A 57,671-nucleotide genomic window follows, 5' to 3' on the forward strand; every position below is an offset into this window, starting at 1 on the left:
CGTATTCCTATAATTGCCATTACAGGTACAAATGGAAAAACAACAACATCTCGACTAGTATCTCATATTGCAAAAATGAACGGATATCGCGTCGGTTATACCACAAGTGACGGAGTTTATATTCAAAATAGGTTGCTCATGACAGGGGATTGTACAGGACCTGCAAGTGCAGAATTTGTACTTAAAGATCCGACAGTGAACTTTGCTGTATTAGAATGTGCAAGAGGTGGACTTTTAAGAGCTGGTTTAGGATTTAAAAAATGTGATGTTGCTATTGTGACTAACGTGGCAGCAGACCATTTAGGTCTAAAAGGTATTCATACTATTGAGCAATTGGCTAAAGTAAAAGGCGTTGTTCCAGAAACGGTGTTACCAGATGGTTATGCTATTTTAAATGCAGATGATGACTTGGTTTACGATATGCGTCGAAGTCTTGATTGCAATGTCGCCTTATTTTCTATGGATGAAAATAATCCAAGAATAAAAGCCTTACAACGCCTTAATGGTATTACTGCTGTTTACGAAAATGGTTATGTAACTATTTGTAGAGGAGAGTGGAAGATGCGTTTAATGAAAGCCGAAAACATTCCATTGACCTACGGTGGAAAAGCAAAATTCATGATTCAAAATGTATTGGCAGGAATTTTAGCAGCACATGTACAAGGCATTAGTATAGAAGATATGAAAGCAGGTTTAGAAACCTTTATTCCGTCTGCAACACAAACACCAGGACGCTTAAATTTATTTGAATTCAATGACTTTAGTATTTTACTAGATTACGCACATAATGCAGCAGGAATGAGAGCGCTTCAAAAATTTACAGATGAATTAGATGCAACTGTAAAAGTTGGAATCATAGCTGGTATTGGTGACAGACGTGTTGAGGATAATAATGAAATGGGAAGCATAGCCGCAGAAATGTTTGATGAAATTATTATCCGCCAGGACAAACGCTTACGAGGAAAAACTGAAGAAGAGCTTATTAAAATGCTTAATGATGGTATCAAAATGAAAGATCCTAATAAGAAAACTACAATTATCCCTTCAGAGAGTGAAGCGATTAAATATGCAGTTAAAAATGCAGTAAAAGGATCACTTATTATATTGTGTAGTGATGTGATTCCAGATGCCTTAGATCTGGTAAAAGAATTAAAGGAAATGGAATCTAAAGGAGAATTAAATTTAGTCTAAAAGAAAAAAAGCCGAAACTCACGTTTCGGCTTTTCTATATATCATTTAGCTTAGCAAAGCTTTTTAGTCTTAACTCTAATCTGAAGACTTTTTCTATAAGCTTTAATACTAATAATTTCGTTACTTTTTTTGCGATTCATTTTTAATACCTTAGCCTTAACTTTAGCAGAAACACTTACTTTGGTAGCTTCAGGTTTTACAATTTCGTTATTAACAACATCTTGCTGTGCAAATCCTGTAAGAGACACAATTAGAAATAATATTAAGACTATACCTTTTTTCATAATTATTGAGGGATTTGTTTAACTTCGAAACAAAGAAACGTTAGATATTTAGTTTGAATGAAAAATTTGGACAAAACAAGTTGATAAATAGATAACTGACATTTGTTAGTAAAAAACATCGACGAACTACACTAAAATAGCTTTAAGCCTAGTAAAAACAGAAGATATAAATGAGCAATTTTAAAGACAACCCTTATTTTCAATTGTTTTTTAAACAAAAAGAAAATCAATATAACATAGGTAACAGTAGCTATAGCAAGCGAATTAAAAAATTAAATACACTTCAACGAGCAATAGAAATAACTTATAGACAACAAATAAAAGAAGCTTTATATAAAGATTTAAAACGTCCTTTAGTAGAATCGGATTTAGTGGCTATATATCTTGTGATAAAAGAAATTAAACATGCTAAGGCTAACCTTCATCGATGGTTAAAGAACAAAAAAGCGAAAACAGACATTGTATTATTGGGTACAAAATCTTGGGTCAAGTATGAGCCTAAAGGTGTTTGTTTAATTATTTCACCGTGGAATTATCCTATTAACCTTACATTTTCGCCATTAGTAGCTGCAATAGCTGCAGGTAATACTGTAATTATAAAGCCTTCAGAAATATCGAAACATTGTTCTGAGATAATGCAAACTATGATCAAGGACTTGTTCGAAGATAATGAGGTGGCGTTAGTGCAAGGGGATGCTGATGTAGCAAGGAATTTATTAGAATTACCTTTCAATCATATCTTTTTTACAGGTTCAATTCCTGTTGGAAAATTAGTTATGAAAGCTGCAGCTAAAAACCTCTCGTCTGTGACTTTAGAGTTAGGAGGTAAGTCGCCAGTAATTATAGACAAGTCTGTAGATATGAAATTGGCAGCAAGAACAGTGGCTTGGTTAAAACATTTTAATTGTGGACAAACTTGTATAGCACCTGATTATATTTTTATACACGATAGTGTTTTAGATTTATTTATAAATCACTATAAGTATTACTTGAACAAATTTTATAGCAAAGATGCTTCAAACTCTAATAGCTATGGAAGAATTATTAATGAAAAACATTTTAGTAGACTAATATCCTATGTGGATGATGCTAAAACAAATGGAGCTAAATTTATAGTAGAGGGCAAAATAAAGTCAGAAGAACGATTTATTGGTCCTACCGTTATATCAAATTTAGAACAAGAATCCCTTTTGATGCAAGAAGAAATTTTCGGTCCTATTTTACCCTTAAAAACATATAAAACGAAAGAGCAGGTTATTGAATACCTAAAAGATAAAGATAAGCCACTAGCATTATATGTCTACTCTAAATCGAAATCCTTTATCAACTACATTGTTGCTAATACCAGAGCAGGTACAACATGTATTAATGCAAATGGAATACAATTTTCTAACCATAATTTGCCATTTGGTGGCAGTAATAGTAGTGGTATCGGTAAGGCCCACGGATTTTATAGTTTTAAAGCCTTTTCAAATGAACGTGCTGTGTTGAGGCGTTACGCACTTGGACCTATAGCATTACTTTTCCCACCTTATACAGATTTAAAAGAGAAATTGGCGAAATTTACTGTAAAGTGGTTTTAAAGGAGATTAGTTAAACTTTGTTGAAATAATCAGACTGAATCTGCTCGTTAACCCCATTTTGAAATTTAGTCATACTAAACCATTGATGTATGGCATAACTTCCAGTTTCACCTTGTTTGTTGACAGCAATATAGCCTACCTGAAAATTCTTATAATCACTTTTAGGTTTATTTACAATTCTAGTTATAGCTTCTTCGCAGGCTTCTTGAGGGGATTTGCCTTGTCGCATAAGTTCCACGACTAAAAAGCTACCAACCGTTTTTACAACTTCTTCACCTAAGCCTGTAGCAACACATGCACCAATTTCATTATCTACAAACAAACCTGAACCAATAATAGGAGAATCACCAACACGTCCTCCCATTTTATAAGCTAAACCACTTGTAGTGCATGCACCAGAAATGTCACCATTTTCATCAATAGCTAACATACCTATAGTATCGTGATTTTCGATATTAATAATTGGTTTGTATTTAGCTTCGACTTTCCATTTTTCCCAGGCTTCTTTAGAAGCTTCAGTTAATAAATCTTCTGGTACAAAGCCATTAGAAATAGCAAATTGTTTTGCACCCTCACCAGCTAGCATAACATGAGGTGTATCTTCCATTACCTTTCTTGCAACTGAAACTGCATGAGTAATATCTTTTAGATAAACTACAGCGCCACAATTACCATGTTTATCCATAATGCAAGCATCTAGAGTCACATTGCCATCTCTATCAGGTAATCCTCCTTTGCCAACTGATTGTCCTTTTTCATTGGCTTCTTCAACTCTGCAACCTTGTTCTACAGCATCGAGGACATTACCTCCAGCCTGTAAGACTTGCATAGCTTTGGCTGTAGCATCAATAACATGCCATGTTGCAATTACCATTGGTAGTGAGCCTTTTTCTAAAACATCCGAAGTCTTCTTAAAGGGCGATTTTTCATTTGTTTCAGTACAGCTTACAAGCGATTTTCCAACAGCTAAACCGACGCCTGTTAAAGAAGCATTTTTTATAAAATGTCGTCTTTTCATAATTTGATTTTCTCTTTTATTAGTAAGTGACTCCTTGTTTATCTAAAACTGTTTTAGTTCTAAAGGCATAGAATAATAAATAGGCAAAACAAGCCACAGCAATCCAATAAGACGATTGAATATTAAATACATCAGCCAATTTTCCTTGAACAGGTGGAATGATGGCGCCACCTAAAATCATCATAATTAAAAATGCAGAACCTTGTGATGTATATTTTCCTAGACCAGCAATACTTAGTGTGAAAATACAAGGCCACATAATTGAACAAAATAATCCACCAGATAAGAATGCAAATAAGGCAACATTACCAGAGGCAAATAAGCCAATTAGTATTCCTAAAATTCCAAATAAGCTAAAAACCTTAAGAGTTCTAACAGGTCTGTCTTTAGCTAGAAAAAATCCAAATATTTGAACTGCTATACAAATTCCAAAAAACAGAATTTCATTTGTAGAAAAGTTATACTTAATTGAATTGGCTAAAATTATTACACCAAATGCAACATAGGGTACAATAATAAGTAGTGCTTTTTTTAACCCTTTACTTGGATTAAAAACTGTAATTGCACCAACCCAACGACCAATCATTAAGCCGCCCCAATATAGTGAGACATAAGGCGCAATACTTGCATCATTCAAGACAGGTAGTCCCAATCGGTTTAAACCTGTGCTTTCAACACCTTGTTTTAGAAGCTCACCAAGATTACTCCCTATAGTGACTTCAACTCCTACGTAGGTAAAGATAGCTAGCATACCTAAGACAAGCTGCGGATATTTCATCGCTCCCCAACCTTCTGGTTTTTTAGAGGCACTAGAATAGGCAATAAATACAGCAGAGATAACTGCGAAAAGTGCTATAAATAATAAAATTAATCGTGTTTGTTCTAGACCTTCTGTAGCTGTGTTATCCCCAGAATAAGTGCTGAATATATAACCAAAACATCCAATAACCACTACTGTAAGTACAATTAACAAATTTCGAGCTTTGTTAGCTGGCTCAAATGCCGTATTGGATTTTAAGGCAGGTAGCTTTTTTGAAAAATGAAATAATGCAGCCGCAATTAAAAACAGAACTCCAACACCAAGATATAAACCCTGAACAGTGACTAAGGTTATTTCATTATTAGCTATCATAGATGCTAATTCGTCTGTACCGCGAGTAGCAGATCCAAAAATAACTAAGCCAACTACGATGGGACCAATGGTGGTTCCGAAAGAATTGACTCCACCAGCTAGATTTAAACGATGAGAGCCTGTTTTTGGATCACCTAAAGCAATAGCAAAGGGGTTAGCACCAGTTTGTTGTAAAGAGAATCCTAAGCCAACAATAAATAAAGCAATAAGAACTAAGTAAAAAACTCCTGTCTGACCTTGCTCTGCTCCAGCAGTTGCAGGATACATTGCAAAAGCACCTATTGCAGATAGAAGTAGCCCATATATAATACCATTTTTATAACCCCAATTATTGTATATGTCCTTCTTTAAAGAACCAGAGAGTATAAATAATAACAAAGCACCAAAATAATAAGCTCCATAAAATGCGAAATCTACTAATTGGGATTGAAACTGGTCGATATTAAAGTAGGTCTTACAAAACGGAATAAAGACTCCATTTGATGCTGCAATAAATCCCCAGAAAAAAAATACTGTCACTAAGGTTGCTAAAGCAGATTTGTTGTTTTGATTGCTCATTTTTTATTTTGTTAGTTAGTTTCTAGTTCCTGTCCAAATTGTATTCTGTAGCCGTTATTATCATAGATAGCAAACTCTCGCATACCATATTCAAAATTTTCTAAAGGATAACTAATATCTACTTTGTCTTTTAGAATTTGCCATATCACATCAATATCATCTACGTAAATATACAAACCACCAGTAAAAACAGGTTTTGGATGCTTATCTTTAAAAAATCTTGATGAGAGCATTATATCTACATCATCTTTCTGTATAAATGCCCAAGCATCCTCCTCACGATCTATACACTTAAAATCGAGATAAGATTCATAAAATTGTATGGTTTCATCCATATTTTCTACCTCTAATGTCGGAACTAATGCGTTAAATGCCATATTATTTTATTGAAATTTCATCTGCAAAAATCCAGCTACGACCATTCATTGGGTAGCCTAAATGCCATTCGGGAAGTTTTCCCATTTTTTCGGCAATGATTTTTATGTATTTATATTCAGTTTTTGGAATATTAAATTCAGTAGTTTTAATTTCTAGTTCACTATTTTTTTTTGAGGCATTAATCTTATGAGGTGGCAAAGCTTTATAGTTTTTACCATCTTTTGAAACGAAACACTGCACTTCTGTTGGATAAAAAATCCAAGCCCCTTGATCTTGTAAAAAATTAACACTGACGGTAGAAATTTCTTTTTGAGAACCTAAGTCAACCGTTGCAATCAAATCTTGATCATGATACCCTTGCCAACTTCCTGTTCGATAATTTTTGGTACTTCTAATACCATCAATAAGCGCATCATTTCCACCTGCTGAATATTGATTTGCAAACTCACTTTCAAGAGTAATACTAAGGTTTGGATCAATCTTAAAGAAAGGTGTTGCTAAAACAGGACTTTTTAAATTTCCCTTTTCTGAATAGAGCTTTACTTTAGTCTCTTTAGTTATTGTAAATGGTTCTTTATAAATTTTAAAATTATCATTATCTAAGGCAAAATATATTTTTGCATTTTCTTCTGAGGTGTCCAAAACAACTTCTGTAGAATCTCTAAATGTTATATCACCTTTAGCAATAAATGGGGATGGTAATATAATGTACTCAGTGATTTCAGTTTTTGGTTCTTGTCCTTCTCTACTTCCCCAAATCGCGGGATTTTCGGTCATCGTAAATTGTAAAGTTCCACCACGCATAATGTCAGAATGATTTAGATAAGTGAGATTTAGGTCTTTTCCATTGAGTTTTACATTCTCAATATATATGTTAGTGTCACTCAAATTATTAGCAACGATGGTAAATTGCTTTCCACTTTCAAGATTAATAGTGGCTTTGTCAAAAAGCGGTGTTCCAATAACATATTGGCTACTGCCTGGAGTAACAGAATAAAAACCCATAGAACTGAGAACGTACCATGCACTCATTTGCCCACAATCTTCATTCCCTGAAACTCCATCAGGCTCATTTTTGTATAATTCGGTTAAAATTTGATGAACCTTTTCTTGTGTTTTGTGCGGTTTGTTCACAAAATTATAGAGGTAAGCCATATGATGACTAGGCTCATTACCATGTGCATATTGCCCAATTAAACCTGTAATATCTGATTGCTCACGACCAGAGGTTTCAGTATTTGCATTGAATAATTCATCAAGTTGTGCTTCTAATCTATCTTTTCCTCCAAGTAAGTCTATAAATCCTGAAATATCCTGAGGTACATAAAAGCTATATTGCCAGGCATTAGCCTCGGTATAGTTAAAATTTACTTCGTAAGGGTCGAAAGGAGCAAACCACGTGTTTCTAAAACGTCCTCGCATAAACTGCGTTTCTGGATCATATACATTCTTGTAATACTGCGCCCGCTGAATGAAAGTTTTATAGTCTTCGGTTTTACTCATTTCTTTTGCCATTTGGGCAATCGTCCAATCGTCATAAGCATATTCTAAAGTCTTAGAAACAGATTCACTTTCTTCATCCACAGGAATGAAACCATACTTTTTATAAGCTTCTAATCCAAATTTATCTCGCGTCGCCGAATGTTTCATAGCTTCAAAAGCTTTTTCGGTATCATAACCTCTTATGCCTTTTAAATACGCATCAGCGATAACTGGCACGGCATGATAACCAATCATGCAATCGGTATAATTAGCTGCCAAATCCCACATTGGCATAATGCCACCTTCTTCGTACTTTGCTAAAAATGTATTGATGAAATGATTAGTTCGTTCTTGCTCGATTATGGTATATAAGGGATGAGTAGCTCTGTAGGTATCCCAAAGCGAAAACACTGAGTAGTAATCAAAATTGGCATAATGGATTTCAAGGTCCATACCTCTATAACGACCATCCACATCTTGATAACGCTGAGGTGCTAACATGGTATGATATAATGATGTATAAAAATTCGTTTTTTTATCTAGATCGTCACTTTCAATAACGATTTTTTCAAGTTGTGACTCCCAGTAGTTTTGCGCCTCTTTTTTAACGGTTTCAAAATCTTTGTTTCCTATTTCAGCTTCTAAATTTTTCCTTGCACCATCAATGTCCACAGCAGAAATTCCGACTTTAATTATAATAGGTTCGTTATTTGGATTAATAAAATATAAAGAAGATCTTTTTGGAGGTGATTTTCCAAATTCATGCTCATATTCTGACTTTTCCTTAAATGGATGAGATGTCTTAATAACGAAAAATAAACGCTGGTCTTTTGCCCAAGCTTCAGAATGACGATAACCAATAATTTCAGTACTAGTGGTCTTATCTATATATGCATCTAAAACTTTATCACGATGGATTAAATCTAAAATCACAAATTGATTTTCAGAAGATGGGAATTGATATTTATGAAGTCCACTACGATTAGAAACGGTTAATTCTACATCGATATTGGTAGAATCTAAATGTACTTTATAATACCCAGGTTCTGCAATTTCGTTATCATGAGAAAAATGGGCACGATAACCCTTTTTTCCATCAGCACCATTATGAAAGTTACGTTCATTAGTTGGCATCAAGAGTACATCTCCATAATCGCTAATTCCTGTTCCGCTGAGATGTGTATGCGAAAATCCATAAATATAACTGTCAGAATAATGGTAACCAGAGCAGCCGTCCCAACCTTCTAATCGTGTGTCTGGGCTCAACTGCATCATCCCATAAGGTAGTGTTGCTCCAGGATACGTATGTCCATGACCACCTGTGCCAATAAAGGGATTAACGTAGTTAATTAATGATTGGTCTTTTTTAGCAGGTTGAACGTCAATCTTTTTATTACATCCAGATAGTAAGATGAATGTCATGAAAACAGAAATAAGTTTAGGATTCTTCAAAAGATTGCTAATTTTAATGCATCTAATATAGTAAAATGCATTTCAAGACATCGTTTGGTTTTATCATTTTGTTACTTACAGTTTTAAGTTGTCAGCAAAAGAATATTGAAACACAGGAAATTGCCATAATACCGCAACCCAATTCAATAGAAGTTTCTAAAACTTTTTTTGTTTTAAATCATACTACAGGTATCAATTATGATAACATTTTTGAAATTAGTGCTGATTTTTTAAAGTCATATTTAGAAAGTGGAGGCATTGAAGTGAAATCTGGAAATAATATTACTTTTATTGAAGATAAAAACCTTCAGAAAGAAGCCTACAGTCTTAATGTTATAGAAGATAGTATTGAAATAAAAGCCAGTACAGACCAAGGAGCATTTTATGCAGTACAAACATTAAGGCAATTATTACCAGTGGAATTTGAAAATGCAAGCTTTAAAGGAAATCAGGTAAATATTCCTTCTGTAGTTATTGAAGATTCTCCTCAATTTGCATACAGAGGAATGCACTTGGATGTATCTAGACATGTGTTTTCTCTTGAATTCATCAAAAAGTATATTGACGCAATTGCCATGTTAAAAATGAATACTTTTCATTGGCACTTAACGGACGATCAAGGCTGGCGAATTGAAATAAAAAAGTATCCAAAGCTTCAAGAAATTGCTGCTTATAGAGATGAAACATTAGTGGGTCATTACAGTGACCAACCACATCAGTTTGATGGTAAAAAGTATGGTGGTTTTTATTCTCAAGAAGAGATTAAAGACATTGTTGCTTATGCGCAAGAACATTTTGTAACTATTATTCCAGAAATTGAAATGCCAGGCCATAGTCAAGCAGCAATTGCTGCCTATCCAGAATTGGGTTGTACAGGCGAAAAAGTTGAAGTTGCCAAAAAATGGGGAGTTTTTGAAGATATATATTGCACCAATGATGAAACTTTTGATTTTCTTGAAGATGTTTTAGATGAAGTTTTAGAATTATTTCCAAGTAAGTATATCCATATTGGTGGAGATGAAGCACCAAAAACAAGATGGAAGTCATGTGCGAATTGTCAGACTAGAATAAAGGAAGAAGGCCTGAAAGATGAGCACGAGCTCCAGAATTATTTCATCACTAGAATAGAGAAATATCTCAATTCTAAAGGACGACAAATTATTGGATGGGATGAAATTTTAGAAGGTGGTTTAGCACCTAACGCTACTGTAATGTCTTGGAGAGGAACTAGTGGCGCAGTTGAAGCTGCCAAATCTGGGCATAACGTTGTTATGACACCAACATCGCATTGCTATTTTGATTATTACCAATCTGATAATGAAGATGAACCTTTAGCAATTGGTGGATTTTTGCATTTAGAAAAAGTGTATGGTTTTAATCCAATTCCTGAAGAGTTAACTTCAGAAGAAGCACAATATGTGTTAGGGGCACAAGGTAATATTTGGACAGAGTATATGCCTGCTGAAGATCAGGTAGAGTATATGGCTTTTCCTAGAATGCTTGCTATGAGTGAAGTACTTTGGTCAGATTCAGAACAAAAAAGCTATGGTGATTTTGTAAAACGATTAGAGAGCTTTCATAAGCGATTGGATGCTTTAGATATTAATTATGCTAATCATTTATATGAGATTGAAAGTAATATAATTGAGGAAGATGGTGAGATAAAATTAGAGTTAAACTCTCTAGTTAAAGAGGGCAAGGTAATTAGAGTAACTCTAAATGGTGATAAACCTAACTATGAATCTAGAGTATATACTAAGCCAATTGTGATAGATACGTCTAGAACAATTAAAGCAGCAGTTTTTAAATTTAATTCTAATGAAAAATTAGGAAAAACGATTATCCAAAACATCAATTATCACAAAGGTGTTGGTGGAAAAATTATTATTAATAAGCAACCGCATAAAGCTTATTCTGGCAGTGGGTCAAAAGGTTTGATTAATGGAATTAGTGGAAGCAACTCGCGTTTTGGCGATAAGGAGTGGTTAGGGTTTTGGGGTGAAGATATTATGGTAGAAATTGATTTAGGTGAAGAAAAAGAAATCAAATCTATAGAGACTCGATTTTATAATGGCAATGGACAATGGATTTATGCTCCTAAAGAAATTTTAGTTGCTTTTGATAATGAACAATATCAATCATTCAAATTGGATGACGACGGCTCATTGATAAGTTTTAAATCTCATTTTTTAGACCAAAGTGCGAAGAAGATATATATAAAAGTCCAGAATTACGGAACCATTCCAGAAGGTAAACAAGGAGCTGGTCATAAGGCTTGGACGTTTATTGATGAGATAATTATAAATTGAAATGTCATTCCGAGGACGAAGGACGTGGGAATCTCATCTTAATGAAATATAGAATAAAAATCGAACAGATTGCCAAGACCAAAAGTTTTCGCAATGACAAATAAGATTATGCTTTTAGAAATCTGTGCTAACTCATACCAATCTGCTAAAAATGCTCAAGAAGCAGGAGCACATCGTATTGAGTTATGTCAAGAATTATCGGTTGGTGGTTTAACACCATCTTATGGCTTATTGAAACAAGTGACTAGAGATTTAAAGATTCCCGTTTTTGTATTAATAAGACCAAGAGGTGGGAATTTTGCATACTCAAATGATGAATTTGAGATTATGAAACAAGATATTCAACTTTGTAAAGACATAGGTTGTCATGGTATTGTTTCTGGAGTTCTAAATGAAGATAAAACAATTGATCTAGAGAGAACGCAACAACTGGTAAAATTGTCAAGACCTTTAGCATTTACATTTCATCGTGCGTTTGATGAGGTTGTAAATCTGAAAGAAGCTTTAGAGCAATTAATCGAAATGGGAGTTGAGCGTGTTTTGACTTCTGGACAAGAACAATCAGCAGAATTGGGAATAAAGCTATTGCAAGAGCTTAATGCATTGTCAAAAGAAAGAATTACAATATTGGCTGGAGGTGGAATTTCATCAGAAAATGCAGTTAAATTTAAAGCTATAGGTCTAAAAGAAATCCATGCTTCTGCATCTTCGAATATTGTAGAAGACAAAACAATATTTTCAAAACCCTTAACTTACTCTGATTCACAAAAAATTAAAGCTATTTTAGATGCGATATAGCCATGTTTTATTGATTTTAATTTGTTTTAGCTGCCAGCCAAAGCATGATGTTCCTATTAACATTGAGATTGATAGCAATTGGCAATTCAAAAAAGTAACAGATTCTATATGGCGTTCAGCAATAGTTCCAGGAAATGTGTTTTCAGATTTATTAGACCATCAAATTATAGAGGATCCGTTTATTGGTAATAATGAAGAAAAAGTACAGTGGGTATCTGAAACCGACTGGGAATACAAAACAACATTTTCAATAGATAAAGAAACACTCCAAAAGAAAAACTTAGAATTGAATTTTGAAGATTTAGATACCTATGCTTCTGTTTATTTAAATGATAGCTTAATCCTAAAAACAAATAATGCATTTCGAGAATGGAAAACAGATATAAAATCCCTTTTGAAACCAGAAAATGAACTCAGAATTCTTTTCGAATCCACTTCAAAATATGAAGAGATTGAAAAAGAAAAACTGCCCTACGAGTTACCAGAAAGTAACCGCATCTTCACAAGAAAAGCCCAATTTCAATATGGTTGGGATTGGGGACCAAAGTTAAATACTAGTGGGATTTTGAGGCCGATTAAGTTGTTGGCTTGGAATGATTATAAAATTGAGGATATCAATATTCGATTAATTAATCAAAATGACTCAATAGCTAATCTTGTTGCAGATATAGATGTTAATTCGAAATTAAAAGACAAAGTTTATTTTGAAATATTTGTAAATGATAACCTAAAAGCAGTATATGGTGTAAGACCAGAAAAGCAAGATTATGCTTTATCGTTTATTATTCAAAATCCCAAAAAATGGTGGCCACACAATCTAGGTGAACCTTATTTATACGATATAAAAGTTGTTGTAAAAGAAGACGATAAAATTTTAGACAGTATTTCTGTTAAAAAAGGATTACGAACCATAGAATTAGTTACAGATAAAGATAGGTTTGGCGAATCCTTTTATTTCAAAGTCAACGATGTACCAGTTTATGCCAAAGGAGCGAATTATATTCCGCAAAACAGTTTCCAAAGCGAAGTTTCAGATGCACATTATGAAAAACTATTAAACGACGTCGTCGCTGCCAACATGAATATGCTTAGAGTTTGGGGAGGTGGTATTTACGAAAATGATATTTTCTATGATTTATGCGATGAAAAAGGGATTCTGGTTTGGCAAGATTTTATGTTTGCTTGCGCAATGTATCCAGGTGACAAAGACTTTTTAGAGAATGTACAACAAGAAGCTATTGATAATGTAAAGCAACTTAGAAATCATGCTTCAATTGCATTGTGGTGTGGTAATAATGAAAACTCAGAAGGTTGGCATCGTTGGGGCTGGCAAGCAGATAGAAGTGAGGAAGAAAAAGATGAGATATGGAGTAATTATCTAAAAGTTTTCGATTCTCTCTTACCGAATACGGTTTCAAGTTTAACAGATACAGACTACTGGGAAAGTTCTCCAAAATACGGCAGAGGAAATTCTAAATATAAGACAGAAGGAGATGCTCATGATTGGTGGATTTGGCATGATGGACATCCGTTTGAACATCTAGAAGAAAACGTGCCACGTTTTATGAGTGAGTTTGGATTTCAGTCCTTTCCCAGTTATGAGACGATTCGTTATATTAATCAGATTGATTCTATAGAAATAGCTTCAGAAGGTTTTAAAAATCATCAAAAGCATTCAAGAGGGTTTCAAATTATTGAAGACTATATGCAACGTGATTTTCCTGTTCCAGAAAATCCTGAAGATTATGTGTATATGAGTCAGCTATTGCAAGCCTATGGGATTATAAAAGGCATTGAAGCCCAAAGAAGAGCTAAACCCTATAATATGGGGACATTATTTTGGCAACTCAACGATTGCTGGCCTGCAGTTTCTTGGAGTAGCATCGATTATTTTGGAAATTGGAAAGCCTTGCATTACAAAGCAAAGCATAGTTATAAAAATGTTTTAATTTCTTCAATTGTAGATGAAGATGTCTTAAGAACATTTGCAGTTAATGACGAATTGAATGAAGTTCCTTTAAATTTAGAATTTAAAATTATCGATTTTGACGGTCAAACGATTTGGAATGATATAGTCACTGATGTTTTAGATGCAAATGAGAGCAAACTCATTTTTGCTTTTAACTTAAGTGATTTAAGCATAGAAAAAAGATCTTCAGTTTTAGTTATATCAGAAGGAGTAAAAAGGTCATTACATTATTTTTCTAAACCTAAATATTTAAAACTGAAAGAAGACGATATTCAAAAGGAAGTCACTAAAACAGGTTATGGTTTTAGAATTAAATTATCGAGTCAAACACTTCAAAAAGACATCTTCCTTTTTACAAAAGAGAAAGGTCATTTCTCTGATAATTTTTTTGATATTCTTCCAAATGAAACAGTAATAATTGATTTTGAAACAGAAGTAGAAAACCTTAATGATTTGCAATTAAAAACCTTTAACAGTTTCATAAGATAAGTACAAAGGCTTATTATTAAATTTGCATTTATGATACGTTGGATTGTTTTTATAATTATTTTTATTTTATTGACTTTTTATGGTTTTCAAGCTATAAAAACAGTAACAAAATACAGTTGGATTCATTACTTATATATTGCTATAGCAATTATTATTGCTGGTAATTTTATTTATCAATTTACAGGTGCATCAGAAGGAAGAGTTCTTAGTCCAATTAAAAGTTATGCTTTTGGTTTTGTATTATCTTTTATGGTACTTAACTTAGTTTCAACATCTGTACTTTTTCTTGAAGACATTATACGTGGTGTTTTTGGACTTTATGATAAGTTTATAGCAAAGCGTGAAGTATTTTATTTTCCAGAAAGACGAAAATTTGTGAGTCAAATAGCTTTAGGTATAGCGGCAATTCCCTTTGCATCGTTGCTTTATGGAATGTATAGAGGGAAATACAATTTTAGAGTTTTAAACTATACACTACATTTCGAAGATTTACCAAATGCATTTGATGGTTATAGAATTACTCAGATAAGTGATATTCACTCAGGAAGTTTTGACAATAAAGCCAAAATTGAATATGCAATTGATTTAATAAATGAGCAAGAATCTGATCTCTTATTATTTACAGGTGATATGGTGAATAATAAGGCTTCAGAGATGTTGCCTTGGAAAGAAAGTTTTGGAAGATTGAAAGCCGTTGATGGTAAATATTCAGTTTTAGGGAATCATGATTATGGTGATTACGTAGATTGGGATTCACCTAAAGAAAAAGAACAAAATCTTGAAGATTTAAAAACCATACAAAAGGAAATTGGCTTTGATCTCCTATTAAATGAAAGTAGATTTCTTAAAAAAAACGGTGAACGTTTAGCTTTAGTTGGTGTTGAAAATTGGGGGAAAGGTGGTTTTAAAAAAGCAGGCGATCTAAAAAAAGCTTCACAGCATATAGAAGCAGATGATTTTAAAATATTAATGAGTCACGATCCAAGTCATTGGGACGAAGAAGTTGTTAATGATGCTTACCATTATCATTTAACTTTAAGTGGCCACACACATGGGATGCAGTTCGGTATCGAAATTCCCGGTTGGATAAAATGGAGTCCTGTAAAATGGAGATACAAACATTGGGCAGGAATTTATGAAAACTTAGGGCAATACATTAATGTTAATCGAGGTTTTGGGTATTTAGGTTATCCTGGTAGAGTAGGTATATGGCCAGAAATAACTGTTATAGAACTCAAAAAAGGTAAGAAGGAAGCTTAATTACATATAATTGCGTATTTTTATGTTGCTCATAAAGAACTGACTAGAGGATTTATTATTGAATCCTTTATGTAGTTTGTATAGCACGTTGCACTTAAAACTATAACGTATGTCAAAATTTGGGGAATTAATAGATGTGGATATTCCGGTGCTATTAGACTTCTATACAGAATGGAATGATCAATCTGTTGCAATGCATCCTATACTTAGAGATGTAGCGGCTGCTCTAGGTGATAAAGCAAAAATTATAAAAATTGATGTAGATAAAAATAAGGAGTTAGCAGAAGCACTCCGTGTTAAAGAATTGCCTACATTGATTATCTATAAAAACGGTGAAATGAAGTGGCGACATAGTGGAGAGCAAGATGCCAATGCTCTTATAGGTATTATCCAAGAGTATGCTTAAATTTCTTTTATGGCTCTGAATTTGAAACCTTTTTCAGTATAATATTCTAAAACTTTTGGGAGCACATATTTTAAATTTCGCGAAGCTTTCATGCTATCATGAAATACAATAATACTTCCTTTCTTTGTTGCCGAAATTACATTTTTAAAACAGGTTTCTTCACGTATAGATTTATCCCAATCATAAGATAATACGTCCCATAAAATAATTCTATAACCTAATTCTAGTAATTTTTTACTTTGTTTGTTTTTAAACTTGCCATAGGGAGGTCTAAAAAGTTTCAAAGACTCTGAATCGTATTTGTCTATAAACTTTGAATTTTGAACTTGAAAGTTTATGACTGAATCTGAAAGTTCAACATTACCTACATACATTTTGGTTTTCGTTTTCCAACCTTTTAAATGATTATAGGTGTGATTGCCAATGGAGTGATTATCGTCTAAAATATTCTGAAATATCTCAGGGTATTTTTCAATATTATTACCAATACAAAAAAAAGTAGCTTTGGCGTTGTATTTTTTTAAAGTTTGAAGCACCCAATCTGTAATTTCTGGAGTAGGGCCATCATCAAAAGTGAGATACAATTCTTTAGCATTAGTGTTGATATTCCAGATAAAATTTGGGAACAATGTTTTTACAAAGTCTGGTGTTTTAGCTGGAATAATCTTCATGCCAATTTACTCTTCAGGTGAAACATTTTTAATAGTATCATTAACTGTAGTGTTTAAATCAATATCGTCTGGTATCTCTGGTAAATCATCCTCACTGTAGCGATTCATCAATTCATCAAAAAGACTTAAATAACTATTAAATTTTTTGGTTTCTTCTAAAGCAAATTCTTTGTCATTATATACTACTAAAATATCTACTAAGGCTCTGTAGCGTTGAATATCTAAGTAAATTTCTTCACCAACTTTTTTCTCTTGATTATCTAATGTTAGACCACTGTAATAAACTAAGTTTTCTTGATATATTTTAGCGACATCCTTAAATAACGCTCGTCCTTTTTCAATATTTCCTATTTCGTAATAGGCACTTATATAAGGTTCTAACAACTGATGAAAACCAAATTTATCCACTGGCATTTTTTCCATGGCGATGTCGGCGATATCTTCAGCCTTATCTAATTTATCTTCATTAATGAGTTGCTCAATTAAACGTGCTAAATTACCTCTGTATGTAATTCCGTTTCTCCTCGTTTCTATATCGTAATAGATGTCATCACCACTTCCTCCCCATTCCCAGTTTTTCACCATGTCATACATTAAATCTGGGTCTACTCTACCCATGTCATAAGGATTAGCTTTGCTGACAGGCGTTTTTATTGGTACAAGTTTATAGCACATACCGTCTAGTTGTAAATAATCTTTAAGCCAGATATAGTCCTCATCACTAAAAGCACCACCAGTAAAGTATATAGGTCTTTCCCAATTATTATTAGCAATAATATCTAGCATTAGGAGTCTGTGTTTGTAGATGTAGCTACTTCCAATTCTTGCATATAAATTGTCTTCTATTTTATCGGCATCTTTTGGACTTACGATTCCGTTTTTAAGGACCACTTCTTTGTTAACAGGAATGCTAATATTCCGAGTAGGAAAGTAATTTGCCTTTAAAATGTGTTTAGGATAGCCTTTAGGATCTTCTCCTTGAGTTTCAATAACATATTTGAATTTAGTATTCGGTTTTTCACTAGATACAAAATCCATAAATGATTTAATATCTAAAGTGTCTTTAGCAATTCTCTCGTTTATTTCGCGATAAATAGTAATATCTCTTGTACCAGCTCTATACTGCTTGTGAGTTAATTGTGAAGGAATAGGATCACTGCTGTAAGCCTTACGTTTCATTTGATCGATGTACCAATCTGTTTGAAATAAACTAGTATTGACCACACGTACATCTGTACGAACGCCTTCAATTTCTTGTAAATACCATAAAGGGAATGAATCATTATCTCCAATAGTAAAAAGTATAGCATTTGGTGCACAAGATTCTAAATACTTGCGCGCCATAGCATTGGCTGTATATTTTCCAGAACGATCATGGTCATCCCAATTGTTAGCCGCTAAAATTCCCGGCACAATGATAATACAGGCCAAAGTAATTAAAGGAGCCAATAGTTTGGATTTGATATTAGATTTTAAAATATCATATATGGCATAAACACCAAAACCGATCCAAATGGCAAATACATAAAAAGAGCCTACAACTGAATAGTCGCGTTCTCGAGGTTCGAAAGGCCTTACATTAGTATAAAATTGAATGGCTATGCCAGTTAACAAGAAAAACACCAGTAATACCCAAAAACGTTTTTTATCTACATTAAGTAGAAAGAAGAAGCCAACAAGACCTAAAAGTAATGGTAAAAAGTAATAGGTATTACGTGCTTTGTTTTCTAAAACTTCAGTAGGAAGATTGTCCTGAGACAAGCCAAGGTGTATTTCATCAAGAAAGTTAATTCCAGAAATCCAATTCCCATTAAAATCGTCATATTTACCTTGAATGTCATTTTGCCTACCAGTAAAATTCCACATGAAGTATCTCCAGTACATATAACCAAATTGGTATTGAAACATATAGGTCACATTATCTACAAACGATGGCTTTTCAACAACTAAATATTGTTGCCCATAACGTTTTAGGAAGTTATTATAATCTTCATAATCTACTTCGCCTTGGGCAATTCCCATTTTAAAATCGTTAACAAGCTGATCAAAACGTCGCTTTTCACCAACAGCATATTGACTAGCTTGTTCCTCAGTTAAACCAGCATTAAGAGCTTCGTTATAAGCACGAGTTTGTAGGTTAGGATCAACTTTAAAGTCAATTAAACCAGTAAACATCATATAATTGTCTGCATGCTCGCTACTCCACATTCTCGGAAGTATAGAAGCATGTTCATGGTTGTAGTTTTGTTTACTACCTTCCCAATCATTTATTACCACGTATTTGCCTAGTTCTTCATCTCGCTCATAATTCTTCTTGTCGTCAATAAAAGGCTCATCTTTATCTGCACCAGAATAAACTTCTGTAAACTGGGGCCCATAAAATAGATGAGTTTCGGGATATTGTTCTAAGTTATAGTATGCTAAAAGTTCTCGTGCATCAGAAGGATCATTTTCATTTATGATTACCTGAGCATTAGCACGAATCGGAAGCATCATCCAGGACGAAAACCCGATAAAAATGAACATTAAACAAAGCACTAAAGTATTAGCATGTAACATGCCTTTCTTTCTGGTGAAATTCAAACCAAGGTAAAACAAGCCGATAACCAGTAAGCCAGTGATGATGGTTCCTGAGTTAAAAGGGAGTCCTATTGAATTTACAAAAAACACCTCTAAATAACCAAAGAGTGTTAAGGTTGAAGGTAGTAGAAGTTTAAATATAAAAAGTAAAATTGCAGCCGAAGCAATATTAGCAATTATAAAGTTCTTTATAGTTATAGTTTTATAATTTTTAAAATAGTAAATAAGTCCAATTGCTGGTATAGTTAATAGACCCATAAAGTGAACTCCAAATGATAATCCAATTACAAAAGCAATTAAGATTAACCAACGGTTACCTCTAGGTTTGTGCATATCTTGCTCCCAACGCAATGCTAAATAAAACATTATTGCCATTATCAAAGTAGCCATGGCGTAAACTTCAGTTTCAACGGCATTAAACCAAAAAGAATCTGTAAATGTAAATGCTAAACTTCCTACCAATGCGCTTCCTAAAATGGCATGACTTTTACTAGTGCTTGAGTCTTCTTTATATTTAACTAATTTTATAAGTAGTAGGCTGATAGTCCAAAACATGAAAAGAATGGTGAACGCACTTGCTACAGCACTCATCAAGTTCATAATCATTCCTATTTGTGACGGTTCTAAAGCAAATATTGAGAAAAAAGCACCCAACATCTGAAATAACGGTGCTCCCGGAGGATGCCCAACCTGTAATTTTGATGAAGTTAAAATATACTCACCAGCGTCCCAAAAACTAACTGTTGGCTCAATGGTTAGTGTATATACCGTAAATGCTACGGCAAAAACAAACCATCCTAATATTGTATTCCACTTTTTAAAGTTAAAATCTGTCATGAAAACCTTGCTTATTAATGCAGGCGAATTTACTAATTATTATAGTAATGCCTAAGTTTTTAAGTTAACGTTAAGTATTTTAGATTATTTTTCTAGATTTTTTTTGTCCAAGTAAAACTTTGTCTTAAATTTGCACCCTCATTTTGAGTAATTGGCCTATGGTGTAACTGGCAACACATTGGTTTTTGGTACCAAAGAGTCTAGGTTCGATCCCTAGTGGGCCAACGAAAAAAAATCCTAATCAGTTCTGATTAGGATTTTTTCATTTTATACTTACCAATTTTAGATCTTAAATGTAATCACTGGTCGATTAGCATGGTTCACTAAATCCTCGCTAATACTACTATTAAAAAAGTGAGCAATACCTTGTCGTCCATGAGTGCTTATGCCAATTAAATCTGCATCAATATCCTTTGAGAAGTTTAATATGCCTTGCTCCACACTGGTGTCATTATGAACTGTAATAGTATAATTATCAAAGGTTTGTCCAGAAATAAAATCTTCAATTCGCGAATTTGCCTCATAGGTTGTCAAAAAGTTATTAGCTGTATTTACCATGAGTAAATGAATTTTTGAATTAAAAGCATTTGCAAATTTAATGGCCTGTTTATAGGTTTCCTTATTATCATTTTTAAAATCAGATGCAAAAACAAAGTCTGAAACCTTAAATGTTTCATGTTCATTTTTTATTACTAAAACAGGGACAATAGAAGTACGAACAACTTTTTCAGCGTTAGATCCTACAAACATTTCTTTTATTCCTGTAGCACCATGTGAACCCATGACAATTAAATCAATATCAAATTCTTTGCAAGCATCCTTAATTTCATTAAATGTTATGTCAGCTTTTACGGTTTCGTGTACAGTAATGCCTTCTAGAAAATCACTAGCTATTAAGTCCTCAAATCTCTTGTGAGCTAATTTCATAAAGAAAATTGCTTCAGGTACGTCTTGGTGAGAGATTCCAGGATCTATATGTTGCATAGGAATTTCCATCATATGTAATAAGTATATCTCGGCATTATGTTTTTTGGCCAGCATAGCTGCTACTTTTAACGCATTTTCTGCTTGTTCAGAAAAATCTGTAGGAACTAAAATTTTATTCATTGATTATTGGATTAGAGTTAGTATCATTAAATTTAAGAAAATAAATCCACTTAGTAGAACTTTGAAAAATTAATTTAAATATTGTATATTTGCACCGTTGTTTACGAAAAATAAATGAGCGAGAGGACGAAAAGTCCTCTCTTTTTATATCAAAAAATGTTTAAGAAAACAGTTGAAGACTTATTACAAAACGCATTAAAAGAAAGGCAGGATTTGTTCCTAATAGATTTCAATATGTCTTCAGATAATGCAATTAAAATTGTAATAGATGGTGATAAAGGAGTTTTGGTAGAAGATTGTATGTTCATAAGTAGAGCAATTGAGCATAATATTGATAGAGATGAGCACGATTTTTCTCTTGAAGTTTTGTCATCTGGTGCAACAACACCGTTAACACTACCAAGACAATATAAAAAGCATGTTGGTAGAAACTTAGAGGTAAAAACTTTGGATAGCCAAAACCTAGAAGGGGAACTCGTAGAGGTAAACGATAATGGAATGGTTTTAAAGTGGAAAGCTAGAGAGCCAAAACCAGTAGGAAAAGGTAAAGTAACAGTAATTAAAGAAGCTAATGTTACTTTCGATAATATTAAAGAAGCAAAAGTTAAAATAAAATTTTAATTCACATCAATTATGGAAAATGTAGCGTTAATTGAATCATTTTCGGAATTTAAGGACGATAAATTAATAGATAGAGTTACGTTAATGGCGATTCTTGAGGATGTATTACGTAATGCACTTAAGAAAAAATATGGTGATGATGATAATTTTGACATTATTATAAACCCAGATAAAGGGGATTTAGAAATATGGAGAAATCGTATTGTTGTTGCTGATGGAGAGGTGGAAGAACCTAATCAGGAAATTGAATTATCTGAGGCTCAGAGAATAGAGCCAGATTTTGAAGTTGGAGAAGACGTTGCAGAAGAAGTAAAATTGATTGATCTTGGAAGACGTTCAATTTTAGCATTAAGACAAAACTTAATTTCTAAGATTCACGAGCACGATAATACTAATATATACAAGCACTTTAAAGAATTAGAAGGAGAGATATATTCAGCGGAGGTTCATCATATTCGTCACAGGGCAATCATTTTGTTAGATGACGATGGAAATGAAATTATACTTCCTAAGGACAGGCAGATTCCTTCAGATTTTTTCAGAAAAGGAGAAAATGTAAGAGGAATTATTGAGAGTGTAGAATTAAAAGGAAGTAAACCAGCAATTGTAATGTCTAGGACATCACCTTTGTTTTTAGAAAAATTATTCGAGCAAGAAATACCAGAAGTTTTCGATGGTTTAATTACGGTGAAGAAAGTAGTGCGTATTCCAGGGGAAAAAGCTAAAGTAGCTGTAGATTCTTATGATGATAGAATAGATCCTGTTGGTGCATGTGTTGGTATGAAAGGTTCTAGAATACACGGAATTGTTCGTGAGTTAGGAAATGAGAATATAGATGTTATTAATTATACTAATAATATTCAACTTTTCGTAACCAGAGCATTGAGTCCTGCACGTGTAACTTCATTAAAATTAGATGAAGAAAACATGAGAGCTGAGGTTTTATTAAGACCAGAAGAAGTGTCTAAAGCTATTGGTAGAGGTGGTCATAACATCCGTTTGGCTGGCCAATTAACAGGTTACGAAATAGATGTATTTAGAGAAGGTGCTGAAGAAGATGTAGAGTTAAAAGAATTCTCTGATGAAATAGAATCATGGATTATAGAAGAATTTAGCAAAGCTGGTTTAGATACAGCAAAAAGCATTTTAGAGCAAGATGTTGATGATTTGGTAAAACGTACAGATTTAGAAGAAGAAACTATAGTAGAAGTTATTAGAATTCTACGAGAAGAATTTGAAGAATAATACCATCTTAAATTTTGAAAATGTTGTTATGACATTTTGAAGTTGAACAGGTATACAATATATTTAAGTTATATTACAGGCAATTTATGGCTCAAACAAGATTAAATAAAGTATTAAGGGAATTAAATATCTCAATAGATCGCGCTGTGGATTTTTTAGAATCCAAAGGGATAGAGGTTGAGAAAAGTCCTAATACTAAAATTTCGCAAGAGGTTTATGATACGCTTTCTGATGAATTTCAGACAGATGCTACTAAGCGTGAAAAAGCTCAAGAAGTTAGTGAAGCAAAGCTTAAAGAAAAAGAAGAGCTTCGTGAACGACGTGAACGCGAAATTGAAGAAAAGCAAAAGAAAGAAGCTGTAAAAGAATCAGTTGTAAAAGCGAAAGCAGATCTCAGTGGACCAAAACAAGTTGGTAAAATTGACTTAGATAAGCCTAAAGTTGAGAAAGAGGAAACACCTAAAAAAGTTGAGGTTAAAGAAACTCCAAAAGCTGAGAAAGTAGAGGAGAAAGTTGTAGAGCCTAAAAAGGAATCTAAAGATACAACTAAGAAGAAAGACATAAAAGCCAAAGAGACTCCTAAAGAAGAGGAATCAACTGAAAATTCGAGCGAACCTGTTGAAGAAACTCTCAGAACACAATACAAAAAGCTTTCTGGGCCTACTACCACAGGAGAGAAGATAGACCTTACACAATTTAAAAAGCCTAAAAAGAAAAAAGAAGAGAAAAAACCTGCTGCCGCTGGTGATGCTAATAAACGTAAAAGACGTCGTATTAGTAAAGGAGGAAATGAGTCTGGTGCAAAGCCGAATTTCGATAATAGACGTGGTGGTGGAAAAGGCAGAGGTAATTCTAGACCAAAAGTAGTTAAAGAAGAGCCAAGTGAAGAAGATGTTCAAAAACAAATTCGTGAGACTTTAGAAAAGCTTCAAGGAAAGTCTAATAAAGGAAAAGGAGCCAAATATCGTAGAGAAAAAAGAGATCAACACCGTCAACAGACTGAAATCGATCAAGAAATTGCAGCAGCTGAAAGTAAAACGCTTAAGGTTACAGAATTTGTGACAGTAAGTGAGGTTGCTACCATGATGGACGTTGGTGTAACGCAAGTTATTTCGGCGTGTATGTCTTTGGGTATGATGGTAACTATGAACCAACGACTAGATGCAGAAACGTTAACTATTGTTGCTGAAGAATTTGGTTATGATGTTGAGTTTATTACTGCAGATATAGAAGAGTCTATTGAAGAAGTTGTTGATGATCCTAAAGATTTAAAACCTCGTGCTCCTATCGTAACAGTTATGGGTCACGTTGATCATGGAAAGACCTCATTACTTGATTATATACGAGAAGAAAATGTAATAGCTGGAGAATCAGGTGGAATTACACAGCACATAGGTGCTTATGGAGTTGAATTAGAAGACGGACAAAAAATTGCATTTTTAGATACACCAGGTCACGAAGCTTTTACAGCAATGCGTGCGCGTGGGGCACAAGTAACAGATATTGCTATTATTGTGGTAGCTGCAGATGATGCTATAATGCCACAAACTAAAGAAGCAATTTCTCATGCTCAAGCAGCTGGAGTTCCAATCGTATTTGCAATCAATAAAATTGATAAACCAGATGCTAATCCAGAAAAAGTAAAAGAGCAATTAGCAGCAATGAACCTTTTAGTAGAAGATTGGGGAGGGAAAATTCAATCTCATGATATCTCTGCAAAAATGGGAACAGGTGTTAAAGAGTTGCTTGAAAAAGTATTACTAGAAGCTGAGTTATTAGAGTTAAAAGCTAATCCTAATAAACCAGCAGTCGGAACAGTAGTAGAAGCTTATTTAGATAAAGGTAGAGGTTATGTATCAACAATATTAGTGCAAGCAGGTACTTTAAGGGTTGGTGACTATGTTTTAGCAGGAAAAAACAGTGGTAAAGTAAAAGCTATGCAAGATGAACGTGGTCATGATGTTGAGGCTGCAGGCCCTGCAACACCAGTATCTATACTTGGTTTAGATGGAGCTCCTCAAGCAGGTGATAAATTTAATGTGTTTGAAGATGAACGTGAAGCAAAGACAATTGCGACGAAGCGAACACAATTACAACGCGAACAATCGGTTAGAACACAGCGTCATATCACACTTGACGAAATCGGAAGACGTATAGCACTCGGTGATTTCCAAGAGCTAAATATTATACTTAAGGGTGATGTGGATGGTTCCGTAGAAGCATTAACAGATTCATTCCAGAAATTGTCTACAGAAGAAATTCAAGTTAACATTATACATAAAGGAGTTGGTGCGATTACTGAAAGTGATGTGCTTTTAGCAACTGCTTCAGATGCAATAATCGTTGGATTTAATGTGCGACCTGTTGGTAATGCAAGAATGATTGCAGATAAAGAAGAAATTGATATTAGAACATATTCTATTATTTATGCAGCTATTAATGATCTTAAAGATGCAATGGAAGGTATGTTATCTCCAGAAGTTAAGGAGGAGGTTACAGGTACAGCTGAAATAAGAGAAATATTCAAGGTTTCTAAAATCGGAAATATTGCAGGTTGTATGGTGATGAATGGTAAAATCTTTAGAAACTCTGGGATTCGAATTATTAGAGATGGAGTTGTAGTTCACACAGGAGAATTAACTGCTCTGAAACGATTTAAAGATGATGTTAAAGAAGTGGCAAAAGGCTACGATTGTGGTATGCAAATTAAAGGCTATAATGATATTGCCATTGGTGATGTTATTGAGGCATTCCAAGAAATAGAAGTTAAGAAGAAGTTGAAATAATAATAACTTAAGATAAAAAAAGCGACCAATTGGTCGCTTTTTTTATCTTTTCTGTTGTTTATCTTTTATCTGATTTGGGTTGAAGAATTATAGCATTCATATATTTCTTCTTAATTTTTGCAGCAGCGCGTTCTGCTTCTAATCGCGTTGCAAAATTACCAACCCATACTTTATAGTTAGGAGTATTCCAGACCACTTCAGCTGGCCATTGATTATAAGAATTTAAAAAATTAGACTTTTCACGCTGTGCTTTATCCGGATCTACACTCTGATAAACCTGAATTCTATAGATTTTAGAAGTCTTAATATCTTTTTTAAATTCTAACAACTTATCTATGTCACTATCTTGAGTTACATTAACTTCTCCTTGTTGTGCATTGGCTGTAAGAGAAATCGTTAATACTAAAATAAATAAGCTTATGTGTTTGGTTTTAAATGTCATAATTTTGTATTTGAAATGCAAAGGTATTATATTCAACGGAAATCAATAAAAAATGTTATTTAGAATTGGTATAAATTATGTATTAACAGTTCGCTAACATTTCTAAAATCGACTTTAAATATTACTTTTGCAAGAGTTTTTTAGAAACATGATTTTTGTCATATTTAATGAAAAAACCGTACCAAAGTTTAGAAGATAATTCAACTAATAATATGAAACAGGTGATCTACCGCAATTTAACCTCAAAGATTCTTTATTTAGGTTTTATTTTATTTCTCACGTTTTCAACCTCAATTACAGCTCAAGATGGCGACCCAGCAAACGGGAAATCCTTGTTTAATGCTAACTGTGCAGCTTGTCATAAGTTAGACAAACCAATGACTGGTCCTGCTTTGAGAAACGTAGAGACTCGACTTTATGAAGAAGAAGGTTTAGATAGGGAATGGCTCAATGCATGGATTCGTAACAGTTCTGCTTTAATTAAATCTGGTGATGCTTATGCGAATAAGATTTATGCAGAATGGAATAATGTTGCCATGACTGCATTTCCTCAATTGGATGACCAACAGATTTCGGATATTTTAGCTTATACTGCAGTTGATCCATGTGAATTAAATCCGCAATCATCTCCAGATTGCCCAGGATATATTCCGCCACCACCAGGAAATGACCAATCAGATCAAGGAGGGATTTCAAATAATTTAATTCTAGGTGCTTTAGCAGTATTGTTTGCCTTGTTGGCAATGGCATTAATTTTAGTTAAGCGTACTTTAAATCGTTTTGCTGAAGCCAAGGGTATTGAGGCAGTGGCAGAGACTAAGCGCACACCTATCTGGAAAGCTTTTGTTCAAAACCAATTCTTAGTTTTAGTAACGGCAATATTCTTTTTATTAGCTAGTGGTTATTTCGTATATGGTTATTTTATGCAAGTTGGTATAGACCAAGGTTATGAGCCAGTGCAACCAATTCACTATTCACATAGAATTCATGCTGGTGATAATGGCATAGATTGTAAATACTGTCACTCTTCAGCTAGGGTTAGTAAACATTCAGGGATACCATCGTTAAATATCTGTATGAATTGCCATAAATCAATAGGAGAAGTGGCACCAGAAACTTTGGCAGAAGGAAAAGAATATGGAGTTGATTATAATGCAGAAATTCAAAAACTATATGATGCAGTTGGTTGGGACGGTGTAGCTTATACAGGAGATTCTAAACCTGTGAAATGGATACGCATTCACAATCTGCCAGATTTTGCTTATTTCAATCATTCGCAACACGTTATGGTTGGAGGAATTGAATGTCAGACTTGTCATGGTCCTGTTGAAGAAATGGAGATAATGTACCAACATTCACCATTAACAATGGGTTGGTGTATTAACTGTCATAGAGAAACAAATGTAAAAGTCAAGGATAACGCATACTATACTAAGATACACGAACAATTATCTAAAAAGTATGGTGTAGAGCAGTTAACCGCGGCACAGATGGGTGGATTAGAATGTGGTAAGTGTCATTATTAATTAATAAGAAGTAATTCAGAATTATATGTCATCAAACAAGAAATACTGGAAAAGTGTTGAAGAACTAAACGAAAATAGTTCTATTGTTGAGGCGCTAAAACAAAACGAATTTGTAGAAGCAATTCCAACAGATGAATTTTTAGGGGATAAAGAAACGTTAGAATCTTCATCTACTACGCGTCGTGATTTCTTAAAATACGTTGGATTTAGTACAGCAGCTGCATCTTTAGCGGCTTGTGAAGGACCAGTTATAAAGTCTATACCTTACGTAAATCAACCAACTGAAATTATTCCAGGTGTTGCTAATTACTATGCAACGACAATTGCTAATGGTTTTGATTTTGCTAGTGTTTTAGTGAAGACAAGAGAAGGAAGACCGATTAAAATTGAGAATAACACTGATGCCAGAACCAATGGTGTAGCAAATGCTAGGGTTAACGCGTCAGTTTTAGGATTGTATGATAATCGAAGAGTTAAAACACCTATGAAAGGTGATACAGTTATCTCTTGGGATAGCTTTATGTCTGAAACGACTTCAAAATTAAACGGACTTAGTGACGGAAAACAGATTGTGTTTTTAACAGCGTCAATGCCAAGTCCTTCAACAAATAAATTAATTGCAGATTTTGCATCAAAATACGGTAACGTTAGGCATGTCGTTTACGATGCTGTTTCTGAGTCTGCAACATTAGATGCATATGAAGCTAAGTATGGTAAAAGAGGAATGGTAAATTACGATTTCTCAAAAGCCAAGACTATTGTTTCAGTAGGAGCTGATTTCTTAGGAGACTGGCAAGGTGGCGGTTTTGATTCTGGTTATGCTGCTAAGCGTATTCCAGAACATGGTAAAATGTCTAGACATATTCAGTTTGAATCTAATATGTCATTATCTGGAGCTAATGCAGATAAGCGTATACCATTAACTCCAAGCCAGCAAAAATTAGCTCTGGTTAAATTATACAGTGAGATTACAGGTAATTCTGCAAATGGAACTAAGCTTCCTGATGGATTAGATGCAGCAGTAAAAGCTGCTGCTAAAGAAATTAAGTTAGCAGGAAGTAACGGAGTTGTCGTTACAGGTATTCAAGATGTAAATGCTCAAACTGTAGTTTTAGAAATCAATGCATACTTAAATAGTAAAGCTTTTGATCCTAATACAACCGTAAAAACAAGACAAGGAAGTGATAAAGCAGTAATGCAATTAGTTTCTGATATGAATGCGGGTAATGTTGGAGCTATCATCACAAATGGTGTGAACCCAATGTATAGCTTACCAAATGCTTCAGCGTTTAAGGAAGGTCTAGAAAAAGTTGATTTATCTGTTGCATTTTCTATGAAACAAGATGAAACATCAACTAACTTTCAATATATAGCTGCGGCTCCTCACAATTTGGAATCTTGGGGTGATTTTGAATTTAAGTCTGGTCATTATTCAATGATGCAACCTACAATTCGTCCTTTATTTGATACTAAGCAATTTCAGGAAGTTTTATTAGCTTGGAATGGAAATAGTACTTCTTACAGAGATTATTTAAAATCAGTTTGGACAGCAGACATCTTAAATGGAGCTTCATTTAACAAAGCAGTTCAAGATGGTGTTTTTGTGTCATCAACATTAAGTGTTGAAGATGTAAATACGGTGTCCAATGAATCATCAACAGAGGCTGACCCAGATGCAGAAATAGCTACTACAGCTTCTGTTCTAACAGGTGTTACAGCTGCAAGAGCTTTAGCTAATTCTGTAATGTCTGAAGGTGGTATGGAATTATCACTTTATACCAAAATAGGTATGGGTGATGGCCAACAAGCTAATAATCCATGGTTGCAAGAATTTCCAGATCCAATAACAAGAACAACTTGGGATAATTATTTGACAGTTTCTCAAGCTGATGCTGAAAAATTAGATTTAAAAAACTGGAATGTTGCTAACGGTGGATTAAATGGTAGCTATGCTAATGTTACTGTTAATGGTGTAACTGTCGAAAATGTACCAGTAATTATTCAGCCAGGACAAGCTAAAGGTTCTGTTGGTATGGCATTTGGTTTCGGTAGGTCTTCTGAAGCACTGAAAGAAGAGATGAAAACTGGTGTTAACGCTTACCCGTTATACCAAAATTTCAACTCAGTACAAAATGTAACTATTGAAAAAGCTACTGGTGAGCATGAGTTTGCTTGTGTACAGTTGCACAACACTTTGATGGGTCGTGGCGACATAATCAAAGAAACTAATTTAGTAATTTTCAACACTGAGGATAAACGTGTTTGGAACAAAGTTCCAGAAGTATCCTTAAATCATATAGAAACTCCTGTAACATCTTCAGATGTAGATTTATGGGATGAATTTGATCGTTCAATAGGGCATCATTTTAATTTATCGATTGACTTAAACGCTTGTACGGGTTGTGGAGCATGTGTAATTGCATGTCACGCTGAAAATAACGTTCCTGTTGTTGGTAAAACAGAAATGAGACGCAGTAGAGATATGCACTGGTTGCGTATTGATAGATACTATTCTTCTGAAGAATCCTTTGAAGGAGACAATGAAAAGAAAAAGAATATTTCGGGCTTAAGTAGTTCATTGAGTGAGTTTGGCGAGATGGAACATCCAGCTGATAATCCTCAAGTAGCATTTCAACCAGTAATGTGTCAGCATTGTAACCATGCTCCTTGTGAAACGGTTTGTCCTGTTGCTGCAACAGCTCATGGTCGTCAAGGTCAAAACCATATGGCATATAACCGATGTGTAGGTACACGTTACTGTGCTAATAACTGTCCTTATAAAGTGCGTCGTTTTAACTGGTTCTTATATAACAATAACGAAGAGTTTGATTTTAATTACGCAATGAACGACGATTTGGGTAAAATGGTATTAAACCCAGATGTTACTGTTAGATCTCGTGGAGTGATGGAAAAATGTTCTATGTGTATTCAAAAAACACAAAAAACAATTCTTGATGCTAAGCGTGATGGACGTGAAGTTAAGGATGGAGAATTCCAAACAGCTTGTTCCGCAGCATGTGGAAACGGAGCAATGGTATTTGGCGATATTAATGACAAAGGCAGCAAGATTGCTGAATTAAAAGAAGATGATCGTATGTATCACTTATTAGAAAGCGTTGGCACAAAACCTAACGTAATCTATCAAACAAAAGTGAGAAATACATCGAAAGCATAAATAAATTAAAGAAACAAGTATATAATTATGGCGTCTCATTACGAAGCACCTATTAGAAGACCTTTAGTTACTGGAGAAAAATCCTATCACGATGTTACTGTTGATGTAGCAAGACCAGTTGAAGGCAAAGCCAATAGAGCATGGTGGATTGTTTTCAGCATTGCTTTGGTTGCATTCCTTTGGGGAATAGGTTGTATTATTTATACCATTTCTACTGGTATTGGAGTTTGGGGTCTTAATAAGACTGTAAACTGGGCTTGGGATATTACTAACTTCGTTTGGTGGGTTGGTATTGGTCACGCAGGAACACTAATTTCTGCAGTACTTTTACTCTTCCGTCAAAAATGGAGAATGGCAATTAACCGTTCTGCGGAAGCCATGACAATTTTCTCGGTAGTCCAAGCAGGTTTATTTCCAATTATACACATGGGTCGTCCGTGGTTAGCATATTGGGTACTACCAATACCTAACCAATTTGGTTCGTTATGGGTAAATTTTAACTCGCCATTACTTTGGGATGTATTTGCTATTTCTACTTATTTATCTGTATCGTTAGTTTTCTGGTGGACAGGTTTATTACCAGATTTTGCAATGATTAGAGATAGAGCGGTTAGACCTTTCCAAAAGAAAATATATTCTTTATTAAGTTTCGGATGGTCTGGTAGAGCAAAAGATTGGCAACGTTTTGAAGAAGTTTCTTTGGTACTTGCTGGTTTGGCAACGCCTTTAGTACTTTCGGTTCACACAATTGTATCTTTTGACTTCGCAACATCGGTTATTCCGGGTTGGCATACAACAATATTCCCACCTTACTTCGTTGCAGGTGCAATTTTCTCAGGATTTGCTATGGTGAATACACTTCTTATCATCATGAGAAAGGTTTGTAATCTTGAAGATTATATTACAGTACAGCACATCGAGTTAATGAATATTGTAATCATGATTACAGGTTCAATTGTAGGTGTAGCTTATATTACTGAGTTATTTATTGCTTGGTATTCTGGTGTAGAATACGAACAATATGCGTTCTTAAACAGAGCAACAGGACCTTACTGGTGGGCATATTGGGCAATGATGTCTTGTAACGTATTCTCTCCACAATTCATGTGGTTTAAAAGATTACGAACTAGCATTATGTTCTCATTCTTTATTTCAATTGTTGTTAATATTGGAATGTGGTTTGAACGTTTTGTTATTATTGTAACATCATTACATAGAGATTATTTACCATCATCTTGGACAATGTTCTCTCCTACATTTGTAGACATAGGTATCTTCATCGGAACGATAGGTTTCTTCTTTGTGTTATTTTTATTGTATGCACGGACATTCCCAGTAATTGCACAAGCAGAAGTTAAGACCATTTTAAAATCATCTGGTGAACGTTACAAAAAAATCAGAGAGCGTGGTGATAGTTTGGTTGGCACAGGTGCAGATGCAAGAACTTCTAACCCAATTGCTTTTACTGCAACTGCTTCAACAAAACCAGCTGCATTACCAAGTAATAATGATGAAAAACTGAATAGCTTGTTTGAAGGTATAGGTAAATTTGATGCTACAACACAAACTGCAGACGATTTAAAAGTCATCAGTGGTATTGGCCCTAAAATGGAAGAAGTACTTAACAGTATAGGTATTTTTACCTTCCTTCAGGTCAGTAAGATGACTAAAAAAGAATATGACTTGTTAGATTCAATCACAGGTTCTTTCCCAGGAAGAGCAGAACGTGATGATTGGGCTGGGCAAGCTAAAAATTTATTAAACTAATATAGTCTATGGAAGCTTCGAAAGTAATTCATGCTATTTATACAGATGATGATGTACTAATGTCTGCCGTTAAAAAGGTAAAGGCAGAGAAACATCACATTGAAGAAATATATACACCTTTTCCGGTTCACGGACTAGACAAGGCAATGGGACTTGCTCCAACACGTATAGCAATTACAGCATTTATGTATGGTTGTGTTGGTCTTACAGTAGCAATTGTAATGATGAATTTTATAATGATTGAAGATTGGCCACAAGATATTGGTGGTAAACCAAGCTTTAGTTATATAGAAAATATGCCAGCTTTTGTACCAATTATGTTTGAGCTTACCGTATTTTTCGCTGCCCATTTAATGGTAATTACGTTTTATCTAAGAAGTAGAATGTGGCCATTTAAAAAAGCAGAGAATCCAGATCCGAGAACAACAGACGATCATTTCTTAATGGAGATTGCAATACATGATAACGAACAATCATTAACATCGCTTTTAAAGGAAACGGGAGCTGTTGAAATAAATATTGTAGATAAAGAAGAAGATGCACATTAATATGAAGATAGTCGCAAAATATATCGTAGTATTAGTACTTTTAGTAAGCTTTATGTCTTGCCAAAAGAACTCAAGACCTAACTATCAGTACATGCCCAATATGTATGAACCTATAGGTTATGAAGCATATCAGGAATCAGATGCATTTGAAAATGGTTATGAAGCACAGTTACCTGCTGAAGGTTCTATTCCAAGAGGTGATTTTATGCCTTACGAAATTGATAACACTAATGAGGGTTATGATATGGCAAAAGCTTCACTGAAAAGTCCTTTGGATTCTACACAAGTAAACTATGAAGAGGGTAAGGTATTATACGACATTTATTGTGGTATTTGTCACGGAACAAAAGGTAATGGCCAAGGAAAGTTGATGCAACGTGAAAAAATATTAGGTGTTCCTAGTTACGATGATGCTGGTAGAGCAATTACAACAGGTAGTATTTACCATGTTATATATTATGGTAAAAACACAATGGGTTCTTATGCAAACCAATTGAACGAAACAGAGCGTTGGCAAGTTGTAGCTTATGTTGAAAAACTAAAGGCTGATTTAGAAAAGTAAGATTTAGATAAAGATTATATAAATGGAATATAAAATTTCAAATCGATTAAAAATAGGAGCTATCGTCTTAATAATTTTAGGATTGTTTGGTGTTGGTTACGGCTTTGTAGATTCTCATAGTTATACTGAAGAGAATATTACTAAGCGTTTAGCTGAAGAGCATGATGCACATGGTGATGGACATGCCGAAGAAGCACATGGAGCCTCTCACGATGAAGCTGCCCCTCATGTAGAAGACAATCATAGTGGTGAAGCACATAGTGAGCAAGCTGAAGGCCATGAAATGAGTCATGAAGAGCATGTTTTACATCAAATACATAATAGACCATATTCAGCATTATATGTTGCAGCATTCTTTTTCTTCATGATAGCATTAGGAGTACTTGCATTTTATGCAATTCAGTATGCAGCTCAAGCGGGTTGGTCGCCTGTGTTATTTAGGGTTATGGAAGGTATTACTTCTTATGTATTACCAGGTGGATTAATTGTATTGGCTATTGCCTTTGTTGCTGACAAACATTTATTTATATGGATGGATCCAGATGTTGTTGCACATGATGCGCTTATACAAGGTAAATCAGGTTGGTTAAATAAGACAGGATTCATGATTAGAGGCCTTATTTTCTTAGGAGGATGGTCTTTATATAGATGTTTTTCTAGAAAATTCTCAATTGCACAAGATAGTGCTGATGATAACAGAAACTTTAAAAAGAACTTTAGAATTTCAGCTGCATTCTTAGTATTCTATATTTATACCGAGTCTATGATGTCTTGGGATTGGATAATGAGTGTAGATCCACACTGGTTTAGTACATTATTTGGCTGGTATGTGTTTGCCAGTATGTTTGTAAGTGGAATTACCGTAATTGCTATGGTTACCATTTACTTAAAATCTAAAGGATTATTAGAATTTGTGAATGATAGTCATATTCATGACCTAGCTAAGTTTATGTTTGGTATTAGTATTTTCTGGACGTATTTATGGTTTTCACAATTCATGCTAATATGGTATTCAAATATACCAGAAGAGGTAACTTATTTTGTAACTCGTATTGAAGATTATAAACTACCATTCTTTGGTATGGTAGCTATGAACTTTATTTTCCCACTATTACTATTAATGAATAGTGATTACAAGCGAATTAACTGGTTTGTCATAATGGCAGGTATTGTAATACTTTGTGGACACTACGTTGATATATTCAATATGATAATGCCAGCAACAGTTGGCGACAGATGGTTTATTGGAATTCCAGAAATCGGTTCTATATTGCTATTTGGTGGTATATTCTTATTTATAGTCTTTACGGCTTTAGGAAAAGCACCGCTTTTGGCAAAAAGAAACCCTTTTATGAAGGAAAGTGAACATTTCCATTATTAATATTATTAAAAAAGAACAGAAACGATAATGACTGCTTTATTAACTATTATAATTGTACTCTTTGTAGCCGTCGCCTTATGGCAAATGGTAAAGATTTTTGATTTGGCTCAAGTAGGTAGTTCAAACTCACAAATAGCCGATGACAAAGACAATAGAATAAATGGCTATTTAATGATGGCGTTTTTAGTATTTATCTACGCTATAACTATTGCTAGTTTTTATTATTTAGGAGATTTACCATTAGTATCAAATTCGGCGTCAGAGCATGGCCCAGGATTAGATAGTCTTATGATTATTTCCATGGTAGTAATATTCATAGTTCAGATTGTAACACAGTTTATATTACATTATTTTGCTTTTAAATATAAAGGTGAGAAAGGTAGAAAAGCATTGTTTTACGCTGATAACAATACCTTAGAAGCTATTTGGACAATTATTCCTGTTATTGTTTTAGCGGGTCTAATTATTTACGGATTATTTACGTGGAATGATATAATGAATATCAACGAAGATGACGATCCATTAGTAGTTGAATTGTATGCACAACAGTTTAACTGGAAAGCAAGATATGGAGGAGCGGATAATGTCCTTGGTCAAGCAAATGTAAGGTTAATCGATTTAGATAAAGCTAATATATTAGGTGTCGCAGAAGATGACCCAAATGCTCAAGATGACGTTATTGTAACAGAGCTGCATCTGCCAAAAGGAAGACCAGTGTTGTTTAAAATGCGCTCACAGGATGTATTACACTCCGCATACATGCCTCACTTTAGAGCTCAAATGAACTGTGTGCCTGGTATGGTAACGCAGTTTGGGTTTACTCCGTCGGTGACCACAGAAGAAATGCGTCAGAATCCTGATATTCAAGATAAAGTTCAGAATATCAATAATATAAGAGTAGAGAAAAGCAAAGAATTAGTTGCAAATGGTGAAGAAGCTTTAGAGCTTTATGAGTTTGATTACTTATTATTATGCAATAAAATTTGTGGAAAATCGCACTACAACATGCAAATGAAGATTATTGTAGAAACTCAAGAAGAGTATGATGCCTGGATGAAAGAGCAAAAAACATTTGCAAATTCATTAAATTAGTAGAAAAAATTGTTTTAAGAAAAAGATAAAGAGATTATGTCAGCAACAGCAGAAACACACGTTCACGACGATCACGACGTACATCATCACAAAGAAACTTTTGTGACTAAATATATATTTAGTCAAGATCATAAAATGATTGCTAAGCAGTATTTAATTACTGGTGTAATCATCATGGGTATTATAGGGATTTTTATGTCCTTAATGATACGTATGCAAATTGCATGGCCAGAGAAGTCTAATGTAATTTTTGAAACTTTTCTAGGGAAATGGGCACCAGAAGGTGTAATGGACGCAGATATTTATTTGGCATTAGTGACTATACATGGTACAATTATGGTTTTCTTTGTCCTTACTGCAGGGCTTAGTGGAACATTTAGTAACCTTTTAATCCCATTACAGATTGGCGCGCGAGATATGGCTTCGGGATTTCTTAATATGATATCTTATTGGTTATTCTTTGTGTCTTGTGTAATTATGATTCTGTCATTTTTTGTTGAAGCAGGACCAGCTGCAGCAGGTTGGACTATCTATCCTCCACTTTCAGCACTACCAATGGCTCAAGGTGGCTCAGGCATGGGTATGACACTTTGGTTAGTGTCTATGGCAATATTTATTGCATCCTCTTTATTAGGTTCGCTTAATTATATCGTTACAGTTATAAACTTACGTACGAAGGGGATGTCTATGACAAGACTACCGCTTACGATTTGGGCATTTTTTGTAACTGCTATAATCGGTGTAATATCATTCCCAGTATTATTATCTGCGGCTTTATTGTTAATAATGGATAGAAGTTTTGGAACGTCATTCTTCTTATCGGATATATTTATACAAGGTGAAGTACTGCATTACCAAGGAGGATCTCCAGTATTGTTTGAACATTTGTTTTGGTTCTTAGGTCACCCAGAGGTATATATTGTATTATTGCCAGCATTAGGAATTACATCAGAAATTATTGCAACAAACTCACGTAAGCCAATCTTTGGTTACAGAGCTATGGTTGCTTCAATTTTGGCGATTGCATTCTTATCTACTATTGTTTGGGGACACCATATGTTTATTTCTGGTATGAATCCATTCTTAGGGTCAGTATTTACATTTACGACTTTACTAATTGCGATTCCGTCAGCGGTTAAAGCATTTAACTATATAACCACACTCTGGAAAGGTAATTTACAGATGAATCCCGCCATGTTGTTTTCAATTGGATTGGTTTCAACTTTTATCACTGGTGGTTTAACAGGAATTATTTTAGGAGATAGTGCTTTAGATATCAACGTACATGATACTTATTTTGTCGTTGCGCATTTCCATTTGGTTATGGGTATCTCAGCGTTATATGGTGTATTTGCTGGTGTTTATCACTGGTTCCCTAGAATGTTTGGACGTATGATGAATAAAAACTTGGGGTATTTACATTTCTGGGTCACTGCGGTTTGTGCTTACGGAGTATTTTTCCCAATGCACTTTATAGGTATGGCAGGTCTACCAAGGCGTTATTATACCAACTCAAATTTCCCATTATTTGATGATACAACAAATACACAATTAGTTATCACTATGTTCGCACTTGTTGGTGGTCTTATACAATTAGTATTTTTGTACAATTTCTTTAGTAGTATTTTCTACGGTAAGAAAGCACCTCAAAACCCATGGAGATCTAATACATTGGAATGGACAGCACCAGTTAAGCATATGCACGGGAACTGGCCAGGAGCAATTCCTCATGTTTACCGCTGGTCTTATGACTATAGTAAACCAGGACATGATGAAGATTTTGTACCTCAAAATATTCCAATGAAAGAAGGTGAAGAAGAATTACAGCATTAACGCTGAAAGTATTATAGATTAAAGTAAAAGGCCTTTCTAATTTAGAAAGGCTTTTTCTTTATATTTGTTTAACCATGAATGAGAATTTAAATCCATCCAGTGATAATTTTACACCAGAAGAACTTGATGTCGAAAAGAAGTTGAGACCTTTGACTTTTGATGACTTTACAGGTCAAGATCAGGTGTTAGAAAATTTATTGGTTTTTGTTCAAGCTGCGAATTTACGGGAAGAAGCATTAGATCACACTTTGTTTCACGGTCCTCCAGGATTGGGTAAAACGACTTTAGCACATATTCTATCTAATGAGCTAGATGTTGGTATAAAAGTTACGTCAGGACCTGTTTTAGATAAACCAGGTGATTTAGCTGGTTTGCTAACTAATCTAGAAGATCGCGATGTTCTTTTTATTGATGAGATTCATCGATTGAGCCCAATTGTTGAGGAGTATTTGTACTCAGCAATGGAAGATTACAAAATTGATATTATGATTGAGTCTGGTCCAAATGCCAGAACCGTTCAAATTAATTTAAATCCATTTACTCTAATTGGTGCCACCACGCGTTCAGGCTTGTTAACAGCTCCTATGCGAGCACGTTTCGGAATTCAAAGTCGATTACAATATTATAATACAGAATTGCTAACCACAATAGTGCAACGAAGCGCTTCAATTTTGAATATGCCAATTACTATGGAAGCTGCAATAGAAATTGCAGGTCGTAGTAGAGGAACGCCACGTATTGCAAATGCATTGTTGAGGCGTGTACGAGATTTTGCACAGATAAAAGGAAATGGTAGCATAGATATTAAGATTGCAAAGTTTGCCTTAAAGGCACTAAATGTCGATGCCTATGGTTTAGACGAAATGGATAACAAAATTCTAACTACTATTATAGATAAATTTAAAGGTGGACCAGTTGGTATTAGTACAATTGCTACAGCAGTAAGTGAAAGCACAGAAACGATTGAAGAAGTTTATGAGCCGTTTTTAATCCAGCAAGGATTTATTATGCGAACTCCTCGTGGTCGTGAAGTAACAGAACAAGCCTATAAACATTTAGGAAAAATAAAAGGACCTACTCAAGGAGGTTTATTTTAGCATCTATGGTTATTCTGAACTTGATTCAGAATCTCACAAAATGATAAACAACAAATCAAAACATACCGAACTCATTAAAACCGAAGCAAAACGCCTCGGTTTTTTGTCTTGTGGTGTTAGTAAGGCCGAATTCTTAGAAACTGAAGCACCTCGACTTGAAAAATGGCTTCAAAATAATGCACATGGCGAAATGCGTTATATGGAAAATCATTTCGATAAGCGTTTAGATCCAACATTACTTGTTGAAGGTTCAAAAAGTGTGGTGTCCTTATTGTTGAATTACTATCCTTCAGAGCTTCAAAATGAAGATTCTTATAAGCTATCTAAATATGCCTACGGAACCGATTATCATTTCGTAATAAAAGATAAACTAAAATCATTATTACATTTTATTCAAAAAGAAATTGGAGAAGTGAATGGCCGTGCTTTTGTTGATTCCGCACCAGTTTTAGATAAAGCTTGGGCTGCTAAGTCTGGTTTAGGTTGGATAGGGAAACATTCTAATTTACTAACACAACAAGTAGGTTCTTTCTATTTTATTGCAGAATTAATTATCGATTTAGAATTAGACTACGATACGCCAGTAACTGATCATTGCGGTACTTGCACAGCTTGCATTGACGCTTGCCCAACTGAGGCTATTACGGAGCCTTATGTTGTAGATGGTAGTAAATGCATTTCATATTTCACTATAGAACTAAAAGAGAATATTCCAGTAGAATTTAAAGGCAAGTTCGATGATTGGATGTTTGGTTGCGATGTTTGCCAAGATGTTTGTCCTTGGAATCGATTTTCTAAATCACATAAAGAGCCTTTGTTTAATCCACATCCAGAATTATTAGATATGACTAAAAAAGATTGGGAGGAGATTACAGAAGATACCTTTAGAAATGTGTTTAAAAAATCTGCGGTTAAGCGGACTAAATTTTCAGGTTTGGAAAGAAATATTAAGTTTCTTAAGGATTAATTTACTTTTTCTTAGAGATGCTATCTGCCATAATTAAAGCATTATATGCATTAATAACTTTACCAGATTTAGAGAGTTGATTAAAAGGTAGTAGAGTATCATTTACTCTTACATCATATGTGTACTCTAATCCACTGTCCATGAGGATATGTTTAACTTGAGAAGCTGTAAGGTTTGGATAATGAGAACGTACCAGCGCTGCTACTCCCGAAGTTACAGCACATGATAAAGAAGTCCCACCATCAATAAGTTCGTACTTTTCTTTAGTTACTGAAGTTGTATATATTTCCACACCAGGTGCAAATACATCTACATTACTGGAACCGTAATTTGAAAAAGAAGGTATCATATTTTTGTTAATGTAGTAATTGGTGGCACCTACCATTAGGAAATTATCAGCAACTTCTTCTCGATTGAAATAATTATTATCATTTGGGTAAACCTCAAAGTATTCTAAATCTTTACCATTGTTTCCAGCTGATTTAACAATTAATACATCATTTTGTTCAGCATATTTGATAGCGTCAAACACCCATTTTTTATATAATGAAAACTCTTTACCAAAACTCATATTAATTACTCTGGCTCCATTATCTACTGCATAACGAATTGCTAAAGCTATATCTTTGTCGTGCTCATCACCAAATGCAGAGATAGAAAGAGGCATGATTTTAATATTGTCTGAGATTCCTTTAGTGCCTATATTATTATCTCTTCTTGCTGCTATTAATCCTGCTATGAGAGTCCCATGGTCAAAAAAACCATTATAAATATTTATTTCAGGGCTACCATAATTTTTCTCATTTAAACTATCAGAATTATCGCCAATTATTATACGATCATTGTAATCTTTATTCAGTAATTTATCTAATCGTTCATCAGCTTTGAGTTTATACAAGTCAATATATTCATCTGTAAATTCATATTTGATTAAAGCTTTCATCCACCTTGTATGTAATTTAATAATAGAATCTTTAGGATGAAGATTTTTTAAACTGTCTAAATCTTTAATTGAATAGTTGTCATCAATAAAAAATTTTGATAATGTCTCTTTAGCTAAACTTTTACCACGCTTTTGAATATTTATATAGCTAGTGTCTTCAATTGCATATTGAAGCCTTTTTTCATATTTATCTCTAGCCCTAAGATAAGTCTTATAAAGCAAAGAATCAGTTATCAAATTATTTTCAAAATCGCTATCATACTTCTTTAAAATTCTTGTGTATTCGTAATTAACAAATTTTGATGTTTCACCATTTACATTACCGATAAAATTCCATCCATTTATGTCATCTATGTAACCGTTGTTATCATCATCTAGACCGTTATTAGAAATTTCTTTCTTATTAATCCAAATGTTTTGTCTTAAATCTTCATGATAGATGTTTAACGGCATGTCTATGATAGCAACAATAACCTCTTCTGAGTTATTTCTATTATTAATAATACTATCGTAAGCTTTATCTAAACTTATACCCGGTAGATTGTCTAATTCTAAATCTTTTAAATGCCAAGATTTCAGATTTTCCTCTGATATTTTTTTTTGTGGAATGGAGTCATTCGTCCCGTTAATATATGATAGATTTAATTTTTTATCGCAACAATGTAAACAAGCAAAAAAGATTAAAATTATAAAGAGAAGATTTTTTAACATAGATAAAAAAATACCACTAAGATAATAGTTTTCTTAGCGGCACTTGAATTAATTTTTGATTAATACTTAATCGCCAGTATCAGTATCGTCATCAGGTGGGCAAATTATAGTGCTTTTTTTTGGTCTTTTCCCTCTAGTGTCTGTACCATCATCATCACCGAGTCCAGTACCCCCATAAATTACTTTTGGATTACTGAGCTTTGCAATCTTAAAAGATTCTAATTTCAATTTTTTCATAGATATAAATATTAAGTTCGAAACTTAAATATATTGGTAATTTTGCATTCAATACAAATAAATCATATCCAAATTCATGAATTTGGGTATTTGAATATGTTTTAGGGTAGTATTAGGAATTTTTCAACAATTGTTTTATGAAAAAATTTGGAGAAATATTAGTTTGTCTTTTAAAAGCTCTAGTAAATGATTCTGCTTTTTTAAATCCAACTTCATTTGCAATTGCAATTAAAGTATATTTTTTAAAATTTTCATCTGTTTTTAATTTTTCCATAACGTATTCGATTCTAAGGTCATTAATATAATGTGTAAAAGATTTGTTTTTATAGTGATTCACAACCTTAGACAGATATCTGACGTTTGTATTAATTTTTTTTGCAAGAACACTAGAAGTTAAGTCCGAAGATAGAAATTGATGTTGTTCTTCAAATTCATTTAATTGTTCTAGTATATCACTAATAACCTTGTCGGAAATCTCAAGAGAAGATTTTATTTCATTATCTAAAACAGGTATCTCTTTATGGGATTGAATTTGTAGGCCATTATTTGTTAACTCTAGGAAACGCTTTTTATAGAGTTTTCTTTTATTGTATTGATAGTATACTATTATCAATAAAATAATGGAGACAAAGCCGAGTAGAGATAAATACAATGTTTTATTTTTTTCTTTCTGCTTTATAGCACTTATAATTTTTTCTTTTTCAGTTATGAGTTTAGGAATATCATATTTTTTTATTAAATTTTTATTTATATAGAGTTCATTAGAATGCAAGGTGCTATCTAACTTAATTAATTGATTAATATAAACCAATTCTTGTTTAAAGTCCTTTTTGGTTTTATAATGATTTATAAGTATTTCATAAGACTCTCTGATTTTAGGATGCAAATCATAATTTTCTCTAAAAATACTATCAACTTTTTTTAGGTTTGATATTTTTTTTATTTCATTTCCAAAAGCTTCATTAATTTTTGCCAAATAATAATAGCTTACAGCCAGATTTGGTTTATCGTCTATTTGCAATAATATTGGTATGGATTTTTTGATGCTATCTTGGGCAAAGGAATATTGATTTCTAGAGTATTTAACAACACCTTCGTTTAAACGAAAATAGTTTTTGTAAATATCATCATCAAATGATTTTTTAAATCCAAGATTATTGAAGTGTGAAGCAGAATCTAGCTTCATATCTTCTTGGTATGCAGTTGATAATGCAAAAAGTGTCGGTAAAATAATATCCTCAAGATTATTTTTTTCTATATAGTAATAATTATCCTTTAGAATTTTTACAGCATTATTGTTTTCCCCTATTCTAGATTTTAAAAGCCCGATTAGTAGATTACATGCAGCAATATTATCTTTATCGTTATGTTTTTTAGAATAAAATAGTGACTCAAGTACATTATCCATTGCTTTTTTAAAATCTCTCTTTTCGTAATAAAAATTAGCTTTACTGTAATATGCCAAAGTGGGAAAATATTTATTACTATTTTCTCTTGAAAGGGAAATAATACTATCTGCATATACAAGTGCTTTTTCATCATTATAGATATTTACTTTCATGTAATAACCTTCTAAAAGATAATGAGCGTTATTTTCATTTTTTGATTTTAATAAAAATGCATTGGTATATATATTTTGTAAATTTTCATCGTCAGTATTCCAATAACCGTTATATAAATCTTTATAGGATTTATCTTTTAAGGAATCTACAACTTTTTGTGCTATAACAGGTTGTATATAACTGAATAGGATTATAAAAATAATTGATAATTTTATTTTCACTTTAATGAAGGTTTAAATAAATCAGTCTTATATTCTTTATATAAAACATCATAAATTAAGAATTCGTATAATCTTTGGTTAGAATTAAAGTATCTGTTAATAGTCATGTGTATGATACTACTCGTAAGATTATTTAAACTAACTTCTACATTACCACTATTATAAAGCTCGTTAATTTTTGTAAAAGTCTGATTAGTATTTTCAGAATAAGTTTTAAGTAACTGCAATAAATTAGTTTTTCTAAAGCTTTCTTTTTGTGAAAGAATTTTTCTGCTTCTTTCACTAAGATCTTTCATAGTTATTTTGTTTGCGTTGAATTCTGACTTAAAAGCATTTCTACCTTTTTCAGCAAATTTAAATTTGCTCTCTTTTGAAAATTTAAACTGAGATAATATTATAGAAATAAGTTTTACAATAAAGATAATACTCTCTTCTTCTGTAAGCTGTTTTTCCTTTGCTTTTAAAATTGTTTCACTATCCCAGAAGAAAAGATTTTCAATATAAGTAATTGTAGATGAGCCATAACGTTCAATTTCTCGTTTGTATTGGTGCAATTGAACATCCCAAATAAATCCTGAATTTAAGTGAGGTATTAGTAATTTTTTTAACTCAGAAATAATAATACCAGTATGTGTTTCGCAGATAAGTTTAAATCTAATTCTAAGATGAAAATCAGGATCATTATAACGAATAAAAAACCATGATGAAATAATATTATTATCTAACTGTTTTTTAGTAAATGGTACAATAGCATCAATTAATATATCATCTGCTACATTTACACCACAGTATAGTTTATAATACATCCATTGGTCCCCTATTACAAAATTTCTTTTAATACTATTTTCCACCTTGTATCTTGTTTAATTTTTCTTCATTATATAATGAAACAATAAATTGATTACAAAATGAATTACTATTTTGTTTAACAACACTTTCTTTGTCAAATAAAAACTCTTTTAGTTTGAATAGCTTTAAATTTTTAATAGTTTTAAATAGCATTCTTATTGAGGTAGCATTCTTCATGTTAATTAATAATAAGTTATCACCTTCTACTAGTTGTACTAATTCTGGCATTTGTATAGCAGTTCTCCATATTCTCATTTTTTCCACCAAATCGTCATTATCTAGTTGAAAGTACTTAACAATATTTTCTGTCTTAATATTCCATTGCGCTTTAGAAAATATTACAGAATTATGTTCTACTCTTGGTAAGAAAGATAAATTCTCTAAAATAGGATGCCATTGAAATCCAATACCATTTCGCTTATCTTGATATTGCATATCGCAAAGGAAATAATAAATAGGTAACGCATTTGCGTAGTTATGAGCATTGGTTAAGCGAGGTAAAATTTCTATATCTAGACGTTTTGAGCGTAAAACAATTTTATTGTTTTTTACTGAAATCATTATATCACTTATAGGAATCTGATTTTTATATGGCAATCCCGATTTTCCTAAGAATGGAATTTCATAATCTCTAACTGATGGACGCCTTAATATGTTTCCTGTTCTCGATTGAGGCAGATGTATAATTTCTGAGAGTACCTTATTTGGATTCATTTTCTTTTCAACTTGAGTAATTTCTTCAACTTGTTTGAAAATTTTAGCATGCCCATGACTAAATCTTGCTAAAATATTCGCCGCGCTAGAACCTCCAAGCCAATTAAAGACTAATCTTTCTACATTATCAATAATAACAACCTCAATCATTGAAGCCATAGTGTCTGGTAAATCATTCCATTCGCATCCTAAATCTTTAAAATCATTTTCGTTTAACTTTAAAGTATACTTTTGATTACTTAGACAATTAGTAATTTTCTCAAGAAGAATAGAATCAACTGTTGTCCATTTGATATTTTTGCTTTGTGTGCTTTTATTAGGTAAATGTATATTTTCCAAAAGAGGATTATTATCATCTAGGGAATGAGAATATCCGATACCTATTTCAGTATCTAATACCTCATAAAGCGGTAACTCTCTTGTTTCATATCTTTTTTTAAAAGCTATTTTAAAGTTTTCTATTTTCGAGTTTTTTTGAAATAGAGTTATTTTATTTAGAATTATCATACTTTGTCTAATAGACTTTATATGATTTTTATTGAGCGTGTTTTTATAAGCTGAAGCAAATAAATCAACTTGTAGAATATGTTTTTTTATATGTTTTGTTTCTTTAAACTCATTTTCTATCCAATTATAAAATTCATAGTAATTATTTGGCTTTTTAGTATCTAATATTTTAATTTTATTATTTAACTCTTTAATTGATTTAAGGTGCTTTTTAGGAATAGATAATAACTCTAATTGTTCTATAAGAAATGATAGATTATTAGAATTGGTGATAATTATTTGAAGTTCAGATACTAAAATTTGTTTTTCTACAAGCTCATTTATAAAACTTAATGCCTCTGTTTTATCAATATCTTTAGAAATTAATAATGAAGCGAAATCATCCAATGTTTTTCCTCTTATAGCTTCACTTAAAATTATTTCCAAATAATCGGAATATAAAGCCCCATCCAAATAATAAATTCTATTATTATCATTATATATGTAACCTATATAACGATATTGATTACCAACTTTATATAAACTAGAATTTACAACATATTGAATTTTATTTTTAACCCCATTAAGTTTAGATATTCTATCAATTAATGCGGATAAGAAGGACATGTCTAACCGAGTAAAAGTTTTATATGAACTCAAACCTTTTAATTCTATTTCTGTATCATTAGAAAATGAGCCTTCAACACAATTTGCAAATAACCCAAAAGGGGTTGCTCTAGTCGTAATTCTAGTTAAGTACTTTAAAATTGAAAGCTTAATCTGCTCAATCTTTTTGCTATTTTCAATTTTATTATTCTGCCAATAACCAAACTGTTTTACAAGTTCAGGAGATGCTAAGGTTAGTGCTTTTATAAAGAAATCATCCTCAAATAGCTTTTTAAAGCATGCATCGGTAATTTCATAACTTTCAGTTATGCTATTATATAATTGTACTGAACGTGTTGGAGTTCTTAGGCAATAGAATGGAAATGCTTTATAAGGACTTTTAAATTTCAAGTTTAAATCATTTGAAGCTAAAATACATTATTAGGTATACTTTTCACCCAATTTCGCGAATTTGGCACCCAAATTCATGAATATGGATATAGATTTATTTTTTTATAGGAATTTTATTTCGAGCTTGGGGAATGAAATTAGTTGCAACTTTTTCTGGCGGATACTGAAAAGCCAATATAATAGAGTAGGTAAATCAAAATAATTACATTCAATATGGAAAGTTTAAAAAAATTTGAGAATTTATCCTTAGCAAATACAAAAGATATATTTGGAGGAAAGGAGCTTAAGACAGAACAGAGAAATGATGCAAATGAAGTGTTGTATACAGACTCTCATCATGACAATGATAATGATGGTAAATGGAGTTGCGGTGATACTTTTACACTGACTAAAGTTTAATAATCTAATAAATTAATAAAATGAAAAGCATAGAAAATTTTAAGGATGAGCAATTTGTTTGCTCAAACATATTTGGTTCATGGGATGGTATACATGGAACACCTGGTGGTACTTTTCAAGGTATGGAATACTCATCAGATGTATTTATTGATAAGAACGGAGATGGCAAATGGGGCAGTGGTGAAAGTGTAATCATGCATTTTTGTGATCCTCCTACCGTACAACAAGGATAAAACTTATAGAATAAGAATAAGCATTGTTAAAATGTTTAAGGCTACAGCAATGCTTATACTATTGATTTTTTAAAACAATAAGGATTGAAATTATGCATAGGTTAATTATAGTTTTTTCATTGGTTTTTAACTTCTGTGTTATCAACTCTCAAGAAAAAGTAGAAAAAAAAATACTTCCTGATATCTTAATATTAGAATTAAAATCTATAACTCAAAGTGACCAAAAATATCGCTCAATAATTGTTGAAAACAGAGAAAGTCTTTCTAAAAAAGATAAAGATAGTTTATGGGTCTTACAAGATGAAATTGATATAAATAATACTATAAGAGTTATTGAAATAATTAAAGAATATGGATATATATCAAGTAGTAATTCAAACTCAAATTTTCCCATGCATATAATATTAATGCATACACCGAATAATTTAAAAAGTGAAGTTTTAGAATTAATTGAAAAAGAGAATAGAGCTGGGAGAATAGTTAAAAGTTCTTATGGTCTTATTAAGTGGCATTTAGAAGGAAGAAAAGAAGTCAAGTTAGATTATTTCAAAAAAAATGATTCTACTAATTAGCAGTAAATATGATATAACATCACTAAATGTTTCTAGATGGCTAAGCAAACTAAAAGCGGACTTCTTTAGTTTAAATACTGAAGACTTTAATTCTCTAAACTCTTTCTCATTATTAGATAATGATATTAATGTCAAAATAAATGGAGTTGATTTTTCTGATGTAGATACAGTTTGGCATAGAAGAGGAAGGTTAAGACATATTCCAAAAGAATTAAATGGATTAGGCAGTTATAGTGAGTATCTAAAAAAGGAAGAAGATGCTCTTATAAAATCTATAGAGCTTTATTTAAAGAGTTCAACAAACTATATTGGTTCATATATAAAAGAGGTCGAAAATTATAAACTTTACAATTTAATTAAAGCAAAAGAAGCTGGTCTAAAAATACCTAAAACTTTGGTGACAACTTCTAAATCTGAATTGTTGGATTTTATAAATAATAGAACCGCAATATCAAAAGATATAAGATATTCTGTAAACATAAGAACTCAAAGTAAGTATATATCTTCAATAGGAACTTTTATTGTTCAAAGAGATGACCTTGAATTATTAGAAGACAATTTTGCGCCAATTCTCGTACAAGAATTAATTCAGAAAGAGTTTGAAATCAGGGTTTTTTTCTTTGACAATACTTTCTATGCAATGGCTATTTTTTCTCAAGATGATGAAAAAACTAAATTAGACTACAGGAATTATAATGAAGAAAAACAGAATAGATGTGTTCCTTTTATTCTGCCAAACCGAATCAAAAATAAATTAATTGCTTTCGCGAAAAAAGTAAACATTAGAACAGGTTCTATAGACATTATTTATACAACTTCAGGGGAGTATATTTTTTTAGAAGTTAATCCAATGGGACAACTTGATTGGGTGTCAAAAAACTGCAACTACCATATAGAAAAGAACATAGCTAATAATCTATTTAAAAGTAGAAATGAAAGGAATTAAACAAAAATTACCTCTTACGATTCAGAAGGCGAATTCTGAAGACTATATAAATGCTTCGAGTGGAAAGATGAAAGGCACAGAAAAATTTATTTCTATAAAAAAGTTCAATTCGGAAGTAAAACCTCAAGGTTTTTACAAGCCAATATCTAAAATGATTTCAATTAATGGTACAAAATAAAACTTTTAAACTCTTTTCAAATTGCATTCCGGTTAAAGGAGCTAAAAGAAGTACGATATGCGATCTTCAGAGAAATGAGGTTAAATTAATTCCGAATGATTTAGCTGAAATTTTGATCAAATATGAAGGAAAAGCTATTGGTGAAATAAAAGTAATTTATCAAAATAAATACGATTCTATTATTGATGAGTATTTTGAGTTTCTGTTAGAAAATGAGTTTATATTCTTTACAAATCAACCAGAATTATTTCCCAAAATGAGTTTAGATTGGGAAGATCCATCAGTTATAAATAATGCCATTATCGATAGAGATTCAAATTCTAATTACGATTTATATAATATACTTGATCAGTTAGACGAGTTGAACTGTAGGCATATTGAATTACGATACTTTAATTCAATTGAATTAACCGAAATCTTAGATATATTGAAATATCTTGAAAATGCCCAATCCACAATTATTTCAGTTGATGTTACTATGCCTTATAATGAATCACTTAGAAATTTAAATGATGTTATCATTAAAAATAAGCGATTAGCATCATTTAAAATATTTAATTCTTTAGAAGATACTTTTACACCACCTCTTAAGGAAAATATGGGTTTCATAATTTACACTAAAAAACAAATTAAGAACAGCTCGTGCTGTGGTCTTATATCTAAAGATTTTTTTGTAGTAAACACGCCTCTTTTCACAGAAAGTGTAAATCATAATAGTTGCCTAAACCATAAGGTTGGAATTGATGTAGATGGTAATATCAAAAATTGTCCTTCAATGAAGAAAAGTTTTGGTAATGTTTTGTCACAAACATTGGAAGAATGCTTAAATAAGAAGACTTTTAAAAAGTATTGGAAAGTAAAAAAAGACAATATAAATATTTGCAAAGATTGCGAATTCAGGCATATATGTACCGATTGCAGGGCGTTTATAGAAGATCCTAACGATATATATTCCAAACCATTAAAATGTGGTTACAATCCTTATACAAACGAATGGAAAGATTGGAGTACTAATAAGCTAAATATAAAAACAATTCAATCATATCATTTAGATGGAAAATAATACTAAAGGTGTAAGCTGAAAAACCTGAATAGAGTAAGCAATAAAATAAATTATTTAAATTATGAAAAAATTAAGTCAAGTTAATTTCGAAGAAATGAGATTGTCTAACTTACATCAAGTAAGAGGTGGAGATGGTGGTACTACCTATACTGGTAACCAAGGTAGTTCAGGTACTGATTGTTATTGTGATAATGACGGCGACGGTAAATTGAGTAAAGGTGATGACGTATTACTAGATAATGGTCAATGGATTGTAAAAAAATAGTATTTCAGCAATATCTTAAGTATTTCTTATATTTAAGATATTGTTTTATTTAAAACATAGAAACATGAAATATTATAGTTTTTTTTTAATGATTTTTTTTATTGCATCAAGTTGTAAATCTAACAAGTATGAGGATAATGAAGTTTTGTGCGAAGTATTAGTCAATATATACGATGATGATCAAAAATATAGAGGAAAGGAAAGTGAGCTAGTCGATCCTTTTTTTAAAATATTAGATTCAATAATGATCTCTGAAGGAATAACTAAGAAAGAATATATAAAATTTGAAAAAAACAAACAATTAGTCTATGGAAAAATTGCCAGAGGAGTTGCAGACAAAAGAAACGAAGTATCTAAAAAAGTGAAGGATTCTTTATGGGATTTGCAGAGTAGCTTGGATGAAAAGAACACTAAAATACTAATAGAAATAGTTGAGGAAAGAGGTTTTCCTGATATAAAAAAGTTAGAATGTAAGGGATATGCTTCTCCGTTTTTAATTTTTGTACATTCACCAGAAGAATATTGGGGTGAAATAAAAAATATTCTTGACCAAGAGATTAAAAGTGACAGAATAACAAAAGGCGACTACGATTATATAATGTGGCATATTAATGGTCGAAAAGAAGGGCCTTTATCTCCTATACCTATTGAAGATATCCAAATTATAGAAGATTAATATATTTTGTGTTGAAAAAATTCCCATTCTACAAGCAACGAGATAACAAAGACTGTGGTCCAACCTGTCTAAAAATAATAACCAAATATTTTAACAAAAGCATTGCTATACAGCAGCTCAGAGAATTAAGTGAAACTACAAGAGCAGGTAGCAGTTTACTAGGTTTGAGTGAAGCAGCAGAAAAGATAGGCTTTAGGAGTCTTGGCGTGAAACTTACTTTAAAACGCTTATTGGAGGCACCATTACCATGCATTGTACATTGGAATAACAACCACTACACAGTACTTTACAAAATAAAGAAAGAAGTCTTTTATATTTCAGACCCAGCTCACGGTTTGTTAAAATACAATAAAAAAGAATTTTTAAATCATTGGATTGGTCACAACGCTTCAGACCAAACAGAAGAAGGTATAGCATTATTATTAGAACCAACAGCAAAATTCTATAATTCAGATTTTGATAAAGGAAAAACAGAATTTGGATTTAAATTTTTATCAAAATACATCTTTAAATACAAGCGCTTTTTATGGCAACTAATAATTGGTCTAATAGCTGCAAGTTTACTACAGTTAATATTTCCCTTTTTAACCCAAAGTGTAGTAGATGTTGGTATTAAAAACCAAGACATCCATTTTATATATTTAATCTTATTTGCACAATTAGCTTTATTTATTGGACGAACAGCTATAGAGGTTATTAGGAGTTGGATTTTATTACATTTAAGTACACGTATTAATATATCTTTAGTTTCAGATTTCTTTATAAAGCTAATGAATTTGCCAATAGCCTTCTTTGATACGCGCATGACTGGGGACATTTTGCAACGTATCAATGATCATAAGCGTATTGAGCGAATTTTAACTACATCGTCACTCAACGTATTGTTTTCAATGGTGAATTTGTTGGTGTTTAGTTTTGTATTGGCATATTATAACCTAATGCTCTTTGGCATATTTCTTTTAGGTAGCTTTCTCTATTTTTTATGGATCATTATTTTTCTCAAAAAACGAAGAGATTTAGATTATAAACGTTTTTCAGAAGTGAGCCAAGAACAAAGCAAAGTAATTGAACTCATTAATGGTATGCAAGAAATAAAATTGCATAATGCAGAAAAGCAAAAAAGGTGGTCTTGGGAGTTTGTGCAAGCACGTTTATTTAGAGTATCTATTGAGGGTTTAGCTTTAGAACAATACCAAAGTGTAGGTTCTGGTTTCATTAATGAGGTTAAAAATATTTTAATCACAGTATTGTCTGCTAAATTGGTTATAGATGGTGACATCACTTTAGGTATGATGTTAGCTATTAGCTATATTGTTGGGCAGTTAAACTCACCAATATCGCAACTTATTAATTTTATAAGAGAAGTACAGGATGCTAAAATATCTTTAGATCGTTTATCGGAAATTCATAATAAAGAAGACGAAGAACAGCAAGATGTTGAGAAGCTTATGGATATTCCATTAGATGCTAACTTAGAATTATCAAAAGTATCTTTTAGATATGTTGGGTCAGATCAAATGGTATTAAAAGATCTGGATTTAACAATACCTGCTAAAAAAGTTACGGCTATTGTTGGTGTAAGTGGAAGTGGAAAAACCACTTTAATGAAATTGTTACTAAAGTTTTATGATCCAAACAACGGGCAAATAAAAATTGGTCATCACGATTTGCAAAATGTTTCACAAAAAACATGGAGACATCAGTGTGGAGTCGTAATGCAAGAAGGTTATATATTTAATGATACCATTGCAAATAATATAGCGGTTGGAGAAGATTATGTGGATAAAAAGAAATTAGCGCACGCCGTTGATGTTGCAAATATTAAAGAGTTTATTGAATCGTTACCATTATCATATAATACCAAAATAGGTATGGAGGGGATTGGTGTCAGCACAGGGCAAAAACAACGTTTGTTAATCGCTAGATCAGTTTATAAAAATCCTAATTTCTTATTTTTTGATGAAGCGACCTCTGCATTAGATGCTAATAATGAAAAGGTAATTATGGAAAAACTAAATACCTTTTTTGAAGATAAAACTGTAGTTGTTATCGCACATAGATTAAGTACTGTGAAAAATGCACATCAGATTGTGGTATTAGATAAAGGGAAGATTGTAGAAGTTGGCAATCATGAAGCTTTAGTAAAACAAAAAGGAAACTACTTTAATTTGGTTAAGAATCAGTTAGAACTCGGTAAATAGTATGCCAGATAATAATTTAGAAAATATAGAACTTCGAAGTGAAGAAGTACAAGAAATACTTACCAAAGTACCACATTGGATGATACGTTGGGGAAATGTCTTGTTTTTGTCTTTAATATTGATGCTGCTTTTTTTGTCTTGGTTTGTGAAATATCCAGATATTATTCTTTCTGAAGCAGTTATAACAACTCAAATTCCACCACAAAAAGAGTATGCTAAAATAACAGGTAAGTTAAATGCGATTTTAGTAGACGACAACCAAAGTGTTGAGAGTAATCAACCATTGGCAATATTAGAAAATACTGCCAATTATAGAGATGTTTATAAATTAAAATCTGTCATTGATACTATAACTGTTAACAGTAAATCATTTCAATTTCCTGTAGATAGTTTGCCAATATTATTTTTAGGTGATATAGAATCGCAATATGCGTTGTTTGAAAACAACTATAATCAATATTTACTCAATAAAGAGTTACAACCTTTTTCCAATGAAGCACTAGCTAATAAATATTCAATTTCAGAACTGAATAGACGTTTACAAAGTCTAAAGCGACAACGCGATATTAACAAGACAGAATTAGAGTATGCTCAAATTGGACTAAATAGGCAAAAAAAATTATTTAATAAAGGAGTTATTTCTGCTCAAGATTATGAAAACACTCAATTGCAATATGCAAGAGAAGAACGTAATTATAAAAATTTCGAATCATCTATTTCGCAAATACGAGAAGCCATAAGCAGAGCGCATATGACTTCAAAAGGCACTGAAATAAATAGAACAAAGGAAGAGATGACTTTACTTAAAAACGTTATTCAATCCTTTAATCAACTAAAAAATGCTATTAAAGACTGGGAAAGAATTTATGTTTTAAAATCAGATATAAATGGCAACGTGTCTTTTTTAAACTTCTGGAATAATAATCAAACTGTAAATCAAGGTGATTTAGTGTTTACGATTATTCCAATTGAGAACTCATCATTTATAGCAAAACTTAAAACACCTGCCCAAAATTCTGGAAAAATTAAAGTTGGGCAAAACGTAAATGTAAAACTAGAAAATTATCCTGATACTGAGTTTGGAGTATTGAATGGCAAAGTGAAAAATATTTCACTCATTCCAGATAAAGAAGGCTTATACTTTATCGACGTGGAATTACCTAAAAAGCTAATTACTTCTTACAATAAAAACATAGAATTTAAACAAGAAATGAGAGGTTCTGCAGAAATTATAACAGAAGACTTAAGACTCATTGAACGTTTCTTTTATCAATTTAAGGAAATTGTAAAACGCTAATTACCTACTTAAAACTAAAGCCCATCGAAAACTTAAAGGCAAAGTTGTCACTAGACTTTTCTAAACTATGGTACCCATATCTATAAAAACCTCCTACACCAAGACCTAAATAACCAACATCGAGCCAAGGTATTTTTATTAGGTTCTGTAATTCTAAACCAGTTTCTAAAAACAATTCTTCTTTAGTTGAGAAATTAATAAGTTGATGATTTTCAGGATCAGATAAATCTCCAAAGCCTAAATTATTATGTAATAGAATATCCGGCTGTATATAGCCTTTATTGTTTAAGAGTCTACCAAAATTATGAACTGTAAAAAGATGTAAATATTTATCCGATAAGAATTCATATGGAGTTACGGTTTGAAAATAGTTTCTTACCACAAACGGAATTTGTTTGTCAAATGCACCTTCTCCCGTAAACATTAATCCATAGGGGAGCGATGTGTCTAAATAGCCCAAATCTAGTCTATAAGTGCTTTTGCCTAAACCTTTTGTAATGAAACTATGGTCTAGAGTAAAGCGAAACTTGTTGTAATTGAAGTCACCATTTAGTGTACCTTTTAAACCTCTAGAATATAGGAAGTTTAAAACTGGAGCATCATTAGGTATTCTACTAGTAACACCAAAGTTATTTACAAGTTGTTCTTTTGCATGGAAACCAATGCCTATGTTCAATTCAGAATTAGAGTAATTAGTAATGCTCATGTTATTATTTGTAAACTCATAATCATAAAGTGGAGTAACATCTGCTACATTAAAGCCCAAAGTCCAATTTAGATTTCTGAATAGTTTCATATCCGTTTTTATGCTATAGGCTTCAATAGCATCCATTTGGCTTGCAATCCAATTGCGTTGTGAGAAAATATTACCAAATCTATTGTCAGAAAAAGTACCTGTTTCTCGTAAGTCGTTCATATATTTTAAACTAATGGAGATTTCTTTTTTTCCAGGTACTTCGACCAAAAGTTCACCTCCATATTTCCAGGCCTTGTCTTTAAACCCGTAACCAGCATACGCACCAATAGACACATTTTTTAAAATATCATCATTTGTCCATAGTCCAAGACCAAGCCTTGTACCTTCATATTGATTAAATCGCCCAAGTCTTGCAAGGTCAATATCTATATATTTAAGAGGTAAACGCCCTTTTACCAAACTTGGAAATAGGTTAAAAATTTTATCAAGTTTTATCTTTTCTCCAATACTATCTATAAAAACATAAGTGCGTTTTTCATTACTATTAAGAGAGTCTCTTCGATTCAGATTCCAAAAAGAATTATCTTTTAAACCTGCATTTTTAGGCAACGTAACTGACACAAAGGGGAATTCTTTTTTGCTCAAAGTAGCATTTGGTGTAATTTTAGAAAGGTAACTCTTGCCTTTATAAGTAAGGGCTCCAAAACCTTCACCAACGTTAATTTCAAAATTCAATTGCTCAGGAAACCAATAGGTGCTATTGACATGCTTGTACTTTTGCTGAATGGTCACATCTAATTTCCCTGAATTTATAGTGGTTGCATCAACACTTTGCACCGCATATTTGTTAGAATTAATGGTTATCAACCCTTTTAAACCCTCAAAATTGCGATTTGCTTTAGGTTCAAAAGAAATAATAAAAATGGTGTCGGTATCTTGGATGTATTCTTCTTTCAACCTGAATTTATATTTACGTGTACTGCCTTTAGAAATAGGATTCAGATAGTTACTTTCAAAAAGTGGAATATGATCATCGTAAAATGAAAAAGGCTGAAAACTATTGGCGAGCATAGCAAATTGTGGGTTCTTAAAACCAGAAGATCTTGTCGCCATGATGCTATCTTCTGAAAAACGAGGTTTTAGATATTTGTGTTTGGCAATCGTTTCTGTAATGAAAAAATAGGAACCCTTCATAATACTATCCATTTTCTCTCTTATAGTATCTTTTTCTTTACTCTGCTTACCAAGGGTGATAATAATCTTGTCATAAGACTCATAGGTATATGAGTTTAAGCTTTCAGGGTTATTTAGTTTTTTATTATTAACAGCGTTTCTAATGATACGATGCGCAGGATTCTCTCCGTCTATTACAACTTCATCTAATGCACTAACTTGTGGTTTTAATCGAATGATTTGATATTCAAAACTGCTTAGCTTTAGTGTTTTGGTTTCATAACCAACAGAACTAATTGTTATATTTTCTACTGATAGAGGAACATAAAAAACACCGTCAATATCAGTCGAAGTACCTTTATGATTATTTTCATTAAAGATAATATTGGCAAAGGGAATTACTTTTTTAATATCTTCATCAATAAGAACAAATTTCTTAGAGGTTTGAGCGAACGTTTTAAAACTTAAAAAAAGTAGAATTAAGAATAAAAATTTTCTCATTAAAGACATTGGTTAGCGGTATTGCTAATTAACGCATAATTTTTAAAACTATTGAATTTTCAGACCAACTTTCATTGCGTATCTTTGCGTCTTAATCCATTCAGATTATGAGCAAACAAAGTAAACGTATCGAGGCTTTAGTATATCATGCAAAGCCAACTCCAGGAAAGATAAAAGTAGTACC

At 32.6% G+C, this 57,671-nt stretch carries 46 protein-coding genes and 1 tRNA gene (2 of these 47 cut by a window edge); 32 read left to right on the plus strand and 15 right to left on the minus strand.

Features of this window, described 5'->3' with window-relative positions:
- Window positions 1-1,191, plus strand: partial view of a cyanophycin synthetase gene (cphA, locus tag Q0822_RS07450; RefSeq protein WP_299122101.1) — the end only. The gene continues 1,449 nt to the left of window position 1, outside the view; only the last 1,191 of its 2,640 coding nucleotides appear in the window; its start codon lies off the left edge, out of view; its stop codon occupies window positions 1,189-1,191.
- A gap of 50 nt (window positions 1,192-1,241) precedes the next feature.
- On the opposite strand, the gene Q0822_RS07455 is transcribed toward cphA, so the two are convergent.
- Window positions 1,242-1,475, minus strand: a complete 234-nt coding sequence (locus tag Q0822_RS07455) for a hypothetical protein (protein WP_299122104.1) — start codon at window positions 1,473-1,475, stop codon at window positions 1,242-1,244.
- 170 nt (window positions 1,476-1,645) lie between these two features.
- Between Q0822_RS07455 and Q0822_RS07460 the strand changes: the two genes are divergently transcribed.
- Window positions 1,646-3,058 (plus strand): aldehyde dehydrogenase family protein, encoded by a 1,413-nt coding sequence (locus Q0822_RS07460; RefSeq protein WP_299122106.1) that lies wholly within the window; start codon window positions 1,646-1,648, stop codon window positions 3,056-3,058.
- Between the two features lie 10 nt (window positions 3,059-3,068).
- Here the strand turns inward: Q0822_RS07460 and Q0822_RS07465 are convergent, their stop codons facing one another.
- The 4 genes from Q0822_RS07465 to Q0822_RS07480 are packed head-to-tail and all read right to left on the minus strand — an operon-like array spanning window position 3,069 to window position 9,048.
- Window positions 3,069-4,076, minus strand: coding sequence for a N(4)-(beta-N-acetylglucosaminyl)-L-asparaginase (locus Q0822_RS07465; protein ID WP_299122108.1), 1,008 nt, complete (start codon window positions 4,074-4,076; stop codon window positions 3,069-3,071).
- A gap of 19 nt (window positions 4,077-4,095) precedes the next feature.
- Window positions 4,096-5,766: an MFS transporter gene (locus Q0822_RS07470; protein WP_299122110.1), complete on the minus strand. Its 1,671-nt coding sequence runs from the start codon at window positions 5,764-5,766 to the stop codon at window positions 4,096-4,098.
- An 11-nt stretch (window positions 5,767-5,777) separates the two neighbouring features.
- Complete coding sequence (locus tag Q0822_RS07475) at window positions 5,778-6,143, minus strand: VOC family protein (protein WP_299122111.1); 366 nt, start codon at window positions 6,141-6,143, stop codon at window positions 5,778-5,780.
- Window position 6,144: 1 nt separating this feature from the next.
- Window positions 6,145-9,048, minus strand: coding sequence for a GH92 family glycosyl hydrolase (locus Q0822_RS07480; protein WP_299122112.1), 2,904 nt, complete (start codon window positions 9,046-9,048; stop codon window positions 6,145-6,147).
- A gap of 65 nt (window positions 9,049-9,113) precedes the next feature.
- Between Q0822_RS07480 and Q0822_RS07485 the strand changes: the two genes are divergently transcribed.
- The 5 genes from Q0822_RS07485 (at window position 9,114) to Q0822_RS07505 (ending at window position 16,309) form a co-directional block, all read left to right on the plus strand.
- Complete coding sequence (locus tag Q0822_RS07485; RefSeq protein ID WP_299122114.1) at window positions 9,114-11,387, plus strand: family 20 glycosylhydrolase; 2,274 nt, start codon at window positions 9,114-9,116, stop codon at window positions 11,385-11,387.
- A gap of 93 nt (window positions 11,388-11,480) precedes the next feature.
- Complete coding sequence (locus tag Q0822_RS07490; protein ID WP_299122116.1) at window positions 11,481-12,185, plus strand: copper homeostasis protein CutC; 705 nt, start codon at window positions 11,481-11,483, stop codon at window positions 12,183-12,185.
- On the plus strand, window positions 12,175-14,643 hold the full coding sequence (locus tag Q0822_RS07495) for a glycoside hydrolase family 2 protein (RefSeq protein ID WP_299122119.1): 2,469 nt from the start codon (window positions 12,175-12,177) through the stop codon (window positions 14,641-14,643). The genes Q0822_RS07490 and Q0822_RS07495 overlap by 11 nt, the downstream gene beginning before the upstream one ends.
- Window positions 14,644-14,673: 30 nt before the next feature.
- A complete protein-coding gene (locus tag Q0822_RS07500; RefSeq protein ID WP_299122120.1) occupies window positions 14,674-15,903 on the plus strand; it encodes a metallophosphoesterase in 1,230 nt (409 codons plus the stop codon).
- 109 nt (window positions 15,904-16,012) lie between these two features.
- Complete coding sequence (locus Q0822_RS07505; RefSeq protein WP_299122122.1) at window positions 16,013-16,309, plus strand: thioredoxin family protein; 297 nt, start codon at window positions 16,013-16,015, stop codon at window positions 16,307-16,309.
- Here Q0822_RS07505 and Q0822_RS07510 read toward each other — a convergent pair.
- Together Q0822_RS07510 and Q0822_RS07515 are read right to left on the minus strand one after the other, a co-directional pair.
- Entirely contained in the window at window positions 16,306-16,980 is a 675-nt protein-coding gene (locus tag Q0822_RS07510) for a polysaccharide deacetylase family protein (protein WP_299122124.1), read from the minus strand. The genes Q0822_RS07505 and Q0822_RS07510 overlap by 4 nt on opposite strands.
- Window positions 16,981-16,986: 6 nt before the next feature.
- Entirely contained in the window at window positions 16,987-20,397 is a 3,411-nt protein-coding gene (locus tag Q0822_RS07515; RefSeq protein WP_299122126.1) for a DUF2723 domain-containing protein, read from the minus strand.
- 152 nt (window positions 20,398-20,549) lie between these two features.
- Here Q0822_RS07515 and Q0822_RS07520 point away from each other — a divergent pair.
- Window positions 20,550-20,622: transfer RNA gene (locus tag Q0822_RS07520), tRNA-Gln, on the plus strand.
- A gap of 57 nt (window positions 20,623-20,679) precedes the next feature.
- On the opposite strand, the gene Q0822_RS07525 is transcribed toward Q0822_RS07520, so the two are convergent.
- Window positions 20,680-21,504 carry a universal stress protein gene (locus Q0822_RS07525; protein ID WP_299122127.1) on the minus strand — a complete coding sequence of 275 codons (825 nt, stop codon included), beginning with the start codon at window positions 21,502-21,504 and terminating at the stop codon, window positions 20,680-20,682.
- A 156-nt stretch (window positions 21,505-21,660) separates the two neighbouring features.
- On the opposite strand from Q0822_RS07525, the gene rimP reads away from it, so the two are divergent.
- The 3 genes from rimP (at window position 21,661) to infB (ending at window position 26,156) form a co-directional block, all read left to right on the plus strand.
- Window positions 21,661-22,125: a ribosome assembly cofactor RimP gene (gene rimP, locus Q0822_RS07530; protein ID WP_299122129.1), complete on the plus strand. Its 465-nt coding sequence runs from the start codon at window positions 21,661-21,663 to the stop codon at window positions 22,123-22,125.
- Between the two features lie 12 nt (window positions 22,126-22,137).
- Window positions 22,138-23,370 (plus strand): transcription termination factor NusA, encoded by a 1,233-nt coding sequence (nusA, locus tag Q0822_RS07535; protein WP_299122131.1) that lies wholly within the window; start codon window positions 22,138-22,140, stop codon window positions 23,368-23,370.
- 86 nt (window positions 23,371-23,456) lie between these two features.
- Entirely contained in the window at window positions 23,457-26,156 is a 2,700-nt protein-coding gene (infB, locus tag Q0822_RS07540) for a translation initiation factor IF-2 (protein WP_299122133.1), read from the plus strand.
- Between the two features lie 58 nt (window positions 26,157-26,214).
- Here infB and Q0822_RS07545 read toward each other — a convergent pair whose 3' ends face one another.
- Complete coding sequence (locus Q0822_RS07545) at window positions 26,215-26,598, minus strand: SPOR domain-containing protein (protein WP_299122135.1); 384 nt, start codon at window positions 26,596-26,598, stop codon at window positions 26,215-26,217.
- Window positions 26,599-26,810: 212 nt separating this feature from the next.
- Here Q0822_RS07545 and Q0822_RS07550 point away from each other — a divergent pair, with 212 nt between their 5' ends.
- The 10 genes from Q0822_RS07550 to queG all read left to right on the plus strand — a co-directional run bounded on the left by Q0822_RS07550 (window position 26,811) and on the right by queG (window position 40,546).
- Window positions 26,811-28,124 carry a c-type cytochrome gene (locus Q0822_RS07550; protein ID WP_299122273.1) on the plus strand — a complete coding sequence of 438 codons (1,314 nt, stop codon included), beginning with the start codon at window positions 26,811-26,813 and terminating at the stop codon, window positions 28,122-28,124.
- 25 nt (window positions 28,125-28,149) lie between these two features.
- Window positions 28,150-31,299 carry a TAT-variant-translocated molybdopterin oxidoreductase gene (locus Q0822_RS07555; protein ID WP_299122137.1) on the plus strand — a complete coding sequence of 1,050 codons (3,150 nt, stop codon included), beginning with the start codon at window positions 28,150-28,152 and terminating at the stop codon, window positions 31,297-31,299.
- Between the two features lie 27 nt (window positions 31,300-31,326).
- On the plus strand, window positions 31,327-33,066 hold the full coding sequence (gene nrfD / locus Q0822_RS07560; protein WP_299122139.1) for an NrfD/PsrC family molybdoenzyme membrane anchor subunit: 1,740 nt from the start codon (window positions 31,327-31,329) through the stop codon (window positions 33,064-33,066).
- A gap of 8 nt (window positions 33,067-33,074) precedes the next feature.
- Window positions 33,075-33,614, plus strand: a complete 540-nt coding sequence (locus Q0822_RS07565) for a DUF3341 domain-containing protein (RefSeq protein ID WP_299122141.1) — start codon at window positions 33,075-33,077, stop codon at window positions 33,612-33,614.
- 1 nt (window position 33,615) lies between these two features.
- Complete coding sequence (locus Q0822_RS07570) at window positions 33,616-34,176, plus strand: cytochrome c (protein ID WP_299122143.1); 561 nt, start codon at window positions 33,616-33,618, stop codon at window positions 34,174-34,176.
- A gap of 22 nt (window positions 34,177-34,198) precedes the next feature.
- Window positions 34,199-35,557 (plus strand): quinol:cytochrome C oxidoreductase, encoded by a 1,359-nt coding sequence (locus tag Q0822_RS07575; protein ID WP_299122144.1) that lies wholly within the window; start codon window positions 34,199-34,201, stop codon window positions 35,555-35,557.
- Between the two features lie 27 nt (window positions 35,558-35,584).
- Window positions 35,585-36,649: a cytochrome c oxidase subunit II gene (locus Q0822_RS07580; RefSeq protein WP_299122145.1), complete on the plus strand. Its 1,065-nt coding sequence runs from the start codon at window positions 35,585-35,587 to the stop codon at window positions 36,647-36,649.
- A gap of 36 nt (window positions 36,650-36,685) precedes the next feature.
- Window positions 36,686-38,482 carry a cbb3-type cytochrome c oxidase subunit I gene (locus Q0822_RS07585; RefSeq protein WP_299122146.1) on the plus strand — a complete coding sequence of 599 codons (1,797 nt, stop codon included), beginning with the start codon at window positions 36,686-36,688 and terminating at the stop codon, window positions 38,480-38,482.
- Window positions 38,483-38,556: 74 nt separating this feature from the next.
- Window positions 38,557-39,579 (plus strand): Holliday junction branch migration DNA helicase RuvB, encoded by a 1,023-nt coding sequence (ruvB, locus tag Q0822_RS07590; protein WP_299122147.1) that lies wholly within the window; start codon window positions 38,557-38,559, stop codon window positions 39,577-39,579.
- Between the two features lie 40 nt (window positions 39,580-39,619).
- Window positions 39,620-40,546: a tRNA epoxyqueuosine(34) reductase QueG gene (queG, locus tag Q0822_RS07595; RefSeq protein WP_299122148.1), complete on the plus strand. Its 927-nt coding sequence runs from the start codon at window positions 39,620-39,622 to the stop codon at window positions 40,544-40,546.
- A 1-nt stretch (window position 40,547) separates the two neighbouring features.
- Here the strand turns inward: queG and Q0822_RS07600 are convergent, their stop codons facing one another.
- From Q0822_RS07600 to Q0822_RS07620, 5 genes are all read right to left on the minus strand, one after another.
- A complete protein-coding gene (locus Q0822_RS07600) occupies window positions 40,548-42,200 on the minus strand; it encodes a S8 family serine peptidase (protein WP_366125100.1) in 1,653 nt (550 codons plus the stop codon).
- 66 nt (window positions 42,201-42,266) lie between these two features.
- On the minus strand, window positions 42,267-42,437 hold the full coding sequence (locus tag Q0822_RS07605; RefSeq protein ID WP_299122150.1) for a hypothetical protein: 171 nt from the start codon (window positions 42,435-42,437) through the stop codon (window positions 42,267-42,269).
- 112 nt (window positions 42,438-42,549) lie between these two features.
- Window positions 42,550-44,220 carry a helix-turn-helix domain-containing protein gene (locus Q0822_RS07610; RefSeq protein ID WP_299122151.1) on the minus strand — a complete coding sequence of 557 codons (1,671 nt, stop codon included), beginning with the start codon at window positions 44,218-44,220 and terminating at the stop codon, window positions 42,550-42,552.
- Window positions 44,217-45,071 (minus strand): thiopeptide-type bacteriocin biosynthesis protein, encoded by an 855-nt coding sequence (locus Q0822_RS07615; RefSeq protein ID WP_299122152.1) that lies wholly within the window; start codon window positions 45,069-45,071, stop codon window positions 44,217-44,219. The genes Q0822_RS07610 and Q0822_RS07615 overlap by 4 nt, the downstream gene beginning before the upstream one ends.
- On the minus strand, window positions 45,061-47,286 hold the full coding sequence (locus tag Q0822_RS07620; protein WP_299122153.1) for a lantibiotic dehydratase family protein: 2,226 nt from the start codon (window positions 47,284-47,286) through the stop codon (window positions 45,061-45,063). Before Q0822_RS07620 ends, Q0822_RS07615 begins: the two co-directional genes overlap by 11 nt.
- Before the next feature lie 213 nt (window positions 47,287-47,499).
- Here Q0822_RS07620 and Q0822_RS07625 point away from each other — a divergent pair, with 213 nt between their 5' ends.
- From Q0822_RS07625 to Q0822_RS07670, 10 genes are all read left to right on the plus strand, one after another.
- Entirely contained in the window at window positions 47,500-47,685 is a 186-nt protein-coding gene (locus Q0822_RS07625) for a hypothetical protein (protein ID WP_299122154.1), read from the plus strand.
- A 20-nt stretch (window positions 47,686-47,705) separates the two neighbouring features.
- On the plus strand, window positions 47,706-47,918 hold the full coding sequence (locus Q0822_RS07630) for a hypothetical protein (RefSeq protein ID WP_299122155.1): 213 nt from the start codon (window positions 47,706-47,708) through the stop codon (window positions 47,916-47,918).
- 92 nt (window positions 47,919-48,010) lie between these two features.
- Entirely contained in the window at window positions 48,011-48,490 is a 480-nt protein-coding gene (locus tag Q0822_RS07635; protein WP_299122156.1) for a hypothetical protein, read from the plus strand.
- Window positions 48,474-49,436: a hypothetical protein gene (locus Q0822_RS07640; protein WP_299122157.1), complete on the plus strand. Its 963-nt coding sequence runs from the start codon at window positions 48,474-48,476 to the stop codon at window positions 49,434-49,436. Before Q0822_RS07635 ends, Q0822_RS07640 begins: the two co-directional genes overlap by 17 nt.
- On the plus strand, window positions 49,423-49,614 hold the full coding sequence (locus Q0822_RS07645; protein WP_299122158.1) for a hypothetical protein: 192 nt from the start codon (window positions 49,423-49,425) through the stop codon (window positions 49,612-49,614). The genes Q0822_RS07640 and Q0822_RS07645 overlap by 14 nt, the downstream gene beginning before the upstream one ends.
- Window positions 49,601-50,677, plus strand: a complete 1,077-nt coding sequence (gene gwsS, locus Q0822_RS07650) for a grasp-with-spasm system SPASM domain peptide maturase (RefSeq protein WP_299122159.1) — start codon at window positions 49,601-49,603, stop codon at window positions 50,675-50,677. Before Q0822_RS07645 ends, gwsS begins: the two co-directional genes overlap by 14 nt.
- A gap of 61 nt (window positions 50,678-50,738) precedes the next feature.
- On the plus strand, window positions 50,739-50,942 hold the full coding sequence (locus tag Q0822_RS07655) for a hypothetical protein (RefSeq protein ID WP_299122160.1): 204 nt from the start codon (window positions 50,739-50,741) through the stop codon (window positions 50,940-50,942).
- A 64-nt stretch (window positions 50,943-51,006) separates the two neighbouring features.
- Window positions 51,007-51,618: a hypothetical protein gene (locus Q0822_RS07660; RefSeq protein WP_299122161.1), complete on the plus strand. Its 612-nt coding sequence runs from the start codon at window positions 51,007-51,009 to the stop codon at window positions 51,616-51,618.
- A gap of 11 nt (window positions 51,619-51,629) precedes the next feature.
- Window positions 51,630-53,819: a peptidase domain-containing ABC transporter gene (locus Q0822_RS07665; RefSeq protein ID WP_299122162.1), complete on the plus strand. Its 2,190-nt coding sequence runs from the start codon at window positions 51,630-51,632 to the stop codon at window positions 53,817-53,819.
- Between the two features lies 1 nt (window position 53,820).
- The gene (locus Q0822_RS07670; RefSeq protein WP_299122163.1) at window positions 53,821-55,116 is read left to right on the plus strand and encodes an HlyD family efflux transporter periplasmic adaptor subunit; all 1,296 of its coding nucleotides are present in this window, start codon (window positions 53,821-53,823) and stop codon (window positions 55,114-55,116) included.
- Between the two features lie 4 nt (window positions 55,117-55,120).
- Here Q0822_RS07670 and Q0822_RS07675 read toward each other — a convergent pair whose 3' ends face one another.
- Window positions 55,121-57,487, minus strand: coding sequence for a DUF5686 family protein (locus Q0822_RS07675; protein ID WP_299122164.1), 2,367 nt, complete (start codon window positions 57,485-57,487; stop codon window positions 55,121-55,123).
- A 107-nt stretch (window positions 57,488-57,594) separates the two neighbouring features.
- On the opposite strand from Q0822_RS07675, the gene Q0822_RS07680 reads away from it, so the two are divergent.
- A protein-coding gene (locus Q0822_RS07680) for an NADP-dependent malic enzyme (RefSeq protein WP_299122165.1) crosses the window boundary here: on the plus strand, window positions 57,595-57,671 show its start. The gene runs 2,206 nt beyond the window's last position; 77 of the gene's 2,283 nt are visible here — the first part of the coding sequence; its start codon is at window positions 57,595-57,597; the stop codon falls past the right edge of the window.

Source organism: uncultured Winogradskyella sp. (assembly GCF_947496485.1).
In the GTDB taxonomy this organism is placed as follows: Bacteria; Bacteroidota; Bacteroidia; order Flavobacteriales; family Flavobacteriaceae; genus Winogradskyella.

Excerpts from the sequence above, each read along its gene's own strand:
- Q0822_RS07545 (WP_299122135.1), bottom strand. The coding sequence starts at position 26,598 with ATGACATTTAAAACCAAACACATAAGCTTATTTATTTTAGTATTAACG.
- Q0822_RS07490 (WP_299122116.1), top strand. The coding sequence starts at position 11,481 with ATGACAAATAAGATTATGCTTTTAGAAATCTGTGCTAACTCATACCAA.
- Q0822_RS07600 (WP_366125100.1), bottom strand. The coding sequence starts at position 42,200 with ATGTTAAAAAATCTTCTCTTTATAATTTTAATCTTTTTTGCTTGTTTA.
- Q0822_RS07675 (WP_299122164.1), bottom strand. The coding sequence starts at position 57,487 with ATGAGAAAATTTTTATTCTTAATTCTACTTTTTTTAAGTTTTAAAACG.
- Q0822_RS07630 (WP_299122155.1), top strand. The coding sequence starts at position 47,706 with ATGAAAAGCATAGAAAATTTTAAGGATGAGCAATTTGTTTGCTCAAAC.
- nrfD (WP_299122139.1), top strand. The coding sequence starts at position 31,327 with ATGGCGTCTCATTACGAAGCACCTATTAGAAGACCTTTAGTTACTGGA.
- Q0822_RS07605 (WP_299122150.1), bottom strand. The coding sequence starts at position 42,437 with ATGAAAAAATTGAAATTAGAATCTTTTAAGATTGCAAAGCTCAGTAAT.
- Q0822_RS07635 (WP_299122156.1), top strand. The coding sequence starts at position 48,011 with ATGCATAGGTTAATTATAGTTTTTTCATTGGTTTTTAACTTCTGTGTT.
- Q0822_RS07455 (WP_299122104.1), bottom strand. The coding sequence starts at position 1,475 with ATGAAAAAAGGTATAGTCTTAATATTATTTCTAATTGTGTCTCTTACA.
- ruvB (WP_299122147.1), top strand. The coding sequence starts at position 38,557 with ATGAATGAGAATTTAAATCCATCCAGTGATAATTTTACACCAGAAGAA.
- Q0822_RS07670 (WP_299122163.1), top strand. The coding sequence starts at position 53,821 with ATGCCAGATAATAATTTAGAAAATATAGAACTTCGAAGTGAAGAAGTA.
- Q0822_RS07625 (WP_299122154.1), top strand. The coding sequence starts at position 47,500 with ATGGAAAGTTTAAAAAAATTTGAGAATTTATCCTTAGCAAATACAAAA.
- Q0822_RS07525 (WP_299122127.1), bottom strand. The coding sequence starts at position 21,504 with ATGAATAAAATTTTAGTTCCTACAGATTTTTCTGAACAAGCAGAAAAT.
- infB (WP_299122133.1), top strand. The coding sequence starts at position 23,457 with ATGGCTCAAACAAGATTAAATAAAGTATTAAGGGAATTAAATATCTCA.
- Q0822_RS07460 (WP_299122106.1), top strand. The coding sequence starts at position 1,646 with ATGAGCAATTTTAAAGACAACCCTTATTTTCAATTGTTTTTTAAACAA.
- Q0822_RS07475 (WP_299122111.1), bottom strand. The coding sequence starts at position 6,143 with ATGGCATTTAACGCATTAGTTCCGACATTAGAGGTAGAAAATATGGAT.
- Q0822_RS07580 (WP_299122145.1), top strand. The coding sequence starts at position 35,585 with ATGACTGCTTTATTAACTATTATAATTGTACTCTTTGTAGCCGTCGCC.
- Q0822_RS07645 (WP_299122158.1), top strand. The coding sequence starts at position 49,423 with ATGAAAGGAATTAAACAAAAATTACCTCTTACGATTCAGAAGGCGAAT.
- Q0822_RS07570 (WP_299122143.1), top strand. The coding sequence starts at position 33,616 with ATGAAGATAGTCGCAAAATATATCGTAGTATTAGTACTTTTAGTAAGC.
- Q0822_RS07585 (WP_299122146.1), top strand. The coding sequence starts at position 36,686 with ATGTCAGCAACAGCAGAAACACACGTTCACGACGATCACGACGTACAT.
- Q0822_RS07660 (WP_299122161.1), top strand. The coding sequence starts at position 51,007 with ATGAAATATTATAGTTTTTTTTTAATGATTTTTTTTATTGCATCAAGT.
- Q0822_RS07575 (WP_299122144.1), top strand. The coding sequence starts at position 34,199 with ATGGAATATAAAATTTCAAATCGATTAAAAATAGGAGCTATCGTCTTA.
- gwsS (WP_299122159.1), top strand. The coding sequence starts at position 49,601 with ATGGTACAAAATAAAACTTTTAAACTCTTTTCAAATTGCATTCCGGTT.
- Q0822_RS07470 (WP_299122110.1), bottom strand. The coding sequence starts at position 5,766 with ATGAGCAATCAAAACAACAAATCTGCTTTAGCAACCTTAGTGACAGTA.
- Q0822_RS07565 (WP_299122141.1), top strand. The coding sequence starts at position 33,075 with ATGGAAGCTTCGAAAGTAATTCATGCTATTTATACAGATGATGATGTA.
- Q0822_RS07500 (WP_299122120.1), top strand. The coding sequence starts at position 14,674 with ATGATACGTTGGATTGTTTTTATAATTATTTTTATTTTATTGACTTTT.
- nusA (WP_299122131.1), top strand. The coding sequence starts at position 22,138 with ATGGAAAATGTAGCGTTAATTGAATCATTTTCGGAATTTAAGGACGAT.
- rimP (WP_299122129.1), top strand. The coding sequence starts at position 21,661 with ATGTTTAAGAAAACAGTTGAAGACTTATTACAAAACGCATTAAAAGAA.
- Q0822_RS07480 (WP_299122112.1), bottom strand. The coding sequence starts at position 9,048 with ATGACATTCATCTTACTATCTGGATGTAATAAAAAGATTGACGTTCAA.
- Q0822_RS07640 (WP_299122157.1), top strand. The coding sequence starts at position 48,474 with ATGATTCTACTAATTAGCAGTAAATATGATATAACATCACTAAATGTT.
- Q0822_RS07515 (WP_299122126.1), bottom strand. The coding sequence starts at position 20,397 with ATGACAGATTTTAACTTTAAAAAGTGGAATACAATATTAGGATGGTTT.
- Q0822_RS07495 (WP_299122119.1), top strand. The coding sequence starts at position 12,175 with ATGCGATATAGCCATGTTTTATTGATTTTAATTTGTTTTAGCTGCCAG.
- Q0822_RS07465 (WP_299122108.1), bottom strand. The coding sequence starts at position 4,076 with ATGAAAAGACGACATTTTATAAAAAATGCTTCTTTAACAGGCGTCGGT.
- Q0822_RS07555 (WP_299122137.1), top strand. The coding sequence starts at position 28,150 with ATGTCATCAAACAAGAAATACTGGAAAAGTGTTGAAGAACTAAACGAA.
- Q0822_RS07655 (WP_299122160.1), top strand. The coding sequence starts at position 50,739 with ATGAAAAAATTAAGTCAAGTTAATTTCGAAGAAATGAGATTGTCTAAC.
- Q0822_RS07505 (WP_299122122.1), top strand. The coding sequence starts at position 16,013 with ATGTCAAAATTTGGGGAATTAATAGATGTGGATATTCCGGTGCTATTA.
- Q0822_RS07510 (WP_299122124.1), bottom strand. The coding sequence starts at position 16,980 with ATGAAGATTATTCCAGCTAAAACACCAGACTTTGTAAAAACATTGTTC.
- queG (WP_299122148.1), top strand. The coding sequence starts at position 39,620 with ATGATAAACAACAAATCAAAACATACCGAACTCATTAAAACCGAAGCA.
- Q0822_RS07485 (WP_299122114.1), top strand. The coding sequence starts at position 9,114 with ATGCATTTCAAGACATCGTTTGGTTTTATCATTTTGTTACTTACAGTT.
- Q0822_RS07550 (WP_299122273.1), top strand. The coding sequence starts at position 26,811 with ATGAAACAGGTGATCTACCGCAATTTAACCTCAAAGATTCTTTATTTA.